We start from the raw sequence: 56383 nt of genomic DNA, 5'->3' as shown, positions 1-56383 counted from the left end.
AGTTCCACTTCTCGCGTGTCTTCCAGCGCGTGACCGGGCTGTCCCCTGGACGGTTCCTGTCCGCGGTGCGGCTGCGCGAGGCCAAGCGCCTGCTCGTGTCGACCTCGCTCAGCATCACGCACATCAGCCACCAGGTCGGCTACTCCAGCGTGGGCACCTTCAGCTCGCGCTTCACCCACAGCGTGGGACTGTCGCCGAGCAGGTACCGGCAGGTCATGAGCGTCACGGCGGAGGACCTGACCGGCGGTGACCGCGCGTTCGGCGGCCCGGCGGCGACCCTGCACGGCGTCGTGACCTCGCCCCTGGCCGACCGGCCGGTGTTCGCCGGCGTGTTCCCCGGCCAGATCCTGGAGGGCAGGCCGGCGAGCTTCACCCTGATCGGCCGGCCCGGCCCGTACGTGCTGGAGAACGTGCCCAAGGGCACCTGGTACCTGATCGCCCAGTCCGTGGCGGAGTCCCGCGAGGACGCCGTGCACCACCCGCCCCAGGGTGACGCCGCGACGTGCATCGCCCGGATCGGGCCGATCGAGGTGGGGGGCGGTGGGGCCGAGCGCGCCGACCTGCGGTTGCGTCCCATGAGCGTGCTCGACCCGCCCGTCCTGCTCGCCCTGCGCGACCTGCTGGCCTGGACCGACACCCACACCTGACAGAAGGGACGGCACACCCGGAGGGGCCCGCGGACGATGGTCCGCGGGCCCCTCCGTGTTCTCCGGCTCGTTCGTGTTCTCCGGCTCGTTCCCTAGGCCGGGCTCACCGTCATCGGCAGCCCGCCGCGCACCCGCAGCGACAGCATGGCCTCCGGGACCGCCCGCCGTCCGGGCAGCCCGGTCAGCCGCAGCTCGCGGGTGACCATGGCCAGCACGAACGTGGCCTCCATCATCCCCAGGTGGTTGCCCACGCAGAAGCGCGGGCCCGCGCCGAAGGGGATGTAGGCGTACCGCGGCCGGTCGGCGGGCGCGCCCGGCTCGAACCGCTCGGGACGGAACGCGTCCGGATCCCGCCAGTACGCCGGATGCCGGTGCAGCGTGTACGGGCTGATGAGCACGTCCGCCCCGGCCGGGACCCGGTAGCCGCCGACCTCGTCGGCCTCCCGCGCCACCCGCGTCAGCGCCCACACCGGCGGGTACAGCCGCATGACCTCCTCCAGCACCGCCGCCGTGTACGTGAGCCTGCGCAGGTCCTCGTAGGTCGGCGGCCGGTCGCCCAGCACCGAGACGGCCTCCGCCCGCACCCGCTCGCGCACCTCCGGATGCCGGTCCAGCAGGTGGAAGGCCCATGACAGCGTGCTGGCGGTGGTCTCGTGCCCGGCCAGCAGCACCGTGACCAGTTCCTCCCGCAGCCGCTGCCGGCCGGCCGGGTCCTCCCGCAGCCGGGTGGACCCGATCAGCAGCGACAGCAGGTCGCCGCCGCCGGTCGGGTTCGCCAGCCGCTCGGCCACCAGCAGGTCCACGACCCGGTACAGCTCCCGCCGGGACCGCCGGAAGCGCAGGTGCAGCGGCAGCGGCAGCCACAACGGCACCATGGCCAGCGTGACCATCTCGAACATGGCCTGGTCCTGGACGCCCTCGAAGGCGTGCCCGATGGAGTCGTGCGCGCCGAGGTCGGCCTCCAGCAGGGTGCGGCCGAGCACGCCGAGCGCCAGCCCGGTCATCTCCCCGGCCACGTCCACGGGCCCGCCGCCCACCCGGGCCCGCAGCCGCTCGACCAGGCGGCCGGCCTCCTCGGCCAGCACGGTGTCCTGCTGGGCCAGCCGCTTGTTCTGGAACAGCGGCTGGATGGTCCTGCGCTGCTGCCGCCAGCGATCGCCGTCGCTGGTCAGCAGGCCGTCGCCGATCACCCGACGGGCCTCGTCCAGGCCGATGCCCTTGCGGTAGTTGCCGCTGTTGTCGGCCAGGACGTGCTTGGCGTGGTCGGGATGGTTGAACAGGTAGATGGCCTTCGGGCCGATCGTCATGCGTACTGCGTCGCCGTACCGGGCGGTCGCCTTGGACAGCAGCGCGAGACGGTCGGTGACCAGCCGCCGGTACAGCACGGGCGCCGCCCAGGGCGGCGGGCCGGGCGGCACGCCGCCCGGCGCCACCGGGCGGGTGCCCAGCGCGGTCACGCCGACACCTTCAGCGGGGCCGGGGAGGTCTCCCCGAAGCGGCCCCGGTGGACCAGCAGGCCGTCGCAGTCGTCCCGCCGGCCCACGGACAGCACCTCGCCGACGATGATCGTGTGATCGCCGCCGTCGTAGGCGCGCCAGACCCGGCACTCGAAGCGGGCCGCCGCGCCCGCGATGAGCGGCACCCCGGTGACCTCACCCGGCGTCACCTCGACGTCGGCGAACTGGGCCAGGCCGAGCGGCCGGTAGCGGTCGGCGAAGTGCCGCGCCTCGGCCTCCTGGTGCCCGGCCAGCACCGACACCCCGAACGACGTCGCCGCGGAGATGCACTGGTGCATCACGGCGCCCTTGCCGACGCACACCAGCAGCAGCGGCGGGTCGAGCGAGACCGAGGTGAAGGAGTTGGCGGTCATGGCGTGGGGGACCTCGCCGCCCGTGGTGATCACGGTGACGCCGGTGGCGAACGCCCCGAACGCGTCGCGCAGCGCCTTGACGTCCGCGATCCGCGGCGCCGGGGCCGATGAGTGGAGTTGCACGGTGACCTCCTGGGTCCGGGTTCTAGGCCAGGTACGGTTCGAGCGCCCTGACCAGGGGCTCGGGCACCCTCGCCGGCGCGGTCTTGGTGTTCGGCCCCCGCATGCAGGCCACCCGCTGCCTGCCGCGGGCGACGAGGACCTCGGGCGCGCCCGGGGTGACCCGGACGTAGTCGAAGCCGAACTCGATCTGCGTCTGCGCCAGCTCGATCAGGCGCATCCTGATGGACAGCTGGTCGAAGGCCGTGATCTCCGCGAAGAACTCGCAGTCGACCTTGAGCGTGAACAGCTTGAGGTCGTCCTGCAGGTCGTCGAGCACGTCGCGGGCCCGTTCCATGAGGAACATCTCGCGGCAGCGTCCCTGCCAGCGCAGGTAGTTGACGTAGTAGACGTTGCCGACGAGGTTGGTCTCCTCGAAGCCGACCGTGTGCAGGTACTCGTAGTAGGTGCCCATGGGCTAGGACCGCCCTTCGGTGAGGATCGCGACGACGACGGGGGCGGGCAGGCCGTTCACCCGGGTGGCGAGCGTGGCCACGGTCACGCCGCCGCCGGTCAGGACCACCCAGCCGTCGGACCCGGCCGTGTCCACCGCGAGCGGCACGTCCGTCCCGTCCGCCGTCCCCGCCGCCGTTCCGGCGGGGTCGGTGGTCCGCAGGCAGGTGAGCGCGGCGCGGATGCGGGCGCGGGCGGTGCCCGCGTCGTCCCCGCAGGCCGCGGCGATCTCACCGGCGAGCGTGTCCCGGCCGCCGTCCCGATCGTCACCAGGGTCGGTGGGGGTGACGGTCTCGACGGCGCAGGACACCGGCCCGGGGGCCGCCACGCACACCGCCAGGCCGGGCACGCCGGCCGACACCGTGCGCACACCCTCCGCCGCACTTCCGGCCACACCGCCCGCCGCACCGGGCACGGCCAGCCGGGCCGCGGCCAGGTCGCCGGCGCCCTCGCCCGGCTCCACGGCGACCGCCACCCGCGCGCCCGTCAGGTCCTCCAGCGTGCGCTCCAGGTACGGGCCGAGCAGCGGCGCGGCCCACGGACCGGCCCCGCCCTTCTTCCGCACGGCCTGCAGCCGCAGCCCCTCCCAGCGCTCGACGACCTCGCCGTCCTTCGTCCGCACCGCGACGTCGTAGACGTAGGCGTCGCCGTCCCTGGACCGCTCGGAGGCGCAGTAGCGCACCTCGTCCGCGCCGGACAGCGCGGCCCCGGCCGGGTGGACACGTTCGATGCCGGTCGGCAGCAGGGTGGCGTCGGGCACGCACACCTGGTTGCCGTGCATCAGCGCGTCCCGCATGCCGGGGTCGCCCAGGAGCAGGTCCGGGGGCAGGAACCCGGCGAACCAGTCGCACTCCTGCGCCACCTGGAGGTCGGCGTCCACCTCGCGGGCCGCGGCCCGGTGGTAGCGGCGCAGCCGCTGGAAACGCCTGCCCTGGAAGAGCACCTCGCCGTAGAGCTGGGTGTCGGGGTCCAGCGCGACCGGCGGCAGCTCGTCGCCGGCCTGCTCGGGCGGGCCCTCGGGCGCGGCCCCGGCGTCCAGGCGCAGCACGGCCGTGAAATGGTCGACGTCGAAGCCGGTCTCCTGGCTGCGGATGGCCACGGCGACCGTGTCGTGCCCGGTGACCGCCGCCGCCACCCGGAGCGTGGTGCTCCCGTCGGGCGGCACGATGATCGGCCGGACGAACTCCGCCTGCTCGACGACGGGCGCCCCGGGACGGCCGGTGGCCGCGTACGCCACCTGGGCCATGGCCTCCAGGCCGAACACCGCCGGGAACAGCAGGTTGCCGTCCAGCAGGTGATCGGCCAGGTACAGGTCGGTCCCGGCGTTCACCTCGACCTCGCTGACCAGCTCCACGCCGTGGTAGCGGACCAGCGGCGCGCCGACGAAGCGCAGCAGCGGCAGCTCCGGCTCCTCGCGGCGCACGGTGTGGATGCCCTCGGTCCGCCCGCTGATCACCACCACGCCGGGCGCGTCGGGATCGCTCACCAGGCGGCGCATGATCTCCACGCCCCGGTCCACCGGGATCGGCGTGATGCCCTGCTCGACCAGCCGGTCCACGACCGACAGCCGCTCGCCCATGCCGACCTCGGACCAGACCGACCACTCCATGCAGATCGCCCGGCAGCCCGGGTGCCGCTCGCCCGCCTCGCGGGTCAGGTCGGCCAGCCACTCGTTGGCGGTCGCGTAGTGGCCCTCGCCGTGCAGGCCCGCCCGGCCGATGATGCTGCCAAACGTCACCAGCAGCCGCAGCCGTCCCGGCTCGACCGCCTCCAGCACGTTGCGCAGACCGTCCACCTTGGGGGCGAACGTGCGGCGGAAGGCGTCCATGTCCAGCCCGGCGACGCCCTCGGGCTCGTTGCGCCCGGCGCCGTGCAGCACGGCGGTGACCGGCCCGAGCGCCTGCTCGGCCTCGGCCACGGCCCGCCGCACCTGGGCGGCGTCGGTGACGTCGGCCCTGGCGTAGTGGACGGTGAGCCCGGTCCCGGCCATGCGCCGCAGGTTCGCGGCCAGCTCCTCGTCCTGGGCGGGGTCGGAGCGGCCGAGCACGGCCACCTTGGCCGCACCGGCCGCCCCACTCGCCATGGCCATGGCGCACTCGGCGGTGATGCCCTTGCCGCCGCCGGTCACCAGGAGCACGTCGGAGCCGGTCAGCGGCTCCTCCGTCCGCTCCTGCCGGTACGGCAGCGCGCGCAGTGTCGGCACCCGCCGCGTGCCGTCGGCGTCGTAGTGCACCTCGCAGAACGCCGCCGTGGCGGCCGCCTCGGCGGCTACCCAGGCGGCGGCCTGCGGCGCGTCGTGCGGCAGGTGCACGACCGTGGTGGGCACGCCGCTCTCCAGATGGAGCGTCTTGGCCAGCCCCGCCGCGCCCCGGCCGTGCTGGACCAGGACGAACCGGGCGCCCGGCCCGCTGGCCAGGGCCGCCTTGGCGCCGAGCAGCGCCTGCTCCAGGTCGTCGGCCGCGCACCGCGCGGGTAGGCACACCAGGACACCGGAACCGATCTTCTCCCCTTCGAGTGCCTCGCGCAGCGGCCCCGCCAGGGGCGAACCGGCGGGCGCGAACACCTGCCACGACCCCTCGCGCTCCTCGGCCGTACGCCGGGGCCGCGGCTGCTCGTCCAGGTCCACGGCGAACGGGCGCACCCACGGCGCCGCGCCCGTCACGCCCCGCGCCGACTGGGCGCGCGGCTGCGCGGCCAGCCGGTCCAGGGCCTCGCCCAGCTCCTGGAGCGTCGCGGTGGCGACGTTGGCCGGCGCCATGCCCGCGGGCACGCCCAGATGCTGGGTGGCCTGGTCGATGATGTGCATGACGGTGACCGAGCTGAGGTGCAGCTCGTCCAGCGGCTTGCTGTCCTCGGTGACCATCTCCAGCGGCAGCTCGGCGCGTTCGGCGGCCAGCCGCCGCAGCAGCTCGACCGTCGACTCGCCCGGCTTGGCCGCCGTCCCGCCGCCCTGCTCGGCCGCCCGCTCCGCCGGCTGCGGGGCGGCGGCCTTGACGCGCACCTGCGGCGCCTGCTCGGCCGGGCTGGTGAAGAACGAGAACACCGCGCCGATCTCCAGCGGCTTGACCAGGCGCCCGTGGAACAGCTCCTCGCAGGCGACGGGCACGCCCGCCACGTGCGCGGCGCCGGCCACGCCGAGCAGCCCGGCCAGCGACTCGCCGTCGGTGTCCAGCGCGACGGCCGGCACGTCGGTCAGCTCGGCCGCCAGCCTGCTGAGCACCCGGCCGGGGCCCACCTCGACCAGCAGGTCCACGTCCGCGGCCAGCGAGCCCAGCGCCTGGGCGAACCGTACGGGGGCGGTGATCTGCCGGTGCAGCAGCTCCGGGACGTCGGTGCCGGGAGCCAGGTCGCCGCCGGTGACGGTGGAGACGACGCGGCGGGCGACCGGCCCGAACCGCTCCTCCGCCAGGTAACCGGCCAGCGCCTCGGCCGCCGGGGCGACCAGGGGCGAGTGGAAGGCGTGCGAGACGTTCAGCCTGGTCCAGGTGAAGCCGGCCCGCTCGGCCAGGCGGCCGGCCTCCTCCACCGCCGCCACCGGCCCGGCGACGACGGTCTGGAGCGGCCCGTTGTACCCGGCGATCACCACCGGCAGGTCGCCGGCCAGCTCCAGCACGCTCTCCGGCGCGGCCCGCACGCCGGCCATCGTGCCCGGCTCGCCGCGCTCCCGCATCGCCCGGCCGCGCTTGGTCGCCACGCGCAGCAGCGCGTCCTCGTCCATCGCGCCCGCCCAGTGCAGGGCCGACAGCTCGCCCAGGCTGTGCCCGACGGCCGCGTCCGCCTCGATGCCGAGCAGCGACAGCGCCCGCAGGCCCGCCATCGAGCCGGTGACGATGCGCGGCTGGGCGATCTCGGTGGCCGCCATGTCGCCGTCGGCGGGCAGGGCGGCGGTGGCGTACACCTCGGCGACGTCGGGGAAGCGCCTGGCCAGCGCGCCGCCGTCGGTGCCGCGGCCCGAGCCCTGCCCGGGGAAGAGGAAGCCGATCCTCGGCCGGGCCGAGGCGCGGCCCGCGAACGCCTTGCCGTCGGGGGTGGACAGGGTGTTCTCGCCGGACTCCAGCACCGTCAGCACGCGGGTGAGCTGCCGTACGGCGTCGTCGGGCGAGGAGACCACGACGGCCGCCCGGCACGGCAGGCCGCGCAGCCGCCCGCGCAGTGTGGCGGCCAGGTCGGCGAGCTGGCCGTAGGACACCTTGGGCACGAAGGCGAGCAGCTCCGACACCAGGCCGCGCAGCTCGTCCCAGGAGCCGCCGTCCAGCAGGAACAGCTCGGCGTCCTGCGCGGCGGCGGCCAGCGCCTTGACGCGGCTGGACGCCCGCCGCCGCGGGCCGGTGTTCTCCAGCACCACGTGCGTGTTGATGCCGCCGAAGCCCATGGCGGTCACCGCGGCGCGCAGCGGCGCGCCCTGCGGCCACGGCTCGGCCGTGCGCAGCACCCGCAGCGTGGCGCCCTCGTCGGTGAGCACCTGGTGCGGGTCGACGCAGCCGATGGTCGGCGGCAGCACCTGCTCGTGCACGGCCATGGCCGCCTTGATCAGGCCCGCCACGCCCGCGGCCGCCTTGGCGTGGCCGATCATGCCCTTGATCGAGCCGACTGCGGCCGGCCGCGCGGCCGACTCCCTGGCCCGCGACAGCGCCGTCAGCTCGGTCGCGTCGCCGAGCGCCGTGCCCGTCCCGTGGCCCTCGAACAGCTCGACGGTCTCGGGGCCGAACCCGGCCTTGTCGTAGGCGCGGCGCATCGCCAGCAGGTAACCGCTCACCTCCGGGCGGGTGATCCCGCCCTTGCCGTCGGAGGAGACGCCCCAGCCGGCGATCGTGGCGTAGATCCGCCGCCCGGCGGCCAGCGCGTCCTCCTCGCGCATCAGCACGACGATGCCGCAGCCCTCGCCGGGCCAGAACCCGTTGGAGTGCCGGTCGTACAGGCGGAAGTCGCTCTTGGCCAGCGCGCCGGTCTTGGCGAACCCGATCACCTCGAACGGGTCGATGGACAGGTCCACGCCGCCCGCGAGGGCCACGTCCACGTCGCGGTCGGTCAGCGCCTTGCCGGCCGTCACCACCGACAGCAGGGACGAGGAGCAGGCCCCGTCCACGGTGTAGCCGCCGCCGTTGAGGTCGAAGTGGTTGCAGATGCGCCCGGCGATCGTGTTGGACAGGCCGCCGGCCAGGGTGTCCTCGTCCACCGGCGGGAAGGGGCTCTTGTAGGACTCCTCGTAGTCGGCCAGGAACGCGGCCAGGCGCTCGTCGTCCCAGCCCTGGTCCTTCAGGGCCGCGGCGAGGGTGCGCCGCACGTACGGCCAGCGCAGCCGCAGCACGTTGGCCCGGGTGAACTCGCCGGTGAGCGTGTTGCCCACGACGACGCCGGTGCGCTCGCGCGGCAGCCCCTCGCCGTCGGCGAACCCGGCGTCGGCCAGGGCCCGGCCGGCCATGTCGAGGGCCAGCCAGTGGGCCAGGTCGGTCGACCGGTACGTGCTGCCGGCGATCTTGTGTGCCACCCGGTCGAAGGCGTAGCCCTCGATGACCGCGGCGGTCTTGGCGTAGAAGCGGTCCGGCGCTGCGGGATCGGGGTCCCAGTAGTCCTCCAGCCGCATGCGCTCGTCCGGGAGCCGGCGGAAGGCGCGGCGGCCGGCCACCGCGTTCTCCCACAGCTCCCTGGGCGAGGCGGCGTCAGGGTACCGGCAGGCCATGCCGACGATCGCGATCCTCGTCATGCCTTCGCGACCTCTTCCCGCGCGTGCTGCAGCGCCTGGGCGGCGGCTGCGCTGACCCTGGCGGCGTCGAGCTCGCGCGCCTTGTTCACGATGTGCAGCGCCCACAGGAAGCCGCCGCGGATCAGGCAGACCGCCGCCGTGGCGAAGAAGATCCCGTACGGGATGTTCATCCCCATGAGCAGGCCGTACACCACGGCGACGCCGCCGCCGAAGGCGACCTGGGACAGCGGTCTGGACGGGCTCGTGCCCGGGTCGGTGATCATGTAGTTGGTGAACAGGATGAACGCCACCCCGGTCATCATCGACAGCCCGCCGAGGATGGAGATGTCGTCGATGATCAGCCCGCGCACCACGGCCTGGAGGGCGAAGACGCCCACCCACCCGCCGATCAGCCACATGCGGCCGGTCAGCTTGCCGTTGATCATCGTGCCGCCGATGATGATGATCCCCGGGATGATCCAGTCGATCGGGTTGTCGACCTTCTCGGTGAAGTGGTACGGCGGCGCGATGCTGGCCCACGGCAGCAGCAGCAGGATGATCGCGATGCCGAAGTTGGACGGGTTCATGAAGTGCCGCATCCGCCCGCGCACCGGCGCCTTGAGCACCCACTTGGCGCCCACGGCGACGGTGACGCCGAACATCATGACCAGCACCTGGTCGTTGACGTAGATCAGCATGTTGAGCGCGATGGAGGTGATGTGCGCGGGATACAGGAACTCCATCAGCCCGCGCGGCCCGTTGCCGAGGAAGCGCGGCGCGCGGCCCTCCTGGCGGGCGCCGATCACCTCAAGGATGATCTCCACGGTGTAGCCGGTGGCCAGCGCCACGAACGGCCACGACCACGGCTGCTCGAACCCCAGCACGGTGTAGCCGAGGATGTTGAAGATCGTGATCGAGATCGCGAACCGGCGCAGCGCCGTGATCACTTTGGGATCGTGACGTGGCGGGGTGATCGTCTTGTCGGCCATGCCGTCACTTCTCCTTCGCTTGCGAGCCGAGCTGGAGGGTGTGCCAGCCGGGGGTGAGCGTGAGCTCCTGCTGGTGCCGCTGCCCGGCGCGGTCGCGCCAGTTCAGCTTCACCCGCACGGGGCCGGTGACGTTCGCGCCGAGGCCGATGTGCACCGCGTGCGCGCGCTTGCCGGAGTGGCCGCTGCCGCCGTCCACGCGGCCCATGAAGGAGCGGCCGTCGGGCGTGGTGGCGGTCACCGTCGCGCCGATCACCGGCGAGCCGGCGGCGGGCAGCGGGCCGGCCGCGGAGGGGCTGTCGTACTGCAGGCGCAGCCCGAGGAACGCGTTCGCCGAGCGGCTGGTGTTCAGGTAGAAGGCGGGGGCCTCCCACTGGCGGGCCACCGCGAAGTCGATCAGGCCGTCGCCGTTGACGTCCCCGGTCGCGATGCCGCGCGTCGGCACGGGCACGGCCAGGCCGAGCTGCTCCGACAGGTTGGCGTAGCGGCCGTCGGGGCCCTTGGCGAAGAAGGCCAGCGTCTGCGCGCCGGCGATGTCGGCGCCCTCGGTGACGTTCGGCCACGACTTGGGGTTGCTGGTCACGCCGTCGTTGGCGGCGGCCAGCTCCTGCAGCGGCGGCCAGCGGTTGACGTCGCCCTTGATGAACCCGGTCGCCTGGACGATCTCGTTCTCGCCGTCGTTGTCGAAGTCCTCGATCTTCGGGTCCCAGCCCCAGCCGGACCAGGCGGTGCGCAGCTCGGCGCTGAGGTCCTTCCACGGCGCCTCGCCCTGCCGCAACTTCTCGCGCAGCTCGGCCTGGGTCTTGACGGTGGACAGGAACGTGAAGTTGCTCTCCTGGATGCCGTACGGGGTGGTGATGTTGCTGACGAAGAAGTCGAGCACGCCGTCGTGGTTGAGGTCGCCGGCGTCCGAGCCCATGCCCTTGAAGGAGTCCTCGCCGAGCACCTTCGACTTGGGCACGCCGATCTCGTGCGTCCCGATGGTGGGGGAGAACTTGATCGTGCCGGGGGTGGAGACGTTGTAGAGCAGGTGGTCGGGCCCGAAGTCGTTGTTCAGCAGCAGCTCGGGCAGGCCGTCGCCGTCGAGGTCGGCACTGGTGGCGCCCAGCTCCCAGCCGGTGGAGACGTCGGAGGGCAGCACGCCGTCCAGGCGGGTGAAGCCGCCGCTGCCGGTGCCGCGGAAGAAGTAGTCCCGGCCGCCGTTGAGGGCCTTGGACAGCGAGTGGTTCATCTGCACGCCGCCGTCCACGCGGCTGTCGAGGATGGGGCTGCCGTCGGGGAAGTAGTTGCCGACGAAGATGTCCTGCTTGCCGTCACCGTCGAAGTCGGCGACGGTCGCGACGTTGCTGTTCCACAGCTCGCCGGTGTACTTCGCGCCGCCGGAGTTGGGCACCAGCTCGGCCGCGTCGAAGGCGGCGGCCTCGAACCGGGACGCCGTGGGCCGCTGCAGGTGCAGCGTGGGCGTCCGGCCCCACCAGTAGACCAGCAGGTCGGTGCGGCCGTCGTCGTTGTAGTCGGCGGGGACCGCGCCCATGGGCGCCATCGCGTCGGTGACCGGCAGCGAGCCGAGCGACAGCGCGAACGGCCGGTACCGCTCGCTGCCGCCCTCGACCGGCGCCGGCGTGACGACCACCTGGTCGGTACGCGGGTCCACGATCACCAGGTCGTCGTCCCTGCCGTTGCCGTCGAGGTCGTTGAGCGCGATCGCGGCCCCCACGGAGGAGATCCAGGCGTCGATGTGCTTGTAGGCCTGGTTCACCTTGCGGACGGTCTTGGCCGGGCCGCCGCCCGGCATCGCGATGCTCAGGGGCTTGAAGCCGTACGCGCCGGCCATCCCGGCCTTGGTCGCGTCGGAGGCGAAGGTGGGGTGGCCGATCGCGAAGACGGCGATCATCAGCGCGAGTGCGGCGACGCCCGCCGCCTGCTTGCGCAACCACGCGGCTACCGAGGTCACGAGGGAACACCTCCATGGAAGACGAACGTCTCGGCGATGCGCCGGCGCCACCCCTCATAGGCGGGCGGCTTGTCATGCGATGTCGCGGTGGGACGGGTCGCGCGGCTCACCTCGGCCGCCTGCTCCGCCGTGGTGCCGCAGAGAACGCCCACGGCCGACTCGGTGTGCGGGAAGAGCAGCCCGGCCCGGATCCTGGCCTCGGCGGCGAACACGCTGCCCTGGGCCAGCGGCCCCTGGTGCGGTCCGGCGCGCTCGCGCAGCCACCGCAGCTCGGCGTCGTCGGCGCCGCCCGCGTAGGTGGCGGCCAGGCCGATGCCGGCGTAGAGGTCGGCGCGGCGGGACTCGGGGAACCGCTCGACCAGCGTGACCGCCCGCTCGGCGCTGGTGCCGGCGACGAACCACAGGGCGCGGCCGATGCCCTGGTCGAGGGCGTGGGCCGCGTACTCCTCCTGGCCGGCCGGCCAGGAGAAGCGGGCTTCGCGCACCTGCTGGTGCACGTACCGGTCGGTGTGGAAGTAGGCCTGGTGGAAGCCGTACCCGTCGTGGACCAACCACAGCAGCAGCGGGTCCAGCAGGCCGGGCTTCGGCCACAGGAAGCGGGGGAGCCGGGCCATGGCCCAGCCGATCCCCACGTAGACCATGTAGTTGTGGTGGTGGCCGCGTCCCTGGAGGAAGGCGTTGACCCGGCGCAGATTGCCGAAGGTCATGCAGTCCAGGATGGCGAAGCCCATGCCCGCGCCCTCGTAGGCGAAGCCGCGGAAGCGGGCGGGCACCTCTTCGAGCCGGTCCTCGGCCTCGGCGACGGTGCGCGACTCCACGGCGTAGGCGTAACCGGCGAGAAAGTATTCGCCGACCGTCTCCAGTATTTCGGTGGATGCCGCGTTCTTCACCCAGAAGCCGCGCGTCTCGACTTTCGTCTCACTGACGTCCGGCACCAGAATTTTGCGTCTGAGCGACCGCAATGCGCTTGCCAATTGAGCCTCCGCCGCTTATAGCCCGAACAATTCAATTTCATTGACACATGCCGCCCGGTGGCCGGACAACTTCGGGTTTGCTCAGCTCGGAGGGTCATTTTTGGGCGTGCGGAAGCGAATGACGTGCTTATTCGGGGACGTCGGTCAGCGGGACGGTACTTCGGCCTCGACCGCGAAATGCGCGCGCACCCTTCCGCGCCACAGCTCGTAATCCGGGACGCGTTCCGACGTGCCCGCGGCGACTTCGCTGTCGTCGGCGAGCGCGACCGCGCCGGAAACGTCGAGCCCGGTCAGCACCGCGCCCGTGGCCGCCGAATGCTCCGGGACGAACCCCGAGTAGTGCCGGGCCTTGGTCGCGAACACCGACCCCTGGGCCAGCTCGCCCCGGTGCTCCCCGGCCTCCTCGCGCAGCACCGCCGCCGCGCCCGCCTCGCACCCGGCGAACGTGGCCGCCAGCCCGACCCCGCTCCACAGGTCCGCCTGCCGGCCCGGGGCGAACGCGCGCACCGCCGCGGCCACCTCGCCCGGCCTGCCGCCGTGGATGAACCACAACGCCCGGCCGACGCCCTGGTCCACGGCGCGCGGGAAGTAGGCCGCGTCGCCCTGCCAGGGGTAGGGGTCGGGCACCTGCTGCCCGTCCACGTGGCGGCGGGTGTGGAAGTAGGCCAGGTCGAAGCCGTAGCCGTCCACGGCCAGCCAGCTCATCGTCGGGTGGTACGGGGTGCCGCTCAGGTCCGGCAGCACCTTCTTCCACAACACCCGCGGCAGCCGGGCCATGGCGAAGCCGATGCCGATGTAGGCCAGGAAGATGTGCGGCTGCCCGGGGCCCGTCAGCAGGTCCCGGGTACGCCGTCCGCGCCCGCCGCCCATGGCGTCGAGCACGGTGAAGGCCATCGTCGCGCCCTCGTAGGCGAAGCCGCGCTGCTCGACGTCCACCAGGGACAGCCGGCGCTCGATCTCCCACTGGTCGCGGACGTCGACGCCCCACTCGAAGCCGCACACGACGGCCTGCGGGATGGCCTCCAGGCGGTCGGTGAGCGCCGAGGGGACGACGGGGAAGCCGCGTGCGCCGAAGGTCACGTCGGCCAGGGATGGCGCCAGCACGAGCCGGCGCAGCGAACCAAGCAGAGACGACATGGTGTGCTCCTCCTCCAGGAACGTGAAGACCCCGCCTGCGAACGGCCCATGCGCGGGCCCGGGGACGGCCGTCCCCGGCGGGGGAGTTGGGGGCACGTCCCGCCCTGGCGGACGACGGGTCCGCTTCAGGATGCGGCCGGACCGGCGCCACGGGCATGTCGCAAAGTGCGCGATCGGCGCACGGGGGTCAGCTCGCCCAGGCCGCCAGCCGCCAGTCGCCGCCTCCGCCGGGCAGCGGCCTGCGCACCAGGACGGACGGGTCCGACCAGGCCGACGCCTCGCGCTCGGCCGCCTCGGCCAGGCGGCGGAAGACCGCCGCGACGACCGCTTCGAGTTCTTCGGGGGTCGCCTGCCCCCGCACCACGGTGAGTTCCATGCCTTCGACGCTCGCCCGCGGGCCCGCACGCCCGCAACTTCCTGCATGCCCGGTGCGCACGCCCGAGCCCGGTCCGGCGACGAAGGCCCGCCCCGCACCCCCGCCCCTGCCCCCGCCCCGCACCCCCGCCCCTGCCCCCGCCCTGCCCCTGCCCGTGCCCCGGGTCAGGGGCGGACGGTCAGGGGCGGGTGGTCAGGGCTGGGCCTGGTCGTCGAACTCCACCACGAGCGGGAGGTCGGCCCGGCGGCGGATGTTCAGCTTGCGGTAGGTGCGGGTCAGGTGCTGCTCGACGGTGCTGATCGTGATGTAGAGCTTGGCCGCGATCTCGCGGTTGCTGTAGCCGGCCGCCGCCAGCGCCGCGACCCGGCGCTCGCCGACGCTCAGCACGCCGATCAGGTCGCCCGGCAGGGGGGAGGACGCGCCGTCCGGGTCCGCGGCCCGGCTGAGCGCGCTGATCATCGGCTCGGCCCCGCACTCCAGCGCCGCCGCCTGCGCCCGTCCGGCCACCGTGCGGGCCCGCCGGTACTCGCCCAGCGCCTCGTACGCCTCCACCAGGTCGAACAGCGCCCTGGCCAGCTCGTACCGGTCGCCGGCGAGCTGGAGGTACTCCACCGCCTGGCGCAGCAGCGCCGGACGGCGGGCCGGCTCGGAGACGGCCGCCTTGAGCCGCATCCCGATGCCGCGCCCCCGGTAGGCACCGGGGCCGCAGCCGTCCAGGTGGGCCTTGATCAGCTCCCTGGCCTCCTCCGTCTGGCCCATCCGCAGGCACGCCTCGGCGGCGTCGGCCTGCCAGGGGATCAGCGCCGGATTGTTCAGCCCCCAGGCCGTCACCAGCTCGCCGCAGCGCAGGAAGTCGTGCAGAGCCGGGACGAAGGACTCGACGGCCAGGTTGTAGCGGCCGCGGGCGTACAGGTAGTGCAGGCCGTAGCGGGTCTGGAACATGGCCTCGGCGACCGGCCGGTCCAGCGGGTCGCGCACGGCCTCGTGCCGGCCCATCGCGGTCAGCGCGATGACCAGGCTGGCCAGCGGGCCGCCGATGGCCACGCCCCAGCTGCTCATGGGGATCGTGTCCAGCGCGATGCGGGCGTGCCGCTCGGCGGCCGGCATGTCGCCCTGGCGGATCGCGATCTCGGCCCGGATGGCCGCCAGCCGGGCCCGGCGGCTGGGCGCCTGCCGGGCCGCCGCCTCGTCGCCGAACAGGTCGCACAGTGGCGCGGCGCGCTCGCAGCGCCCGGCGTAGGTGAGGGCGAGCAGGGAGTTCTCCACGACGTCCAGGGACATCTCGTCCAGCCGCTCGCCCTCCAGGATGCGCTCGACGGCGTCGAGGTTGTGCTCGCGCGGGCCGTGGGTCAGCACCTCGGCCAGGGCGAGCGTGGACTCCAGCCGCCGGTTGACGGCGACCGACACCATGCCGGCCAGGATGTGCTCGCGGGGCGGGTTGGCCACGTAGGCGGCCAGCGGCGGGCACGTCACGCGCAGCCAGAGCTGCGCCACGACCAGCTCGGCCAGCGTCGCGTGGTCGGAGGCCGACGCCTCCTGGTTGAGCTGCTCCAGCACGTCGCGGGCGTCCTCGAAGCGGCCGTGCCACAGCAGCGCGCGGGCCAGCACGACGGCGTCGCTGCCGTGCAGGCTGCCCTTCTGCAGGGCCTCGGCGAGCTGGTCCAGGTGCCCGGCGGGGGTGGCCGGGTTGATCCGCCACTCCGCGCGGACGAGCATGGTCATCAGCTTGGAGCGCTGGAGCTCGTCGGTGCACTCGCGCCAGGCCAGCTTCAGGTAGGCCACCGCCGACTCCACCTCGCCCTTGCGCAGCGCGGCCAGAGCGGCCTCCTCCAGCGTGGGCACCACCCACGGCGCCTCGACCCTGGCGGCCTGGAGCAGGCGGTCGGCGACCACGCCGGGGCGCACGCCCCGCGTGTAGGCCAGCTCGGCGGCGCGGCGGTACAGCTCCTTGCGCTCGGACAGGTCCATGCCGGCCAGCACCGCCGAGCGCACCGCCTCGTGACGGTAGCCGCCGCCGCGCAGCAGGCCGGTCGCGCCGATGGTGAGCAGCTCCCTGCTCACGTCCACGGCGGGTAGTTCGAGCATCTCGGCCAGCCCGTCGGCCTCGCCGAGGATGGCCAGGCCCTGCGCCACCCGGACCGTACGCGGGTGGCTGCGCCGCAGGCACGTCTCGACCGCCCGGACGAACCGGTCGCCGACGACCAGCTCGCGCGGCGGCGCCTCCACGGCCCGCAGGTGCTGGCGGTAGTCGGCGGCCAGCTCACCGGCCAGCAGCGGGTTGCCGCCGCTGATCGTGTGCCACTCGTCGGCGAACCGCTCGGCCGCGCTGAGCCCCACCTGGCCCGCCACCAGCGCGGCCACGCCCCTGCGCGACAGCGGGGCGAGCTGCAGGCGCAGGCAGTGCGGCAGCCGCAGCAGGTCGGTCTCCAGCGGCCCGTCCGTGCCCTGGCGGTCGTTGAGCGCGAACACCGCCACGATCCGCGCGTTCCGCACCCGCCGCGCCAGGTAGGCCAGGCAGAGCAGGGAGGTGCGGTCGGCGTGGTGCACGTCGTCCACGACGACCACCAGCGGGCAACGTTCGGACAGGTCGAGCAGCACCGTGACCAGCGCGTGCACGACCTGCGGGTCGAGCAGCCGCTCGGCGTCGGCGTGCGCCGCGGTCGCGGTCCGCACGCCCTCCGCCAGCAGCTTCTCCGAGCGCTCGCGCTCCTCCTCGACCAAGGGGGCGTCCTGGATGAGCTGGCGGAGCAGGCCGAGCTGCAGGTCCTGCTCCATGCGCGATCCTGTCGCCGTCACCGCGAGCGCGCCCAGCTCAATGGCCTGTTCGGACAGCGTGCGCAGCAGCGCGCTCTTGCCCGTCCCGGCGGGCCCGCCGACCAGCGCGACCCGTCCACGGCCGAGGATGGCGTTGGCGACGAGCGACTCCAGGCAGGACATCTCCTCCTGCCGTTCGATGAGAGTCATGGCCGTCTCCCCACATGTCGTGTTGCGCTCACGCTAGGCCGGGGCGGTATTCGATCTCTATCGTCCCGCCATCTGGCGCCGGTTCCTGGCCGGGCGCCGGCGTCCCGCCTCGGGAAGGGGCAGGCCGGAGGCGGGGGCGGCGGGCGGCCGGCCCTCGCGGCGGGCGCGGGCCAGGGCCGCGCCCACGGCGGCCAGGGCCGCGGCCCCGGCCTCGGGCCCGGCGCCGGCGCCCCACGCCGTGCCGCCGTCCAGCCCGCACCGGGCGTAGACGGCCACCTCGCTGCCGGTCGCGCCGGTCGCGCCGTCGAGGTGGTGCACGGCGCGGACCCGGACGCCGGCGGCCTCCAGCGCCGCGCGCAGCGCCGCCACCGTGGCCGAACGGGCCTGCCCGTACGTGCCGTCGTCGACGTACAGCGTGGCCACCGCCCCGGCCGGGTCACCGACGGGCGCCGCCCTGTACTCCTCCTCGAACAGCCGCCTGATCCGCTCCGGTTCGACCTCGCCCTGCCCGGCCTCGGCCATCGCCTGGACGGCCCGCGCCAGCTCGATCTGCAGCCCGCGCGGCAGCGTGATCCCGTACCGGGCGTTCAGCAGGTACGCCGGGCCGGCCTTGCCCGACTGGCTGGTCACCCGGACCACCGCCTCGTACGTGCGTCCCAGGTCCCGCGGGTCCACCGGCAGGTACGGCACCTCCCACGGCAGCTCCGCCGGATCGCGCCCGGTACGGGCCGCCTCCCGGTCCATCGCGTCGAACGCCTTCTTGATCGCGTCCTGGTGCCCGCCGGAGAACGCGGTGAACACCAGGTCGCCCCCGTACGGGTGCCGCGGCGGCACCGCGAGCCCGGTGCACTCCTCGACGACGCGCCGCACCCGGTCGAGGCCGGAGAAGTCGACGCCGGGGTCGACGCCCTGGGTGGCCAGGTTCAGGCCCAGCGTGACCAGGCAGACGTTGCCCGCCCGCTCGCCGTTGCCGAACAGGCAGCCCTCGACGCGCTCGGCGCCGGCCATCAGCGCCAGCTCCGCCGCCGCGACCCCGGTGCCGCGGTCGTTGTGCGTGTGCACCGACAGGCAGACGTGCTCGCGGTGCGGCAGGTTGCGGTGCAGCCACTCGATCTGGTCGGCGAACACGTTGGGGGTCGAGCGCTCGACCGTGGTGGGGAAGTTCAGGATGATCGGCCGGTCGGGGCCCGGCTGCCAGACGTCCATGACGGCCGCGCAGACCTCCAGCGCGAAGTCCGGCTCGGTGTCGTGGAAGTGCTCAGGCGAATACTGGAACCGGACATCGCCCTCTTCAAGCAATTTATCGGCATATTTCATGACCAGTCGGGTTCCTTGGACTGCCAGATCCTTGCACTCGTCCCGGTTCATCCCGAACACCAGCCGCCGCGCCACCGGCGAGGTCGCGTTGTAGAGGTGGATCGTCGCCCTGGGCGCCCCGATCACGCTCTCCATTGTGCGTTCGATCAGCTCGTCGCGCGCCTGGGTCAGCACGGTCACGCACACGTCGTCCGGGATGCGGTCACGCTCGACCAGGAGCCGGACGAAGTCGTGGTCGTCCTGGCTGGCCGCCGGGAAGCCGACCTCGATCTCCTTGTAGCCCATGCCCACCAGCAGGTCGAACAGCACCAGCTTGCGTTCGGGGTCCATGGGCCTGGGCAGCGCCTGGTTGCCGTCCCGCAGGTCGGTGGACAGCCAGCGCGGCGGCGCGGTGAGCACGGCGTCCGGCCACGCGCGGTCGCCGAGCGGCATCCGCGGGAAGGGGCGATAGCGGCTGATCTTCATGTCCGGCCTCACTGTCCTTCAGCTGAGCGATCCGAAATAGACGGTCGAGAAATACGGCGAGATCAGGACCACGATGTTGTTCACGGCCGTCTCGTCCACCATGCGGAAGGTGACGACGATCTCCGGATAGGCCGGCCGCAGCCCGAGCCCGACGAAGTACGGGTCGGTGGCGAACACGATGCGGTAAAGGCCGCGGTCGAGCAGGCGGTCGGCCCATGCGCTGACCGATCCGTCCTGATCCGTACGGGTCTCGGCTTCGAGCACCCACTGCCCGTCGGCGTCATGGTCGAGGCGTACGTGCAGATCAGCCGCCCCCCGGCCGTAGACGGCGTCCTGGGCTTGCACCGCTATTCCCATCGAACCTCTCCGAGTGGTCCGCGCGGGCCCTCCGCGCACGTGGCCACCCGGACGGCGACAGCTCGCGCCGCCCGGGCTCGCGCCCAGGCTGGCGTCGCCTGCTATTCGCCGGACCTCCGGCCGCTATCGCCGCGCTATCGCCGTCCGATCGCCGTGCGATCGCAGATGAGGCGTTCTTCTTATTTTGCGCTATCCCGGCTATCGCCGGCGGGTGCCGGGATGGGTGTGCACAGCGTCCAACGTGCGCTGATGTCCGGTGAAAAGGAGATGGATAAAGCGTGAATTGCGGACCGTGTGAGCGTCCATTCCGAAGCCGCGAACAAGACCGCGGTAATCACACGGAGGTAGATCGAAATGACCGCGACCACCGCCATCACCGCCCGCGTCCGCCTCGCCCTCGCCGTCGTGCTCGCCGCGCTCGCCGGCTTCGCGGCCATCGCCGCCGCCCCCGCCCCCGCGCACGCCGTCCCGTCCGCCGTCCAGCACGACGGCGTCAACGGCACCATGGACTGGCCCTGGGGTCTGATCGAGGGTGTCTTCCAGGACTGACGGTGACAGGGAACCCGGATCGCCCTGAAACGATCCAAAACTGGCCACATACCCAAGGGCGTTGTACCATCCACCCAACCATGGCAGAAACTTTTGAGGGGTAAGCACCAATTACGCCGCTCATCATGGCAAACACGCCCGGTTTCCGGTCGCGTCGGGAAAGATCTCCGACCGAGGGCGGTGATTTGTTTGAGGGGATGCGGGTGGAGTTTCGCGTGTTGGGTGCGCTCGAGGTCACTGCGAGCGAGAGACAGCTCGATCTGGGCGGGGCGCGGCAGCAGATCGTCCTCGCCGTCCTGATCCTGAACGCCAATCACTCGGTCACTCTGGACCGCCTCGTCGAGGCGATCTACGACGAGGACCCGCCGGCCACGTCGCGCGCACAGGTGCAGATCTGCATCTCCGCGCTCAGGCGCCTGTTCAGCGCCCACGGCCATCCCGAGATGATCGTCACCACCCGGCAGGGCTACATGTTGCGCGCCCCCGCCGACGCGATCGACGCACGCCGTTTCGAGAGCCTTGTGAGCCGGGCCCGCAAGGCCAGGGACGGCCGTTCCTTCCCCGAGGCCATCCAGCACTACCGCGAGGCGCTGGCGTTATGGCGCGGCCCGGCTTTCGACGGCATCGACAGCAGGGCCGTGCAGGCGCTGGCCAGCGGCATCGCCGAACAGCGCGTCACCGCCAACGAGGACTGCGTCCAGCTCGAACTGGACCTCGGCCGCCACCACGAACTGGTCGGCGAGCTGGCCGCGCTCGTGCAGGAACACCCGCTCAGGGAGGGGCTGGCCGCCCAGCTCATGGTCGCCCTCTACCGCTCCGGACGCCAGGCCGAGGCGCTGCAGGTCTACCGCGACGCCCGCCGGGTGATCGTCGAGGAACTGGGCATCGAGCCCAACGAACGCCTTCAGCAGCTCGAATCGGCCATCCTCACCTCCGACGAGAGCCTGGAGGCCCAGCCGCCCGCCGCGGTGGCCCCGCCCGAGCCGCCCGCCCGTCCGCCCGCGGTGCCGGGCATGCTCCCCTCCGACATCGCCGACTTCATCGGGCGGCAGGCGCAGCTCGACGTCATCAGGCAGCGGGTGACCGTCCCCCTGGCCGGGGACGGCCGCTTCGCCGTGCCCATCATCGCCGTCGCCGGACGGGCCGGGATCGGCAAGACCACGATCGCCGTGCACGCCGCGCACAGCGTCGCCGCGCACTTCCCCGACGGCCAGCTCTTCGCCGACCTGCACGGCGGCGTCTCCCGCCCGGTGCACCCCATGCAGGTGCTCGACCGGTTCCTGCGGGCCTGCGGCGTGCAGGGGACGGCGCTGCCCGACACCCTCGGCGAGCGCGCCGAGCTGTACCGCATGCTGCTGGCCGACCGCAGGATGCTGATCGTGCTCGACGACGCCGCCGCCGAGAGCCAGGTGCTGCCGCTGTTACCGGGCAGCCCGACCTCGGCCGTCATCACCACCAGCCGGACCCGGCTGGGCGGCCTGGCCGGCGCCACCCACGTGGACGTCGACCTCTTCGACGCCGCCCAGTCCGTCGAGCTGCTGTCGCGCATCGCCGGGGCCGAACGCGTACGGGCCGAGCCGGAGTCGGCCGCCGCCCTGGCCGAGCTGTGCTGCTTCCTGCCCCTCGCGCTGCGCATCGCCGGCGCCCGCCTGGCCTCACGCCCCCACTGGGCCGTCGAGCAGCTCGTGGACCGGCTCGGCGACGAGGCCCGCCGCCTGGACGAGCTCAAGCACGGCGACATGGGCATCAGGGCCAGCCTGTCGCTCACCTACGACGCGCTCAGCGAGCAGGCCCGCCGGCTGTTCCGCCGCCTGGCCATCCTGCACTCGCACATCTTCTCCGCCTGGACCGGCGCCGCCCTGCTCGACTGGCCGCTGGCCGACGCCCAGGACCTCTTCGACGACCTGGTCGACGCCCAGCTCATCGAGGTCGCGGGCGCCGGCAGGAACGTCAACGTCCAGTACCGCTTCCACGACCTCGTCCGCGTCTACGCCCACGAACGCCTGGCCGCCGAGGAGCCGCCCCCCGAGCGCACCGCGGCGCTGGCCCGCGTGCTCGGCGCGCTGCACCGGCTCACCGAGACCGCCAGGACCCGCGAGTACGGCCCGCCCGCCGGCCCCCACCTGAGCCCCGCCCCCGACTCGCCGCTCCCGGCCGAGCTGGTCGAGCGGCTGATCGCCGACCCGATCGGCTGGTTCGAGCGCGAGCGCCACGTGTTGCTCGCCGGCATCCGCCAGGCCGCCCAGGCCGGGTTCGTGGAGCTGTGCTGGCGTACCGCCATGAACGCCGAACCGTTCTTCGAGCTGCACGTCTACCTCGACGACTGGCGCGAGATCCAGGAGATCGCCCTGGAGGCCGCGCGCCGGGCGGGCGACGAGCGCGGCCAGGCCGAGATGTTGTGCGTCCGCGGCACGCTGGCGCAGACCGAGCAGCACTTCGGCGAGGCCCGGCGCGACTTCGAGGCCGCCCTGACGCTGTTCGAGAAGACCGGCAACGTCGTGCAGATCGCCCGGTCCCGGCGGAACCTGGCGTTCCTGGAACGCATGAACGGCCAGCTGGAGGCCGCCGCGACGCACCTGGAACAGGCGCTGGCCATCTTCACCGACATCGGCGACCAGATCTCGGCCGCGCACACGCTGGACAACCTGGCCGCCATCAGGTCGGAGTGCGGCGACATCGACGACGCCAAGATCATGCTCGCCGAGGCGCTGGTCCGCGGCAAGAGCGGCGGCAGCCGGCGCATCATCTCCCAGATCCTGCACCGGATGGGCCGGGTGCACCTGCAGGCCGAGGAGTTCGCGCTGGCGGCGGGCGCGTTCGAGGAGGCGCTCACGCTGGTGGAGGAGATCGGCGACACCGTCGGCGAGTCCTTCGCCCTGCACGGCCTCGGCATCGCCCACCTGCGCAGGGGACGGCTGCGCGAGGCCGCCGACCTGCTGCGCCGGGCGCTGGCCGTGGCCGAGACCGCCCGCCACCGCCTGGCCGAGGCGCACGCCCTGGCCGGGCTGGGCGAGCTGGCCGTCACCGCGAACGAGCCCGGCGACGCGATCGGCCGCCTGCGCAAGGCGGTCACGCTGTTCCGCCAGATGCGCGCGCCGCTGTTCGAGGCGCAGACGCTCACGATGCTGAGCGAGGTGCTGGTCGCCCTCGGCGACGCCAGCGCGGCGGAACGGGCGCTGTCACGGGTGCACGAACTGGCCGACGCGGTCGACGAACGGGCCGGTCAGCGGCTGCGCGACAACCTGTCCTCGGCCGCCGGGCTCGTGGAGGGCATCGGGTAGCCCGCGGCCCTCCGGCGTCATCCCGCACTGTCAGAGATGCCCGCGGGGGTCCGCCGTTGGGATTCTGGCGAGCATGAAGGCTCTGGTGCTGTCCGGCGGGTCCGGCACCCGCATGCGTCCCTTGAGCCACTCCATGCCGAAGCAGCTCATCCCGATCGCCAACAAACCGGTCCTGGAGCACGTGCTGGAGAGCCTGCGCGCGCTCGGCGTGACCGAGATCGGCCTCGTGGTCGGCGACAGGGAGGCGCAGATCGCCGAGGTCGTCGGCGACGGCTCACGGTTCGGGACGCGCGTCACCTACATCCGCCAGCTCCGCCCGCTGGGGCTGGCCCACTGCGTCAAGCTGGCGCGACCCTTCCTCGGCGGCGACGACTTCGTCATGTACCTGGGCGACTGCGTCCTGGCCGACGGGATCGGGCCGATCGCCGAGGAGTTCCACGCGTTGCGCCCGGCCGCCCAGATCGTGGTGCACCGGGTGGCCGACCCCCGGCCGTTCGGCGTCGTCGAGACCGACGGGACCGGCGCGGTGCTGCGGGTGGTGGAGAAGCCGGAACGGCCGCGCAGCGACCTGGTCATGACCGGCGTCTACTTCTTCACCCCGGCCGTCCACGAGGCGGTGGACCGGATCGTCCCCGGACGCCGGGGCGAGCTGGAGATCACCGACGCCGTCCAGTGGCTGCTGACCTCCGGCCAGGAGGTCAGGGCCAGCCTCTACCGCGGCTACTGGAGCGACGCCGGCCGCGTCGACGACGTCCTGGAGTGCAACCGGCGGCTGCTGGCCCGGCTCTCCCGCGACATCGCCGGCCACGTGGACGCCGCCAGCCTGGTACGCGGCGACGTCGTGCTCGGCCCCGGCGCGCGGGTGGTCGCCTCCGTCGTCGAGGGACCGGCGATCATCGGCCCGGACACCCTGATCGTGGACAGCCACATCGGGCCCGGCACCTCCATCGGACGCGACTGCGTGGTGCGCTCCACCCGCCTGTCCGACTCCATCGTGCTCGACGGCGCCTCGATCGTGGCCGCCAGCGGCCTGCGCGGCTCGCTCATCGGGCGCTACACCACCGTCGCTCCCGGCCGCAGCGACCACCGTCTCGTGGTCGGCGACCACACGCGGATCGAGCTGACCACATGAACCCAGGGAACAAGGAGTGAGGACGTGACCGACGACGGCGCCCCGCGCGCGGGGCGGAAAGAGTGGCTCGGGCTGGTGGCGCTGTTCCTGCCCACCATGCTCGTGGCCCTGGACATCAGCGTGCTGTTCCTCGCGTTGCCGCACCTCAGCTCCGATCTGGGCGCGGACGCCACCCAGCAGCTGTGGATCACCGACATCTACGGCTTCATGACCGCCGGGTTCCTGGTCACCATGGGCTCGCTCGGCGACCGGATCGGCCGCCGGCGGCTGCTGCTGGCCGGCGGCGCGGCCTTCGGCCTGCTGTCGCTGCTGGCCGCCTTCTCCACCAGCCCCGAGATGCTGATCCTGGCCCGCGCCCTGCTCGGCGTCGCCGGGGCCACGCTGTTGCCCTCGACGCTGTCCCTGATCGGCGTCATGTTCCGCGACCCCCGGCAGTTCGGCCTGGCCATGGCCGCCTGGGGCACGGCCTTCATGCTCGGCATCGCGCTCGGCCCGGTGGTCGGCGGCGCGCTGCTGGAGCGCTTCTGGTGGGGGTCGGTCTTCCTGATGGGCGTGCCGGTCATGCTGCTGCTGCTTGCGGCGGCCCCGCTGCTGCCGGAGTTCCGCGATCCCGCCGGCGGGCGGATCGACCTGGTCAGCGTCGTGCTGTCGCTGGGCGCCATCCTGCCGCTGATCTACGGGCTCAAGGCGGTCGCCCGCGACGGCTGGGGCGCCGGTCCCGCCGTCGCGGTCACCGCCGGGCTGCTCGTGGCCGCGGTGTTCGTGCACCGGCAGCGCGCGCTGGCCCACCCGCTGCTGGACGTGCGGCTGTTCCGCCACCGCGCGTTCACCGCCGCCGTGCTGATCGGGCTGCTGTGCGGGGCGCTGCAGACCGGGACCGGGATGGAGGTCGCGCTGTTCCTGCAGACGGTCGAGGGCATGTCGCCGCTGGAGGCCGGGCTGTGGCTGCTGGGTCCGGCCGTCGCGCTGATCGTCTCGATCAACCTCACGCCGCGGCTGGCGAGCCGGGTGCGGCCGGCGTACCTGCTGGGCGGCGGCATGGTGATCGCGGTCGTCGGGCAGCTCCTGCTCACCCAGGTCGTGGTGGGCGCGGTGACCGCGCTGATCGTCTTCCTGGGCGTGTGCTACTTCGGTGTCGGCCCGGTCGGCGGCATGATCAACCAGGTGGCGATGAGCACCAGCCCGCCGGAGAAGGCCGGCTCGGCCGCCTCGCTGGTTGCCACCGGCGGAGAGTTCGGCGTCGCGCTCGGCGTCGCGACCCTGGGCAGCCTCGGCACCGTGGTCTACCGGGGCGCGTTCACCCCGCCCACCGGCACCCCGGCGCTCGCCCAGGACGGCATCACCGGCGCGGTCGCCGTGGCCCGGGACCTGCCCGCCGACCAGGGCGCGGCGCTGCTCGGCGCGGCCCGCGAGGCGTTCACCGCCGGGCTGCACGCGGTCGCGTGGGCGAGCGCCGCCCTGTGCGCCGTGCTGGCCGTGCTCGCGCTGGTCCGGCTGCGCGGCGTGGCGCCCTTCGCCGGCGTGCACGACGGCCACCACCAGCCGGACCAGGAGCCCGTCCTGGTGGACTGAGCGCACACCAAGGACTGAGCGCACACGAAGGCGGGCCCGGGGAACCGGGCCCGCCTTGGTCCTGCGAGGGGTCAGTCCAGGCCGAAGCGGGCGCGGGACAGCTCCCGGTTGGCCAGGGCTCCCAGGTAGATCGCGAACCCGGCGTGGCTGTGCGTGGTGGACATGTCCCGCCAGATGCGCTCGATGCGCTGCCCGTCCCGGACCGCGCTCGAACCGGCCGTGGGGAACAGGCAGCCCTCGACGGCCCGCCAGGCCAGGCGGGCGACCTCGCGGCTGATGGTGGCCAGGCGCACGTCCCGCTCCCTGGTGAACGCCTCAGGGCCCGCCGCGCAGGTCCGGCTCCACTGCTGGACGGCGTTCGTCAGGGCCGCCTCCGCGGCGGCGAGCATGCCGGCGGCCTCGCCGTACCAGGACTGGTAGTCGGGGTCCTCGGCGCGGGTGGTGAACGGCGGGAAGATGGTCGTCCTGGTCCGCATCAGCTCCTCGTAGGCGTCCAGGGCGCCCTGGGCCATGCCCAGCACGACGGCCGCGCTGCCGAGCAGCATGACGCTGAGCGGGCCGCCGCCGTACTCGGGGTTGCCGTGCAGCTCGCGGCCGGGGGTGCCGCCGGTGACGACGGCCTGGCTGAGGTGCAGCGGCAGCGTGAGGTGGCCGGGGACGCGGCCGCCGTCCATGACGATGCTGTGCGAGCCGCTGCCCTTCAGGCCGAGCTGGCCGCCCCAGTCGTCCAGCCGGCGCCACTGGTCGCGCGGCGCGGTGAACAACATGGGCTGCCCGTCCACGACGACGTGGCCCATGAAGTGGGTGGCGTACGGGGCGCCCGAGCAGTAGCTCCAGGTGCCGTCGAGCAGCCACCCGCCCTCGCCGTCGGGACGGGCGGAGCCGCCGGGCGCGACCGTGGCCGGGCAGATGAAGTCCCCGCAGGCGAACAGCTCCCTCTGGGCCCGCTCGCCGAACAGCGTGGCGACCGCCAGCGTGTGCGCCGAGCCGAAGGAGTACATCCAGCCGGTGGACGGGCAGCCCCGCGCGAGCGTCATCGACACCCGCATGAAGGTCTCCACGCCGAACTCGTAGCCGCCGAAGCGGCGGGGGACCAGGATGCGGTAGAAGCCCGCCCTGGCGAACGCCTCGTGGGTGTCGGGGGCGTAGTAGGTGCGCCGTTCCGTCTCGGCCTGGCGCTCGACCAGGGCGGGCACCATGGCCTCGGCCCTGGCGACGATCTCGTCGGGGGTGAGTCCGGGCTCGGGCGGAGCCACGGGGGCGTGGGTGACGGCTGTCATGCTGCGCGAACCCTTCGTCTCGGGTTTTCCCCCAAGACTCGCCCGGCCCCGGTGACCTTCGCATCTCCGTGCGTGCCCGGCAACCCCGCACGCCGGAAGATGCGCCACTCAACCGGCGAATGGGACGTTCAGGGAGCAGTGTCCCGACTGACGTCCCGGGAGGACATGGTGTTGATGACAGGTGCTCCGGCGCGGGAAGACCTCGTCCGCCGCGCGACGGAGGCAGGCCCTGTCCTGCGCAGGAACGCGGCCTGGGCGGAGGAGAACCGCAGGCTGCACGAGGAGACGATCGAGGCGCTGGCCGAGGCCGGCGTCTTCAGGCTGCGGACCCCGCGCCGCTACGGCGGCGCCGAGGCGGACACGCGCACCCTGGTCGAGGTCGCCGCCGAGCTGGGCCGCGCCGACGGCGCCGCGGCGTGGACGGCCTCGGTCTACTGGATCCCGACCTGGATGGCCGCTCACTTCCCCGAGGCCGTCCAGGACGAGGTGTTCGCCACCCCCGACGTGCGGATCTGCGGCACGCTCAGCCCCACCGCGATGGCCGTGCGCGCCGAGGGCGGCATCGTGGTCAACGGCAAGTGGGGCTTCGTCAGCGGCGCGCACCACAGCCACTGGCAGGAGATCGTGGCCGTCGTCGTGGGCCCGGACAGCGAGCCCGAGCCCGTCATGGCGCTGGTCCCCATGAGCGACCTGGTCGTCATCGACGACTGGCACACCTCCGGCCTGCGCGGCACCGGCAGCGTCAGCACCGTGGCCCAGGACCTGTTCGTCCCCGCCGAGCGGGTCATGCCGCTGGGCGCGATCCTCCAGGGACAGCACGCCGACGACGTCAACGCCGGCTCCCCGATCTACCGCTCGCCGCTGCTGCCCGTGGCCGCCGCCTCCTCGGTCGGGACCGTGCTCGGCCTGGCCAAGGCCGCCCGCGAGGTCTTCTTCGAGCGGCTGCCCGACCGCAAGATCACCTACACAGGGTACGCCAGCCAGAGCGCCGCCCCGCTGACCCACCTCCAGGTCGCCGAGGCCACCTTCAAGCTCGACCAGGCCGAGTTCCACGCCCACCGCCTGGCCTCGACCGTGGACGCCAAGGACACCGCCTCCGCCCAGTGGACCATCGAGGAGCGCGTACGCGCCCGCGCCGACATGGGCGCCGTCTGCCGCCTGGGCAAGGAGGCCGTCGACATCCTGGCCACGGCCAGCGGCGGCTCCTCGATCTACAGCGACGTGCCCATCCAGCGCATCGCCCGCGACGTGCACGCGGTCAACCAGCACGCCCTCATGCACCCCAACACCAACGCCGAGCTGTACGGGCGGATTCTGTGCGGCCTCGAACCCGACACCCTCTACATCTGAAGGAGATCGCCATGACCACCGTGTCGGCCCCCGACCAGACCCTCGCCGTCGCCGCCCTGCCGCAGCAGATCATCGCCGCCTGGGCCGCCCACGACGCCGAGGCGTTCGCCGCCGTCTTCACCGAGGACGGCTCCATGATCCTGCCCGGCGTGTACCGCAAGGGCCAGGCCGAGATCCGCGCCTTCATGGGCCACGCCTTCGCCGGGCCGTACCAGGGCACCCAGGTCACCGGGCAGCCCATCGACCTGCGCTTCCTCGGCGAGGACGTCTGCCTGCTGACCACCGAGGGCGGCGTGCTGGCGGCCGGCGAGAGCGAGGTCGCCCCCGAGCGCGCGGTCCGCGCCTCCTGGCTGGCCGTCCGGCGCGACGGGCAGTGGAAGCTGGCCGCCTACCAGAACAGCCCGCGTGACTGAGATGACCGCTCACGTCGCACAGCGCGCGGTGGTGCTCGGCGGAGGCATGGCGGGGCTGCTGGCCGCGCGCGTGCTCGCCGAGCACTGCGCCGAGGTCCTGCTGGTGGACCGGGACACGCTGACCGGCGCGGAGGGCCCGCGCCGGGGCGTGCCGCACGGCTGCCACGCCCACGCCCTGCTGGCCCGCGGCCAGCAGATCCTGGACGAGCTGTTCCCCGGCCTCACCCAGCAGATGATCGACGACGGGGTGCCCGCCGGAGACCTCGCCACCAGCCTGCGCTGGTACTTCAACGGCCGCCGGCTGCGCCCGGCCCCCACCGGCCTGATCAGCGTCTCGGCCACCAGGCCCGTCCTGGAGGAGCAGGTCAGGAACCGCGTCTCGGCCCTGCCCAACGTGCGCTTCCTGGAGCGCACCGACATCCTCGGCCCGACCGCGACGCCGGCCCGCGACCGGGTCACCGGCGTGCGCGTGCGCGACGCCGCCGGCGTCGAGGAGCACCTGGCCTGCGACCTGCTGGTGGACGCGACGGGCCGCGGCTCGCGCACCCCCGCCTGGCTCCAGGAGCTCGGCTTCCCCCGGCCGGAGGAGGACCGCGTCAAGATCGGTCTGGCCTACACCACCCGCCACTTCCGCCTGCGCCGCGACCCGTACGGCGAGGACCTGTCGATCAACCCGGTCGCCTCGCCCGCGAACCCGCGCGGCGCGTTCTTCCCCAAGCTGCCCGGCGACATGAGCATGCTCTCCCTCACCGGCATCCTGGGCGACCACCCGCCGGCCGACCTCGACGGCTTCCTGGCCTTCGCCAAGTCCCTGCCCGTACCGGACGTCTACGAGGCGATCCGCGACGCCGAACCCCTCGACGAGGGCGTCACCTTCACCTTCCCGGCCAGCGTGCGGCGCCGCTACGAGCGCCTGCCCGCCTTCCCCGACGGCCTGCTGGTGCTGGGCGACGGCGTGTGCAGCTTCAACCCCGTCTACGGCCAGGGCATGACCGTCGCCGCCATGGAGGCGATGATTCTGCGCGGGCACCTCCAGGCGGGGGCGGTCCCGTCCTGGCGGGCCTTCTTCAGGGACATCTCGCGGGTCATCGACGTCCCGTGGGACATCTCCGCCGGCGCCGACCTCGCCTTCCCCGGGGTGGAGGGGCGGCGTACCGCCAAGGTGCGGATCGGCAACGCCTACATGGCGCGCCTGCACGCCGCGGCGGCCCGCGACGGCGCGGTCACGGCCGCGTTCATGCGGGTGGCCGGGCTCGTGGACCCGCCGCAGACGCTCATGCGGCCCGCGCTCATGCTGCGGGTCCTGTGCCAGAGCGGCGGCGGCGCGGCTCCTGCCGCCGCCCCCGGGCAGCAGCCGCAGGTCCCGCTGCTCAGGTCCTGACCCCGTCCGCACGAGAAAGGACGCCGGCGGAATCTCCGCCGGCGTCCTTTTTCGCGTCGTACGGCTACCTCAGCGACCTGGCGAACGCGCGCACGTCGCCCACCAGCAGCTCAGGCTGCTCCATGGCGGCGAAGTGGCCGCCCCGCTCGAACTCGGTCCAGTGGCTGATCGTCGGGACGTCCCGGTCGGCCAGCCTGCGCACCGGCACGAAGATGTCCCTGGGGAAGACCGCCACGCCCACGGGCACGGTGATGGGCGGCGGACGGTGCCCCTCGGCGGCCATCTTCAGCCCCGCCGCGCCCTCGTAGTAGAAGCGCGCCGACGACCCGGCGGTCGCGGTCAGCCAGTAGATCGACACGTTGGCCAGCATGCGGTCCCGGTCGACGGCGTCCTCGGGCGCCTTGTCGGAGTCCGTCCAGTCGTGGAACTTCTCCACGATCCAGGCCAGCTGCCCCACGGGCGAGTCGGTGAGCGCGTACGCCAGCGTCTGCGGGCGGGTGGACTGGAGCTTCATGTAGCCCGACAGCTCCTCGTCGAACCGCGCCAGCCCGGCCAGCCGGCCCTGCTCGGCCGGCGACAGCCCGGCCAGCTCGGCCGGGTCGCCGGACGGGAAGGCCATCAGCATGTTGACGTGCGCGCCGATCACGTGATCGGGAGCCAGCCTGGCCAGCTCCAGCGAGATCACCGCGCCCGCGTCGCCGCCCTGCGCCAGGTAGCGGTCGTAGCCCAGCCGGCGCATCAGCTCGGCCCACGCCAGCGCCACCCGGTACGGGTGCCAGCCCGCCTCCCTGGTGTGCCCCGAGAACCCGAACCCCGGGATCGACGGGATGACCAGGTGGAAGGCGTCGGCCGGGTCGCCGCCGTGCGCGCGCGGGTCGGTGAGCGGCCCGATCACGTCCAGGAACTCGGCGACCGAGCCCGGCCAGCCGTGCGTCAGCAGCAGCGGCACGGCGTCCGGCTCCGGCGAGCGCACGTGCAGGAAGTGCACGTCCGCGCCGTCGATCTCGTCGACGAACTGCGGGTGCCGGTTCAGCTCGGCCTCGGCCGCCCGCCAGTCGAAGCCGTGCCGCCAGTGGTCGGCCAGCTCCTTGAGGTAGCCCAGCGGCACGCCGCGCTCCCAGCCGGTGCCGGGCAGCTCGTCCGGCCAGCGGGTGGCGTCGAGCCTGCGGTGCAGGTCCAGCAGGTCGGCGTCGGGGATGTCGATGCGGAATGGACGCATGAGTGTCCGCCCTTCTCTCCTCAGGGTTGGGTCGAGCAGGTCAGCCGGTGCCGGTGCGCCGCAGCTCCTCGAAGGAGGACAGGTCGGGCACCGTCCAGCCGTCCAGGTCGTACTCGCCGAGACACCGGTCGACGAAGGCCGCGTACTCGTCGAGCTGGCCGCCGGCCATCTGCGAGAACAGCAGCTCGACCCGGGTGTTCTCGTGGTTGCCGCCGTAGTTGCGCTCGTAGAGCTCGTGGCGGCCGCCGAACTCCGAGCCGATCGCGTCCCACAGCAGCTTCATCACCTTGACGCGGCCCTCGGCGTCGGTGCCGTCCGAGCCGCGCAGGTATTTGTCCAGGTACGGACGGATGTCCGGGTTCTTGAAGTCGGCCGCGCCGGAGTTGACGTAGATGAGCCCGCTGGCCACGTCCTGCAGGATGATCTCCTTGATCCGCGGGTAGCCGATCTGCATGAACCAGCGGTAGGCCAGGCCGTACTGGGGGTTGGGCAGCAGGGCGCCGTTGCGCCACTCCACCGGGTTGCGGGCGGCGGCGTCCGACAGCGCCCAGAACAGGTTCCGCCAGGCCAGCACCTCGCCGATCCGGGTCTGCACGCCGCGGAAGTCCTTGGTGCCGGTGATCTCCAGCGCCCTGACCAGCAGCCCGGCGATGAACTCCAGCTTGACCGCAAGCCGGGTGCAGCCGTGGAAGGTGAAACGCTCGGTGAAGCCCGACTGGCCGGTGAACAGCTGCGCCTTGCCGAGGTCGCCGTAGATGAACACGTTCTCCCAGGGGATGAGCACCTTGTCCAGGACGAGGATGCTGTCGTTCTCGTCCAGGCGGGAGGAGAGCGGGTAGTCGAACGGGCCGCCGGTCAGCGCCGCGTTCATGCCGTAGGACGGGCGGCAGATCAGCTTCAGCCCCTGCGCGTCCATCGGGACGGTGGCCACCAGCGCGAACTCGCGCTTCTTGACCGGCAGGCCGTAGTGGGCGATGAAGTTGTAGTGCGTCAGCGCCGAGCCGGTCGCGACCACCTTCGCCCCGCTGACCACGAGCCCCGCGTCGGTCTCCCGCTCGACGTGCACATAGACGTCGTTGACCTCGTCCGGCGGGCGGTTGCGGTCGACCGGCGGGTGCACGATCGCGTGGTTCCAGAACAGCACCTTCTCCTGCGACTCGCGGTACCAGCGGCGGGCGTTGCCGTCGAAGGGGGCGTAGAAGCCGGCGTTGGCGCCCAGGGTGCCGAGGAAGGAGGCCTTGTAGTCGGGGCTGCGGCCCATCCAGCCGTAGCTCATCCTGGCCCACGTCGCGATGGCCCGCTGGTCGGCGACCAGGTCCTCGACCGTGCGCGGGGTGGTGAAGAAGCGGTGCGTGTAGCCCTCGCCGCCGCTGTCGGTGGGGCAGGTCAGCAGCTCACGGGTGCCGTCGGCGTGCAGGGCGTCGTAGAGCCTGGCGGTCATCCGCACCGGGTTGTGGAACGCCGGGTGCTCGGTGACGTCCTTGACGCGCTCACCGTAGAGGTAGATCTCACGATCGTCACGCAGGCTCTCGACGTACTCGCCGCCCGTGAGCGGACGGGTCTTCGGCGCGGCATCGGGCATCGGACATCTCCCAAGGGCAGGCGGCACGGTGCACCCTCAGCGTGGCACCCGGGGACGCGGCGGCCATCTCGCGATGTGCGCTGTTTCGCGGGCGCGGACGCGGGCGGCACTCTGGAAGGTGCCCCTGCGCGCGCCACGGTGTGACGATGGCCGCGTGACGGAGCATCGCCTGTGGGCGCTGGCCCACCTGGGAACCCCGATGGCCATCAGGGTGGCCGCGACGCTGAGGATCGCCGACCGGCTCGCCAAGGCGCCGGCCACCGGCGCCGAACTCGCCCCCGCCGTGGGCGCCGACCCCGGCACCCTGGAACGCCTCATGCGCTACCTGGCCGCCAGGGGAGTGCTCGGCAGGGACGACGACGGCAGGTACACGCTGACCGCGCTCGGCGAGGAGCTGCGCGACGACCACCCGGCCGGGATGCGCGCCATGCTGGACATCGAGAGCTGGGAAGGACGGGCCGAGCTGGCCTTCGCCCACCTGCTGCACAGCGTGCGCACCGGTGAGGCGGCCTTCCCCCGGCAGTTCGGCCGCTCCTTCTGGGAGGACCTGGCCGCCGACCCGGCCCGCGCCGCCGCGTTCGACGCGCGCATGGCCGCCGAGGTCCCCGGACGGGCCCCCGCCATCGTGGCCGGCTACGACTGGGGCAGCCTCGGCCACGTCGTGGACGTCGGCGGCGGCGACGGCTCTCTGCTCATCGCGCTGCTCACCACCCACCCCGGGCTGCGCGGCACGGTCGTCGACCAGCCCGCCACCGCCCGGGCCGCCGCCGCGGCGCTGGAGGCCGCCGGCCTGTCCGGCCGCGGCGACGCCGTCGGCGGCAGCTTCTTCGACCCGCTGCCCCCGGGCGCCGACGGCTACCTGCTGTCGTGGATCCTGCACGACTGGAGCGACGACGACGCCGCCGTCATCCTGGGCCGCTGCGCCGCGGCGGCCGGGCCGGACGGCTCCGTCTTCGTGGTGGAGGACTTCGGCCCCGACGGCGAGTCGCCGCGCACCGGCATGGACCTGCGCATGCTCGTCTACTACGGCGGCCGCGAGCGCGCCGTCGCCGACCTGCGGGCCCTGGCCGGGCGCTGCGGCCTGGAGGTCGCCTCGGTGCATCCGGCGGGCGCGCTGCGGATCGTCCGGCTGGTGGCCCGCCCGTGACCCCCGCCGAGATCGTCGCCGCCCTGGTCGCCCCCGAAGGCCGCCGTGACCCCTACCCCCTGTACGAGCTGCTGCGCGCCCACGGGCCGGTCGTGCCGGTACGCCCCGGCCTGACCGTCGCCGTCGGCTACGCCGAGATCAACCGCGCGCTGCGCGACAACCGGCTCCGCGTCCAGGACGCCGCCGGGTACGACCACATCTATCCCGACTGGCGCTCGCACTCCTCGCTGCGCGGCTACACCGACTCCATGCTGTACCGCAACCCGCCCGGCCACACGCAGACGCGCCGCCTGGTCAGCAGCGGCTTCACCCCCGCCCGCGTGGCCGGGATGCAGGAGTCGGTCGAGCGGATGGTCCACCGGCTGCTGGACCGGCTGGCCGACCTGGGCGCCGGCGGCACGCCCGTCGACTACGTCGCCGAGTTCGCCTCCCGGCTGCCGATCGCCGTCATCAGCGCGCTCATCGGCGTGCCCGAGGACGACCAGAAATGGTTCCGCCAGGTCGCCTCGGACCTGACGATCGCTCTGGAGGGCATCACCAACGTCTCCAGGCTGTCCATCGCCGACAAGGCCATGGACGAGCTGGCCGGCTACTTCGGCGACCTCATCGACGACCGCCGCCGCCACCCGGCCGACGACATGCTGACCGCCCTCGTACGGGCCCACGACGACGGCACCCGGCTCAGCCACGACGAGCTGGTCGGCAACCTGATGCTGCTGCTGACCGCCGGGTTCGAGACGACGAGCTTCCTGCTCGGGCACGGGCTGCGGCTGGCGTTCGAGCATCCGGGCCTGGCCGCGCGGCTGCGCGAGGAGCCGGAGTTCGCCGCCGCGTACGTGGAGGAGGTCCTGCGGTTCGAGGCGCCCGTCCAGGCGACCAGCCGGTGGGCCGAGGCCGCGACGGACATCTCGGGCATTCCCGTGCCCGGCGGGACGAAGGTCGTCCTCATGCTCGCCGCCGGCAACCGGGACCCGCGCCGCTTCCCCGACCCGGCGCGCTTCGACCCGGACCGGCCGGACGTCCAGCCGCTCAGCTTCGGCGCCGGGCCGCACTTCTGCCTGGGGGCGCCGCTGTCGCGCATGGAGGCCCGCATCGCGCTGCCGCTGCTCCTGCGGCGCTTCCCGGCCCTGTCCGCCGCCGAGCCCCCGGATCACCGCGACCGCTGGGTGGGCCGCGGCCTGCACCGCTTCCTCATCACCACCACCTCACCCGTTCCCGCGCGCCCGTGACGGGTGCGGCCTCGACGCTCAACCCCGGGCCTCGCGCAGTTCCCGCTCCAGTCCCGCAGCGGCGGAGGTCGTGACGCGTGTACCGGCCTCCTGCCCGGCGTGGCTGCCCGGCAGGATCAGTGGGCGCTCCAGCCGCCGTCCACCGGCAGGATCGCGCCCGTCAGGTAGGACGCGGCCGGGCCGGCCAGCAACAAGGCCGCGGAGGTGAGTTCGCCCGGCTCGGCCCAGCGTCGGAGGGGCACCTCATGGTGCAGGAACTGCCGCACCTGCGGGTCGTCGTCGGCGTTCGTGTTGAGCGGCGTGCGGAAGGGGCCGGGGGCGAGGGTGTTGACGTTGATCCCGTACGGGGCGAGCTCCACGGCCAGGCTGCGGGTGAGCTGGACGACCGCCCCCTTGCTCGCCGCGTAGGCGGACCGAGCGGCCGCGCCGACGAGCCCGAGGGCGCTGGCCAGGGTCACGATGCGGCCGTACCCCGCGGCCCGCATCGCCGGCACGACCGCCTGGCAGGCCAGGAAGGTGCCGACGACGTTCGTCTCCAGACAGCGTCGCAGGACGGACACGTCCAGGTCCGTGATCTCGCCGCGGGCCTGGACGCCGGCGCTGGTCACCAGCACGTCCAGGCGTCCGTGACGGGACAGGATCTCCGCCACGAGCCGCCGGGTGGCGTCCTCGTCGGTCACGTCGCAGGCCAGCCCCGACGCGGGGCGGCGGGTCGCCCGGGTGATTCCCGCGGCCGCCTCCTCACACGCCTCGCGGCGCCTGCCGGACACCACGACGTGGGCGCCGGCGCCGGACAGCGCCTGCGCGATGGCCAGCCCGAGGCCGGACGAGCCGCCGGTGACCAGGGCGACCTGACCGGCCAGGTGCGAGTCGTTCATGCGTACGTCCTCAGAGATCGGCGAACGGTGGTGCGGAGGAGGACGTACCCGACCAGGAGCGAGACCACCAGCAGCGCGGCCGCGTCCACGACGGCGGCCAGCCGGACACCGCTCAGCAGGGCCGCGGCCGGGGCCTGGCCCGCGGATCGGAGCGCGGACGCGCGGGTCACGCAGACGGCGCTGAGGATCGGGATGCCCACGGTGATGCCGATCTGCTGGGCGCTCGTCACCAACCCGGTCGCCAGCCCTTGAACCGTGTCGGGGAGCCCGGAGGTCACGGTGACGCCGTAGGAGACCACGGCCGACATGTGGCCCACGGAGGCCAGGCACACCACGGCCAGGACCGGCCAGGCACCCTCGGTCACGGTCATCGCGGCCGTGCAGACGCCCTGCAGGGCCAGCCCCGCCGCCAGCGTCCGCCCCGCGCCCAGCACGCGGATCACCCGGGAGGAGACCATGCCCGTCACGGCCAGGACGACGCCCTGACCGCCGAAGAACAGACCTGTCCACAAGGGGGACAGTCCCACGACCTCCTGCAGGTAGAGGGTCAGCAGGAAGATGAACGCGCTCATCATGGAGAAGGTGATCAGGCCGCCCAGGCTGCCGAAGGCGACCGTGGGCCGGCGCAACATCGTCAGCGGAACCAGCGGTTGCGCGGCCCGCGACTCGATGATCACGAACACGCCCAGCGACAGCACGGCCGCCGCCAGGGCCACCACCCTCGCCGCTCCTGTGGCCGACAGGGCGTAGATGAGGCAGACCAGCCCCGCGCTGACGGTGGCCGCGCCGGGCAGATCCAGCCGGGAGGATCGGGCGCCCCGGCTCTCGGTCAGCAGGCCGGGCGCCACCACGGCCAGGACGACGCCCGCGACGGCCAGTGACGCCATCGTCGACCGCCAGCCCAGCGTGTCGGTCATGGCGCCGCCGACCAGCATGCCGACAGTGAATCCGAGCGAGAGGACCGACCCGCTGACGCCGAGCGCCCGGTTGCGCCGCGGCCCCTCGGGGAAGGTCGTCGTCAGCAGCGACATGCCGGTGGGTACGACGGCGGCGGCCCCCAGCCCCTGCAGGGCACGCCCCGCGACGAACACTCCCGGACTCCACGCGAAGGTGGCCAGCACGGAGGCAGCGGTGAACAGCAGGACGCCGCCCAGGAAGAGCCTGCGCCGGCCGTGCAGGTCCGCCATGCGGCCGAACAGCAGCAGGCATCCCCCCGACGGCAGCGCGAAGGCGGTGACGGCCCACTGCAGGTCGGCCTGTTCCATCCCCAGCTCCCGGCCGAGATCAGGCAAGGCCACATTTAAGATCGAAAAATCCAGAGAAATGATGAATTGCGCGGCACACAGGATGGCAAGGATGAGTTTCGCACGTGTCGTGAACCGGGCGTCGTGCTCCCCGGAGGAGGTCCCGGCATCGGCGTCCCTCGGCAAGGGGTCGATCGTCATGGCGTCCACGCTCGGCCATGACGGGACGCCGTGGGGAGAGCGCGGTGACACTGGTGGTGGCACCACCAGCCGAGGCAGTGCGCGATGACGCCGGGAGAAGGACGTCGCCGGGACCTGCGTGACTTCCTGGTGAGCAGACGTGCCCGCATCAGCCCGGCCTCGGCCGGCCTCCCGGCCGGTGGGCGCCGGCGCACGCCCGGGCTGCGCCGTGAGGAGGTCGCGGTGCTGGCCGGGGTGAGCCCGGGTTGGTACCAGTGGCTGGAGCAGGGACGCGAGATCAACGTCTCCGCGCAGGTGCTGGACGCGGTGGCCCGGGTGCTGCGACTGGACGAGGTCGAACGGCGGCACCTGTACACGCTGGCCGGGCTCAATCCACCGCCGCCGACCGGGCACCCGCACGCCTACTGCGACGGCCTGCAACGACTGATCGAGGCCTGGGATCCCAAACCGGCGACCATGCTGGACGCCTCCTGGAACCACGTGGCCTGGAACGAGTCGGCCAGGCTCGCGCTGAACATGGCGCAGGCCGAGCGCAACTGCCTGGTGGGCTTCTTCCACGACCCGCGGTTCCGCCGCCGGGAGCGGGCCTGGCAGGACCTGGCGCCGACCGTGGTGGCGGCCTTCCGCGCCGCGGCGGCCGAGCAGCCCCCCGATCACGACATCCATGACGTGGCCGGGGCACTGGCCGCGACCAGCCCCGAATTCGCCCGGTTGTGGGCACGACAGGACGTACAGGCGGCCGGAATCTGGATCAACGAGGTCGACCATCCCGTCGTGGGCACGCTGACGTTCGAGAGCAGCCAGCTGAGACTGCCCGCCAGACCCGACCTGACCATGGTGCTGTACAACCCGCTTCCCCGCACCGACACGGCCGACAAGATCGCGTGGCTACGGTCCGCCACCGCGACCCTCTGACCGCCTCACCGCCCTGCCTGTAGAGAGGGTCGTGAACCGGAGCGCGTCTCTCGACGACGTTACGGCGAGATGTGCCCCCCGGCGGTGAGGCATGTCCAGAGCAGTCGCCGAACCGCGCCCACCCCATCGGGCTCGACCTCGGCGCGCGCACGTCGGAAAATACGGCCGTGGCCATCTGCGCCGGGCTGACCCACCTCCGCCGCGTCGCCGACGGCCGCACGTCGACCACAGCCGAAGGACACATCCACCTATGTCACCACCGATCACATAGGAGCCTAGGAGTCCCTTCCATGACCACCGTCATGCTGGTCCACGGCGCCTGGCACCGTCCGAGCACCTGGGCGAGGCTGGAGCCCGAACTGCACGCACTCGGATACGCCACGCGCACGCCCGCGCTTCCGAGCGCCGGTGAACGTCCCACCGCGGGCATGCACGACGACGCCGCCGTACTGGCCGGGGAACTGGCCGCGGTCGAAGGCCCGATCGTGCTGCTCGCCCACTCCTACGGGGGAATCCCGGCGACCGAGGCCGCCACCGGGGCGGGCAACGTCGAGCGGCTGATCTACCTCACCGCGTACATGCCGGACCGGGGACAGTCGTTGTACACCCTCCACGGCCTGCCGGACACCGACGACACGAGCGGCCTGTTCCCCCTCGTCGACCAGCCGCGCACCTCGCTCTACGGCGACCTTCCGGACGCCGAGGCCGAGCAGGCGATGAGCCGCCTGGTCAACCAGACCAGGCGGTCCTTCACGGAGAAGGCCGACACGGCCGCCTGGCACGACATCCCCTCCACCTACATCATCGCCGAGCGGGACCAGGCTCTCCCGCCCGCCCTGCAAGAGCGGATGGCGGCCCGAGCCGCCGAGATCCGCAGGCTGTCCACCGGCCACTCCCCGTTCCTGTCCCAGCCGGACCGTCTGGCCGCCCTCGTCGACGACATCGTGCGGTCCGCGGCCGGCTGAACCCAGCTCAACGCGGCGCGACCGCGGTCAACCGTTCGACGGCCTTCCAGAGGTCGGCTTCGCGCTGCGGGTCGTAGGACTCGTCCGAGGAGCGGCCCACACGGTTGCGGTCGACGTAGGAACCGGTCGGCGCCCGGAGCGTGCCGAGGACGACGTCGGCGAGGTGGCGTCCGGCGGCGCCGGGGCTCGTGGCGAAGGGGGTGAGGATCATCAGGGGCATGACGCGCCGCATCGCGAACCGGGAGAAGGGATCGGCGTCGCGGGCCAGGCCGGTGCCGGGGACGAACCCCGGGTTGTAGGCCACGACGTCGATCCCGGACGGCAGGCGGCGCGCGTACTCGTGAACCAGGTAGATCGCGGCCAGCTTGCTCGTCGAGTACGCGGTGCGCCCACCGGCCGCGGTGTGCGGCTCGGCGAAGGCGCCCGTACGGGCGAGAGCGTCCGGGGACTTCCAGACCGGCCCCGGCACCATGCCCAGGTTGTGCCTGAGGTCGCCGAAGTGGGTGTCACTTGACGTGATCACGATCCGGGCAGGGGTGGCGAAACGCTCCTGGAGCAGGCGTACGAACAGATGGTTGGCGAGCACGTTGACGGTGAAGGTGGACTCCAGCCCCTCCGGTCCCTCGGTCAGCGCGTTGCTGTGCTGAATGCCGGCGTTCCCCACGAAGCCGCGCAGGGGCGGCAGGTCACCGCGGTCGAGCCGGTCGCGGATCTCGACGGCGGCCGCCCGGACGCTGTCCAGCGAGCCGAGGTCCGCCTGGACGTGCGAGACCGGGCGTCCGCCCGAGGAGAGCTCCGCGGCGAGCCGCGCGCCGGAGGCCGGGCGGGCGACGACGACGAGATGCGTCTCCGGCGACCGGCGCAGGATGTGCCGGGCGGCGACGCGGCCGATTCCGCGGCTCGCGCCCGTCATCACCAGGGTGTGCTTCATGCCGGGTTCCTTCGCTGTCGCACCGGTGGCGCCCGCTCCGGGCGCAGGTCCACGGTCGTCCCAAGCGCCGCCGCCGGCCAGTGCACCGTCCGTCACTAGGACCGGCAGTACCCAGGCTCAGCCGTCGCCGTGCCGCGAGAATGGGTCCATGGCTGCCTCCCGCTCCGATTTCGCCGCGCTCCTGCGCGCCTGGCGTGACCGCCTCTCCCCGGCCGACGCCGGCTTCACGGCGACCGGCGGCCGTCGCGCGCCGGGACTGCGCCGCGAGGAGCTGGCCCAGTTGGCGGGGCTGTCCGTCGACTACGTTCTGCGCCTGGAGCAGGCCCGCGCCAAGAACCCCTCGGCGCAGGTCGTCGGCGCTCTCGCGCGCGCCCTTCAGCTCGCCCGCGCCGAGCGCGACCGGCTCTACCGCAGCGCCGGGCTCCTGCCGCCGCAGGACGGGACCGTCGACACCCACGTGCCCCCAGGCATCCAGCGGCTCGTCTCGCGCCTCGGCGACGTCCCGATCGGCGTGTTCACCGCGGACTGGACCCTGGTGTGGTGGAACACCATGTGGAGCGCCCTGCACGGCGACCCCGCCGCCCTCCCTGCCGCCGAGCGCAACCTCGCCCGCGCGCTTTTCGGCGACGGCGCCGCGAGCGCCCTGATGCTCCCCGTCCGGTCCGAACGCGGACCGGACGCGTTCGCCGCCTCGATCGTCGCCGACCTCAAGGACGCCGTCTCCCGCTATCCCACCGACGCCCGGCTCGATCGTCTCGTACGAGAACTCCGCGAGACGTCCGGCGCCTTCGCCCATCACTGGGCCGCGCGGACGACCGCCGCCCCGCACACGACCGACGCGAAGACCATCCGGCACCCTCAGGTCGGCGACATCCTGCTCGACTGCGACGTCCTCATCGTTCCCGGCGCCGACCTGCGCCTGGTCACCTACACGGCGGCGTCCGGAAGCGCCGAGGACGGAAAGCTCGACCTTCTCCGCGTCACGGGAGGCAGCGTCGCCACTGTCGCCGCCACGCATCACTGACCGGTTTTCGTTACTCGACCTCGGTGTCCTCGGGGACGCTCCTGGCAGTGCGGCGAGGGTCGGCGGAGCAGCGCCGAGGCCACCCGGTCGCCGATCGCCTCCGGTTCCGGGAGCACTCCGCAGCTGTCGCGTGCCCGCCCTCATCGTCGTCGGTGGTGATGACGAGTTCACCCCGATCGGTGACGCCCGGCTCATGCACGAGATCATCCGGGGCTCCGAGCCCGCCGTCATCGACGACACCGCACACCTGCCCGACCTCGAACGACCGGCCGAGTTGAACGAGGCGCTGAGCAGGTTCCTCGGCTCGATCCCGCAGAAGCGATGACCCCATGACGGCGTCGATCACCGCCCGCCCTGCGGGTCACCTGGTCCTGATCCGCTCCAGGGAGTCGTCCCGGCAGCCGGCGGGCGCGCTCACCGGGTTGCAGCGGACCGGCGCCCCGCTCGGCAGCTCGGCCGTGTAGTCGCTGCCGTGCCTGGCCGACAGGCCGATCGCCGGGAAGTCGGTGCTGACCATCTGCGCGCCGCTGTCGAGTGCCGCCTTCAACCGGCCGGTGCTGCCCGACCTGGCCTCGGTGAACGGCACGTCGGACCGGGTCCGCACGTAGTAGCCCTTGCGTACGAGGTCCTGGATCTGCGCGGTGTTGGCGCCCTCCGGCTCGTTCCAGCCGACGAAGGCGGCGTCAGGCCGGCCGGGCCGGGAGTTCGTGAACAGCACCCGCCCTTCCAGGCTCGGCCGGCCCGCCAGGTAAGGCTCCTGGATGGCGCTCGCCTGGTTGTCCATGAAGAACATGACCTTGCCACGGGACGCCTTCAGCTCCGGCCAGCCGTACTTGAGCACCGACTGTTCGAGGGTGAGCCCCGGCCTGCGGACGTCGTCGGGGGTGATGAGCCGGTCGGCGGGGAAGACCGAGCGGATCTCGGAGTCCAGGGCGTCCATGAGCGCCGGGTCCCAGGCCGGGCTCCTGGCTCCGCCCATGGCCTCCTTGGCCGGGTCGGTGCTCTTGAACTCGGTCAGGATCGTCAGTGGAACGTGGCCGGGGTTCTTGTCGGACCACTCGCGTACCTGACGCAGGCAGGTGAGGAGTGCGGAGCAGTTGGTGCCGTAGTCGTGGTCGGCCCAGTGCAGCACCTTGAAGCCGGGCAGGGCGAGGGCGGGGTCGTCGAGCGCGGGCAGGCCGGCGTCGCGGCGCACCAGCGGGTTGCTGTAGAGGCCACCCCGAGGGTCGGGGAAGACGTCCAGCTCGATGCCGCGCACGTGCTGGGCGCCGAACTGGTTGGGCAGCGCGGTGTGCGAGTACTGCAGGTTCCACCAGTTGGCGTCGGTCCTGCGCTGCACGTCCTTCTCGGCGTCGGTCAGCTCGCGGTGGTAACTGTTGTGGGTCGCGATGGTCTGGACGTGGTTGATCCGCAGGGTGCCGTGGCCGTTGGTGGCGGCGTCGGCAGCGGGGACGGCCGCGAGCGCGGTGACGGCGGTGGCGGCGATGAGGGCGAGACGGCGCATGGGATCCGACACTCCAAGGCGGCGGTGAACAGGTGATCAATAAATGTCCCAACGTGTCGGGAAAAATGCGCGAACGTCAAAGATCGGCTCACCCATGCGGCACACGGTCGCAGACGCCACTGACAACCCGGCGTGGGATCACCCCCGCTGCTTCCACGACGGCGCTCACCTGGGCATCGAGATGCTAAGCAACCCAAGTTGACTGACCCCGAAGTAGTCAACTAAGGTTGCTTGCATGCCGTCGGAAACCACACCCCAGGACCCTGCCGACGCGCTCGCGGCGGTCGCGGCGCTGCGGCGCCTGGCCGACCACCTCGAGGACGCCGCCGTGGAGCAGGCCATGCGCGCCGGGTGGAGCTGGCCGGAGGTCGCCGAGGCGCTCGACGTCACCCGGCAGGCGGTCCACAAGAAGCACGCCAAGCGGCTCATCGCCGCCGGCGTGACGCTGAGGAGACGACAGTGAGCACGATCGACCACTACATCAACGACATCGTCCTGCGGGGAGCGGCCGAGGCGCGGGAGGAAGGCTCTGCCGCCACCGAGGCCCACCACCTCCTGCTGGCCATCGCCGCCGTCGAGGGCACCGCCGCGCACCGCGTGCTGACGGCGGCGGGGTTCGGGCGGCAGGCCGTCAGGGACGCGCTGCACCGGGAGTTCGAGCACAGCCTCGAAGCGGTCGGGGTGTCCCTCGCCTCCCATGACCTCCCGAAGCCCTTCCGCGACCCCAAGGATCAACCGAAGCCCGGCGCCTCCGCCCGGCTCGCGCTCGAACGCGGTTTTGCCGCCGCCAAAGGCAAGAAGGACCTGCGTCCCGCGCACCTGCTGCTCGGCGTCCTGAGTGCCGACGCCGGCATCGTTCCCCGTGCGCTCGCGCTGGCGGGCGTCGACCGGGCCGGACTGATGGATCGCGTCAAGGAGACGCTCACGCGCGAAAGCTGGTGACCAGCACCCCTGCCCCCGCGCACCGGCCCCGGTTCGGGCCGCGATGCGCCATGCCCTCGCGCCGGGCTTCGCCGGCACGAGGGCATCCGATCACGAGAAGAGGTCATCTCATGACGAAGAGCAACGGTGTCGTGCTCGACGTCGACGGGCTGCGCATGCGCTACGGCCCGCTCGACGTCCTGCACGACGTCACGTTCCAGGCCCGCCACGGCGAGGTTCTGGCCCTGCTCGGGCCGAACGGCGCGGGCAAGACCACCACGATCGAGATCCTGGAGGGTTTCCGCGCCCGGTCGCAGGGCCGGGTCTCGGTACTCGGCGCCGATCCCGCGCACGGCGACGAGCTGTGGCGGGCCAGGCTCGGGATCGTGCTGCAGTCCTGGCGCGACCACGGCAAATGGCGGGTACGCGAGTTCCTCGCCCACCTCGGCACCTACTACGCCCCCTACGCCGCCCCCGGGATCCCGCGGCCCTGGGACCCTGACGAGCTGATCGAGAGGGTCGGTCTGACCGAGCACGCCGGCAAGAAGCTGAAGACGCTGTCGGGCGGCCAGCGGCGCAGGCTCGACGTGGCGGTCGGCCTCGTCGGGCGCCCCGAGATGTTGTTCCTCGACGAGCCGACCACCGGCTTCGACCCGCAGGCCAGGTCCGACTTCCACGATCTCGTGCGCGACCTGGCCGAAGCCCGCGAGACCACCGTCCTGCTCACCACCCACGACCTGGACGAGGCCGAGAAGCTGGCCGACCGCATCCTCGTGCTGAACGGCGGCCGGATCGTCGCCGACGGCACCTCCGCCGAGCTGGCACGGCGGATCGCCGGCGAGGACGAGGTGCGCTGGACGCGCGACGGGCGGCGGTACGTCGAAAGGACGCCCGACTCGACCACGTTCGCCCGCGAGCTGTTCGCCCGCCACGGCGACGACGTCCAGGAACTGGAGGTCCACCGGGCCTCGCTGGAGCAGACGTACCTGGCGCTGGTGCGCGAGGCCGAGAGGGAGGCCCGATGAACGCGACCGTCCTGCGCGCGGGCTGGTCCCGGGGCCTGATCGAGCTGCGGCAGTCGTTCACCAACGGCGCCGAGCTGTTCTCCCACTTCCTGTGGCCCGCCCTGATGGTGGGCACGCTGTTCTTCATCCGGGACCTGCCGGTCGGCACGCTCATGCTCGGCGCCCTGGCCTTGCCCGGCATCCTCGGCATGAACGCCGCGACCGGCGTGATCGGCATGAGCCAGCAGCTCACCGCCGACCGCGAGGACGGCACGCTGCTGCGCGCCAAGGCGACCCCGCACGGGATGCCCGCCTACCTGATGGGCAAGCTGATCTCGGTGTCCGGCGGCCTGCTGGCCGACCTGGTGATCTTCCTCGTGCCGGCCGCGCTCCTCGTCGAGGGCCTGCGGATCGGCCCGGGCTCCTGGCCCGGCCTGGCCTGGGTGCTGGCGCTCGGACTGGTCGCGACCCTGCCCATCGGCGCGGTCCTGGGCTCGGTGTTCACCACCGCACGCGCCCAGGGGCTGGTCCAGCTGCCGTTCCTCGCCCTGATCGGCATCTCCGGCATCTTCTACCCGATCACCGCACTGCCCGAGTGGCTGCAGTGGCTCGCCCAGATCTTCCCCGTCTACTGGATGGGACTCGGCATGCGCTCGGCCCTGCTGCCGGACTCGGCGCTCGCCGTCGAGATCGGCGAGTCCTGGCGGCACCTGGAGACCGCCGGAGTGCTGGGCGCCTGGGCGGTGCTCGGCCTGCTCGTGGCGCCGATCGTGCTGCGGCGGATGGCACGCGGGGAGTCCGGCTCGACGGTGGCGGCACGCCGTGAGCGTGCCCTGCGGCGGGTCGGGTGAGCGCCGTGACCGTCACGACGGTGACCGGCCGATCCCTGGCGCCGGACCTGGCCCGGGGCGTGATGTTGCTGGCGATCGCGGTGGCGCACGCGCCGGTGTTCGTCACGGGCACGTCCTTCGGGGTGCTCGACGGCGTGGCCGCGTTCCTCGATCATCTGCTCGCCCACAACCAGGCCCGGCCGATGTTCGTGGTGATGTTCGGCTACGCGCTGGGCCAGTTCGCGTACCGGCATCAGGTGAAGGGCGGGGACTGGGACTCGCTCAAGAAGCTCCTGCGGCGCCGGAGCCGATGGCTGATCGTCATCGGCTTCGTGCACGGAGTGCTCGTGCCGCTGGACATCATCGCGGTGTACGGGCTGACGTTGCTGATGCTCGTCCCGCTCGTACGGGCCCGGGACTCGGTGTTGTGCTGGACGGCCGCCCTGGCCCTCCTCCCGGCGGTGCTCGTGACCTCCGGACCGGTCCTGCTGGCCCTGTCCGGCGCCCTGGACGTCGCCGGGGCAGGGATCATGCCGGCCGACCTCGGCTCCCATCTGCTGTCCGGCCTCCAGATGTGGCCGGTGAAGACGGTCCTGGGCACGATCGACATCGTGCCGGGCATGATGCTGGGCATCTGGGCGGCTCGCCGCCGCCTCCTGGACGACCCCGAGCGGCACCGGCCCCTGCTGCGCCGCGTCACCGTGATCTGCCTCGGCGTCGCACTCGCCGGCCGGCTCCCGGGAGCCCTGCTGCTGTCCGGCGTGTGGACGCCCCCCGCGCCGTGGGCAGCCGTCCTCGCGCACACCCTCACCGGCTATGCCGGCGGCATCGGCCTGGCCGCCCTCATGGGGCTCATCGCGACACGCCCCCGCCTCGGCCCCCTCACCGCCGCACTCGCCGCCCTCGGCCGGCGCTCGCTGACCTTCTACCTGTTCCAGTCAGCGGTGTTCCTCGCCCTGTTCTACCCGTTCACGCTGGGCCTGTCCGACGACCTGGGCTTCGCCGCCGCCTTCGGAACCGCCCTCGCGGTCGGCGCCGTCTCGATCGTCCTCGCGACCTGGCTGGACCGCACAGGCCACCGAGGCCCGATGGAGGTCCTCCTACGGCGCCTGACCTACGGCCACCGCAACACAACGGCCTAGTGCAAGAGTTGTTCCTTGGACCTGCCGGCCGCGCCCGGCCCCGCCTGGAGCGTCGATCAGCACCCGGATCACGGCACCTCCAGCGGAACCCGCGCGCGGAGCCGGTAGCCGCCGCCCGGCAGCGTCCCCACTTCCAGCCGCCCGCCGGCGTTCCCGACCCGCTCGGCCAGCCCGGCGAGCCCGTTCCCCGGAGCACGGGCGTCCCCGTCGTCCATGGGGCCGGTCGGGCGGCCGTCGTCGCGGACCTCCAGGCTGGCCGCCGTCTCACTCACCCCCAGCTCGATCCAGCACCGCCGGGCCCGGCTGTGGCGCAGGACGTTCGTGACGGCCTCGCGTACCGCCCAGGCCAGCAGCACCTCGGCGGCGGCCGGGATGGGCCCGTCGGCCGGCGAGACCCGCACCTCCACCCCGGCCACCTCGAGATTCCGGGTGGCGGTCTCCAGCTCCGCTGACAACGACGGCGTGCGATAGCCCGCGATGGCGAGCCGCACCTCGTCGAGCGCCTGCCGCGCGGCCCCTTCCACCTCACTCATCTCCCGCGCCGCCCGCGCGGCGTCGGTGGTCGCCAGCCGGGCGGCGAGCTGGCTCCTGATGGTGATCGAGGTGAGCGTGTGGCCGAGCGTGTCGTGCAGGTCCCTGGCGAAGCGCAGCCGCTCGTTCTCCACGGCCAACCGCTCCACCTCGGCGTACGCCGCCTGGAGCCGGACCAGCAGCAACCCCATGTGCTTCATGCCGTAGCAGGTCGCCGCCTGCACCGCGATGACGAGCGGCACCCACCACAGCTGCCCGAACGGCACCTCGGCGGCCACCAGGACCAGCACCTCCACGACGGCGGTCGCGGCCGCCGCCGCCGCGAACGCCCGATCGCCCAGCGAGGCCGCGAACGCGCTGATCACGAACACGAACGACGTGTACGCCCACGGCGCTCCGAACAACGGCAGCAGTGCCAGCGCCGACCCGGTCATGCCCGCCAACGCCCACGGCCGCGGCCTCAGTGCCCGCCCGCCCAGCACCCGCCACATGATCGCCAGCCAGCAGGCCGCGAACCCGGCCACCAGCGCCAGCGCCCCCACCACGGCCACGAGCTCAGGACCGGCGGCCAGGAACACCCGCAACGGCCAGACCACCAGCAGCAACCAGACGAAGCAGGTAGCACGGGCCAGCGTGCCGCCCCGCCGGACGGCGGGCTCCCGTGCCGGCGACCTCACAGGGACCGTCACGACGATCGACGGTAGCACCACAGCCCCAGGGCGCCGAAGCCCAGCGTCCACGCCGTCAGCACACCCAGCCCCGACCAGGTCGGCGGCAGGCCGTCCAGCGCCCGCCACCCCAGCGACCCCGCCTGGTAGGCCGGGCTGTACTCGGCCAGCACCCGCATCCCTTCCGGCATCATCTCGACCGGCAGCCACAGCCCGCCCAGCACCGACAGCCCGAAGTAGACGGCGGTCATGGCCAAGGTCGCGGCCGGCCCCCGCAACGTGTACCCGAAGGCGACGCCCAGCGCCGCGAACGGCAGCACGCCCACCCAGATCAGCGCCACCAGCGCGGGCCAGGTGCCGACGGACAGGCGCACGTCCGACAGCAACGCCCCAGCCGCCAGCACGGCCACGATGCCCGGCAGCGCCCCGGCCGCCCCGCTCAGCAGCTTGGCCGTCACGTAGCCGTGCGCGGGCAGCGGCGTCACCGCGAGCTGCCGCAGCCAGCCCTTGCCGCGCTCCAGCGCGATGGTGTTCCCGATGAACAGCGCGCCCGCCATCGCGCCGTACGTGGCCATCGACACCATCGTGTACGCGGCGAGGTCCCCTTGCCGTCCCTGCGGGGCCAGGTTCAGCACCTTGGTCCACAGCAGGTACAGCGCCACCGGGAACGCCGTCAGCATGACCAGGTTCACCGGACTGCGGAAGCCGCGCCGCAGCTCCAGCCGCACGTAGGCACCCATCAGTCCCGTCCTCCTCCGGTCAGGCTCAGGAACGCGCTCTCCAGGTCCGTGCTCTCCACCCGTACGTGGCGGACCTGCTCGTACGTGGCGAACAGGGCCCGCAGTGTGGCGTCGGAGTCGTTCGTGCGCAGGGTGACGGCGTGGCCCTCGATCACGGTGTGCAGCACGCCGGGCAGCGCTCCGAGCAGGGCCGGGTCCGCGCCGTCCAAGGCGCAGCGCACCTCCAGGCCGCCGACCAGCGACTTGACCGCGGCGACCGGGCCGTCGGCGACGACCTTGCCCTGCGCGAGCAGCACGATCCGGTCGGCGTGGTCGTCGGCCTCGGTCAGGTAGTGCGTGGCGAACACGGCGGTACGGCCCGCGGCGGTCCTGGACCGTACCTCCTGCCACAGGGCGCGGCGGCTCTCCACGTCCAGGCCGACCGTCGGCTCGTCCAGCACCAGCAGCTCGGGATCGCCGACCACGCACAACGCGAACCTGACGCGCTGCCGCTGCCCGCCCGACAACCGGCCGACGCGCTGCCCGGCGAACTCCTCGACGCCCGCCGCCCGCATCGCCCGCTCAGGCGCCATCGCCCGCGGGTACATCCCCGCCACCGCCCTCACCAGCTCCGCCACCCGCACGTCCTCCAGCAGCCCCGACTCCTGCGGCAGCACTCCGACCCGGCCTGTGCGCAGCGCCTCCAGCGGTGTGCGGCCGAGCACCCGGGCCGAGCCCGTGCCGGGGGCCAGCAGCCCGAGCGCGATGGACAGCAGCGTGCTCTTGCCCGCGCCGTTGGGGCCGAGCACCGCCACCGTCTCTCCCTCACCCACGTGCAGATCCACGCCGCCGAGCGCGGCGATCCGGCCGTAGTGCTTGTTCACGGCCTCCATCTCCAGTGCGTTTCCCATGCGGCCAGCCTGGTCGCCGGGGTGGTGACGGAGGTAGTGCCGTACGTCAGCCGGGCCCGTATGACGGATGTCAGTCGTCCGGGGTCACCTGGGAAGCCTGCGCGTCGCGACGGCCGTGAGCGCCGCGGCGGCCGCCGCCAGCGGTGCGGTGACGGAGAGCGACAGGAAGCCGATCACCACGACGGTCGCCACGGCCGCCGCGAGCGCGTCGCGGCCCAGCGGGGTGAGGACGAGCGCGACGGCCAGGGAGAGCATCACGGTCACGACCACGCGCCGGGGCCCGTACCGGTCGGCCAGACGGCCGGCGGTGAGGTTGCCCGCCGTGCCGGCCAGGCCGAAGACCAGCAGCAGGACCGCCAGCGTGGAGCCGTCGGGGGCGGCGGCGAAACCGTCCGCCGGGGTTCCACCGGCGGTTGAGGCTTTCCCGCCCGCCCTTCCAGCGCTCCCCGGCGGAAGTCTCCGGGGCTGGTTCAACGACAGCCTTGACGTATGAGCGCTGGAAGGGCCGGGAACCCGGTGCCGTTCGGGTCCTGCGGCGTTCGGGGGCCGAACCTGGCCCACGCGTTGCCGATGACGGCCGCCGCCGGGGCCGTGAGCGTGGCGGCCGTCGTGCCCGTCCCGCTCACGAAGGCGGCCGTCATCGGCCCTGCGCGGACCACGACCGAGATGAGGAGAGATCATGACTGATGCCCTGCCGGATCCGGTGACCTTCCCGATGCCCCGTGCGGCGGCCTGTCCGTTCGACCCGGCGCCCGAGCTGACCCGCCGCAGCGAGGAATCGCCCGTCTCACGCGTCCGCCTCTGGGACGGCACCACCCCCTGGCTGGTCACCCGCTACGACGACGTCCGCGCGGTGCTGGCCGATCCGCGTGTCAGCGTCGACGTGTCGCAGCCCGGTTTCCCGCACACCAACGCGGTGAGCAAGGCACGCGACGCGCGGATGAAGACGCTGATGCAGATGGACGCCCCCGAGCACACCGCCCATCGGCGCCTGCTGACCGCCGACTTCACGATCAGGAAGATGGAGGCGCTGCGGCCCAGGATCCAGCGGATCGTCGACGACCTCATCGACGACCTGCTCGCCGGCCCCAACCCGGCCGACCTGGTGGAGGCGGTCGCGCTGCCGGTCCCTTCGCTGGTGATCTGCGAACTGCTCGGCGTGCCCTATGCGGACCGGGCCTTCTTCCAGCGCGTGGCCGGCGAACTCGTCATGGACGAGGGCGACCCCGCGCGGGCCCTGGCCGCCGCCGAGGAGCTGAACGCCTACCTGGAGGCGCTGGTGCAGGCCAAGAGCGACAAGCCGGGCGACGACATCCTCAGCAGGCTGGCCGTGGAGCAGTACAGGACGGGGGCGATGACCCTGAACGAGATCTCCACGATGGGCCAGCTCCTGCTGGTGGCCGGGCACGACACCACCGCCAACATGATCGCGCTCGGCACGGCCGCGCTGCTGGCCCACCCCGGCCGGCTCGCGGCGGTGCGTGACGGCGACCCGGCGCTGGTGGCCGACGCCGTCGAGGAGCTGCTGCGCTATCTGTCCATCACCCACACCGAGGCCCGCCGCGTCGCCCGCGAGGACCTGGAGGTCGGCGGCACGGTGATCCGGGCGGGCGAGGGCATCGTCGTCGTGAAGAGCACCGCCAACCGGGACCCGTCGGCCTTCCCCGACCCCGGCGTCCTCGACGTCCGCCGCAAGGCCCGCCACCACGTCGCCTTCGGGTACGGCGTCCACCAGTGCCTGGGGCAGTCGCTGGCCCGCGTGGAGCTCCAGGTCGTCTACGGCACGCTCTACCGGCGCGTCCCCACGCTGGCGGCGGCCGTGCCGCTGGAGGAGCTGGACTTCAAACAGCAGGCCGTCTTCTACGGCGTCCGCGAACTGCCCGTCACCTGGTGATCGAACGAAGGAGTCAAGCACATGAAGGTCACCGTGGATCAGGACGCCTGCACCGGCTCGGGGCAGTGTGTCCTCGTCTGTCCCGACGTGTTCGACCAGCGCGAGGAGGACGGCATCGTCGTCCTGCTGCGGGACAGCCCGGAACCGGCGCTGCGTGAGGGCGTCGGCGAGGCCGCCCGGCTCTGCCCGGCCCGCGCGATCACGCTGAGCGGGTCGTGAGCCGGCCCTCCCGGATCGTGGTCGTGGGCGCCTCGGCGGCGGGCCTGACCGCCGCCGAGGCCCTGCGCCGCGACGGATTCACCGGCTCGCTGACCCTGGTCGGCGCGGAGCGGCGGGAGCCCTACGACCGGCCCCCGCTGTCCAAGCAGATCCTGCTCGGCAGGTGGACGCCCGATCGCGTGACGCTGGGCCGCCACGAGTCCCGCGCCGCGCTGGGCGCCGACTGGCGGCTCGGCGTCGCCGCCACCGGCCTCGACACCGGCGCGCGCGAACTCGCCCTCTCCGACGGCGGCGTCCTGCCCTACGACGGGCTGGTGATCGCCACCGGCGTCGTCCCGCGCCGGCTGCCGTCGGGACACGAACTCGGCGGCGTGCACGTGCTGCGCACCCTCGGCGACGCCCTCGCCCTGCGGGAGGGGCTGCTCGCCGCCCGGTCGGTGGTCGTCGTCGGCGCGGGCTTCCTCGGAACGGAGGTCGCCGCCGCCGCCCGGCGGCTCGGCCTGGACGTCACCCTGGTCGATCCGCTCCCCGCGCCGTTGACCGACCGGCTCGGCGACCGGGTGGCGCGACTGCTGGCCGGCCTGCACGCCGGGCACGGCGTCCGCCTGCGCCCCGGCACCCTGGTCACCGGCCTGACCGGCCACGACGGCCAGGTGGACGGTGTCGACCTGGACGGCGGCGCGCACGTCCCGGCCGACCTGGTGCTCGTGGCCGTCGGCTCGGCCCCGGCGACCGGCTGGCTGACCGGCAGCGGCCTGGACGTGGAAGACGGCGTCAAATGCGACCACCGGTGCCGGGCCGCGCCCGGCGTGGTCGCCGCCGGCGACGTCGCCTCCTGGCGGCACCCCCGCTTCGGCCGCCTGCGCGTCGAACACCGGCTGAACGCCACCGAGCAGGGCACGGCCGCAGCCAGGACGCTCCTCGGCGGGCAGACCCCCTTCGCGCCCGTGCCCTACTTCTGGACCGACCAGTACGACGTGAAGATCCAGGTCCACGGTGTCACCGGCGGCGACGCCCGGTTCCAGGTCGTCGCCGGGGACCCCGCCACCGGCCGGTTCGCCGGCCTGTACGGCAGGGACGGCCACGTCATCGGCGCCATGACCTGGAACCTGCCCCGGCAGGCACGCGAGCTCCGCCGCCACGTCGCCGAACGGACCCCGTGGCGGCAGGCGACCACCGGATGACCCGGCGCTCGACCGCGCATCAGCGGGCCCGTCCGTGACGGGCCTTCGCCCTCTTCGACGCGATCGGCGCCGTGGTTGCGGACGTCCCGTTTGAGGGCCTGGGTGTCATGCCCGAGGCGCTGGGCGAGCTCGGCGGCGGCGGCGGTCGCGGGCAGTTCGTGGATGAGGCGCAGCAGATCGTCGGTCCAGGGGCCGCGGCGGCCGGCCTGGTCGATGCCGGCCGGCCGCCGCCGCATTCCGGCTGCCTCCTCGGCGTCCAGGGCACCGCGTTCGCGGAGTGCCACGCGGGGAGGCCAACGATGGGGCACCTCGTGGCGCGGTGTGCCTCACGTCATGCTGTCACCTGTGAGCGCGGTGGCGAGCTTGTCCATGGCGGACGTCGCGGACGGGCTCGCGGTGGGGCCGAGCGCGGTGAGGCTGGCCATCAGGGCGGCGATCTCGCGCAGGTCGAAGGCGATGGCGGGGATACGGCCGTGCCGGCCGAGGGCGACTCCTCCGCCGCGGCCGGTGGTGACGTCGATGGGGACGCCGGACTGCCGGAGACGTTCGACGTCACGGGCGATGGTGCGTGCGGAGACGCCGAAGTCGCGGGCGAGGGTGCCGACGGTGATGCGATCGGCGGCGGCGTGGAGCCGTTCGATGAGGTGTTGCTGGCGCTCGACACGGCGCACCGTCAGGTGGTTCTCGCGCGAGGCAGCGGACTTCGCGGACGACTTCATGTCGAAGGATCGTAACCATGACACAGGCCTGTCCAGGTTCGTGGCTAACGTGACATCCCATGAGCGAGAACACCGTCGTGCGCGAGTTCCTCGACCGATACGCCCGCGCCCTGCTCGCCGAGACGGCGCACAGCGCCTCGGCCGACGTCAACCGGCACCATGAGGGCAGCGCCACCGAACGCCACCTCTGTCACCTCATCGACACGGTGCCCCCGCTGACCCCTCTCGGCCGATGAGCGCTCCGGCGTTCAGGATCGAGCCCGCGTCGGCGGACCGCTTCGACGACGTCTCGACCATGCTCGCCCCCAGAAGGCCGGGCACGACCGCCTGCTGGTGCCTGAGCCATCGCATCGATCCCGCGGTCAACCGCGAACTCGGTCCCGACCAGCGGCCGGGCTACATGCGACGCCTGTGCCGACAGCCGGTCGCACCGGGTGTCCTGGCCTATGACGTCGATGAGGTCGTCGGCTGGGCCGGTGTCGCGCCCCGCGTCGAGGTGTATTCCGTCGCCCACAACAGCAGGATCCCCAAGATCGGCGACGACCTCGCGATCTGGTCGATCTGGTGCCTGAAAGTCCGTGCCGGCCATCGCGGCCGGGGGGTGGCGAGGGCGCTGATCGACGGCGCGGTCCGGTTCGCACGCGAGCACGGCGCCGCGGCCGTCGAGGGCTACCCGGTCGACAACGACGGCAAGAAGATCGACACCATGCTGGCGTTCGTCGGTACCCGCTCCCTGTTCGAGTCCGCCGGCTTCGTCAAGATCGCCGACACCGGGTCGACGGCCGCCGGAGTGCCGCGCATCGTCATGCGACTCGGCGGTTGAGGCCGGGCGGCGCCACGGTCCGATCCGCGGGCCGGACAGACGCGGCGCTCGCCGTGCTGTTCCGAGGCGCTCAGTAGAGAATCCACAGTTCGTAGTGCGGCTGCCCGTTCTCCCAACTGCTCGGGAACCATGGGCACTTGTAGCCGCGTCCCCATCGCACACCGTCCCTGTGGCACGCGTTGTAGCCCTCCGAGTTGAGCTTCGCGACAGAGCACCCAGAGGGGCTCCGGAAGCCGCGGGCAGGGAAGAACGAATCCTGGGCGGAGAGGGGGTGAGGTGGCGCCACACTCGACCCTGGGCCCGCCAGGAAGCGCGACCCGACCTTCTCCAACCCGACGACCTCGATCAGGCGCCGCGAAGGTGATCTTTTTGGGTCAAGACGCCGCGTTCTGGCTGGTCGGCATGCTGATGCTCCGGGACGCAACCCACGCGAGCACCTGTGTCGTCAGCTCGGCATGGTTGGCGCCGACGGCGTGGAACACGGTCGTGATCAGCTCTCGGCCCTGCGCCGCGTCCGCCAGGGCGTCGTCGATCCACTCCTGCGGCGCATCACGCTCACGCAGCCGGCGTTTCCGCTCGTCATCAGGGCAGTCCAGCAGAGCCCAATGGACCGGCCCGTCCCATCGCACGAACGCGGGCACCTCGCCGGCGTCGGGGATCGGACACATCAGCAGCACGGGATGACCGGCCCGGCGCACCATGGTCACGATGCGTCGCCACATCCGGTCGTAGGCCGGCCAGATCGGCGCCGCCTCGGGTACCGCGATGGGCACACCGATCAACTCGCCGTCCTCGAGCAGCTCGTCCATGTCCATCACGACCAACCCGTCCGCCGCCTGGAGGAGGTGCGGCAGCAAAGTCGTCTTGCCCGCGCCAGGCGCCCCCGCGAGCAGGTACAGGGGTGCGTGAATGCCCTTGAGACGATCTCCCATCCAGCCGATGGTAGCCAGCCGGACGTCGGGACGCTCCCGGCGTCATCGGCGTGTGTGGCCGTCGTCCGCGGCCGACGTGGCGCGGGTCAGGGCCTCGTGCCGGTAGTCCTTGGGCGGCAGGCCGTACCTGGCGCGGAAGGACTTGCTGAGGTCGGCGGCGCGGACGAATCCCCAGCGGGCGGCGATGACATGGATGGGCTGCGCGGCCAGGCTCGGATCGGCCAGGTCGGCACGGCAGTGCTCCAGGCGGCGGCGCCGGATCCAGGCTGTCAGCGTCGTGCCCTGACGCTGGAACAGCAGTTGCAGGTAGCGCACGGAGATGTGGTGCCGCTGGGCGATCGCGCGGGGCGTCAGGTCGGCGTCGGCGAGGTTGTGCTCGACGAACGTCCGGATGCGCGCCATCAGGGCAAGCTGCCGGGTCTCGTGCGACAGGCGGTCCTGCGCGTTCAGCAGATGGGCGAGGAAGGCCAGGGCCAGGTCCAGGGTGGCGGCGCCGAGGCGCTTCACGTCAGGTAAGGACATGGACTGCGCCTCGCGCACCAGCGTCCTGAGGTAGCCGGCGAGGATCGCGCCGAAGCCGCCGCCCGCGGGCACCGCGTGGGCCAGGAGCGCGTCGACCTTGCTGGACGGCAGGGGCAGCTCGGATTTGGGCAGATGCACGATGATCGCCCGCGCCGGCCCCGGCCCGTCGAACGCACCGCCCTCGTAGGGGTGCGAGGTGTCCCACATCACCAGGTCGCCGGCCCC

At 72.9% G+C, this 56383-nt stretch carries 51 protein-coding genes (2 of these 51 cut by a window edge); 25 read left to right on the top strand and 26 right to left on the bottom strand.

From position 1 onward, the window contains the following. Positions 1-647 carry the 3' portion of an AraC family transcriptional regulator gene (locus ACWCSU_RS30920; protein WP_357711032.1) on the top strand. Its footprint begins 109 nt before the window's first position, so the window shows 647 of its 756 coding nt (coding positions 110-756); its start codon lies off the left edge, out of view; its stop codon occupies positions 645-647. A 92-nt stretch (positions 648-739) separates the two neighbouring features. Here ACWCSU_RS30920 and ACWCSU_RS30915 read toward each other — a convergent pair whose 3' ends face one another. The 12 genes from ACWCSU_RS30915 to ACWCSU_RS30860 form a co-directional block, all read right to left on the bottom strand. After that, positions 740-2104, bottom strand: coding sequence for a cytochrome P450 (locus ACWCSU_RS30915; protein WP_357696677.1), 1365 nt, complete (start codon positions 2102-2104; stop codon positions 740-742). Further along, positions 2101-2640, bottom strand: coding sequence for a flavin reductase family protein (locus ACWCSU_RS30910; RefSeq protein WP_357696679.1), 540 nt, complete (start codon positions 2638-2640; stop codon positions 2101-2103). The genes ACWCSU_RS30915 and ACWCSU_RS30910 overlap by 4 nt, the downstream gene beginning before the upstream one ends. 22 nt (positions 2641-2662) lie before the next feature. After that, positions 2663-3091, bottom strand: coding sequence for an acyl-CoA thioesterase (locus ACWCSU_RS30905; RefSeq protein WP_357696681.1), 429 nt, complete (start codon positions 3089-3091; stop codon positions 2663-2665). 3 nt (positions 3092-3094) lie between these two features. Beyond that, complete coding sequence (locus ACWCSU_RS30900; RefSeq protein WP_449939715.1) at positions 3095-8833, bottom strand: type I polyketide synthase; 5739 nt, start codon at positions 8831-8833, stop codon at positions 3095-3097. Further along, on the bottom strand, positions 8830-9801 hold the full coding sequence (locus ACWCSU_RS30895) for an enediyne biosynthesis protein (protein WP_357696685.1): 972 nt from the start codon (positions 9799-9801) through the stop codon (positions 8830-8832). The genes ACWCSU_RS30900 and ACWCSU_RS30895 overlap by 4 nt, the downstream gene beginning before the upstream one ends. Positions 9802-9805: 4 nt before the next feature. Further along, a complete protein-coding gene (locus ACWCSU_RS30890) occupies positions 9806-11752 on the bottom strand; it encodes a CRTAC1 family protein (protein WP_449939712.1) in 1947 nt (648 codons plus the stop codon). Beyond that, positions 11749-12714: a DUF1702 family protein gene (locus tag ACWCSU_RS30885; protein WP_449939760.1), complete on the bottom strand. Its 966-nt coding sequence runs from the start codon at positions 12712-12714 to the stop codon at positions 11749-11751. The genes ACWCSU_RS30890 and ACWCSU_RS30885 overlap by 4 nt, the downstream gene beginning before the upstream one ends. A 156-nt stretch (positions 12715-12870) precedes the next feature. Further along, positions 12871-13863 carry a DUF1702 family protein gene (locus ACWCSU_RS30880; protein ID WP_449939711.1) on the bottom strand — a complete coding sequence of 331 codons (993 nt, stop codon included), beginning with the start codon at positions 13861-13863 and terminating at the stop codon, positions 12871-12873. Between the two features lie 187 nt (positions 13864-14050). Beyond that, the gene (locus tag ACWCSU_RS30875) at positions 14051-14239 is read right to left on the bottom strand and encodes an acyl-CoA carboxylase epsilon subunit (protein ID WP_357696693.1); all 189 of its coding nucleotides are present in this window, start codon (positions 14237-14239) and stop codon (positions 14051-14053) included. 192 nt (positions 14240-14431) lie between these two features. Further along, positions 14432-17203, bottom strand: coding sequence for an AAA family ATPase (locus tag ACWCSU_RS30870; RefSeq protein WP_449939709.1), 2772 nt, complete (start codon positions 17201-17203; stop codon positions 14432-14434). Between the two features lie 57 nt (positions 17204-17260). Then, entirely contained in the window at positions 17261-18985 is a 1725-nt protein-coding gene (locus ACWCSU_RS30865) for a 2-isopropylmalate synthase (protein WP_449939707.1), read from the bottom strand. A gap of 18 nt (positions 18986-19003) precedes the next feature. Beyond that, a complete protein-coding gene (locus tag ACWCSU_RS30860; RefSeq protein ID WP_357696699.1) occupies positions 19004-19330 on the bottom strand; it encodes a hydroxyisourate hydrolase in 327 nt (108 codons plus the stop codon). Positions 19331-19696: 366 nt separating this feature from the next. On the opposite strand from ACWCSU_RS30860, the gene ACWCSU_RS30855 reads away from it, so the two are divergent. The 4 genes from ACWCSU_RS30855 to ACWCSU_RS30840 all read left to right on the top strand — a co-directional run bounded on the left by ACWCSU_RS30855 (position 19697) and on the right by ACWCSU_RS30840 (position 25876). Then, positions 19697-19891 (top strand): hypothetical protein, encoded by a 195-nt coding sequence (locus tag ACWCSU_RS30855; RefSeq protein ID WP_449939705.1) that lies wholly within the window; start codon positions 19697-19699, stop codon positions 19889-19891. Positions 19892-20106: 215 nt separating this feature from the next. Continuing rightward, positions 20107-23172, top strand: a complete 3066-nt coding sequence (locus ACWCSU_RS30850; RefSeq protein ID WP_449939703.1) for a BTAD domain-containing putative transcriptional regulator — start codon at positions 20107-20109, stop codon at positions 23170-23172. Positions 23173-23245: 73 nt separating this feature from the next. After that, entirely contained in the window at positions 23246-24304 is a 1059-nt protein-coding gene (locus ACWCSU_RS30845) for a glucose-1-phosphate thymidylyltransferase (protein ID WP_449939702.1), read from the top strand. Positions 24305-24328: 24 nt separating this feature from the next. Next, positions 24329-25876: an MFS transporter gene (locus ACWCSU_RS30840; protein WP_449939700.1), complete on the top strand. Its 1548-nt coding sequence runs from the start codon at positions 24329-24331 to the stop codon at positions 25874-25876. Between the two features lie 71 nt (positions 25877-25947). Here ACWCSU_RS30840 and ACWCSU_RS30835 read toward each other — a convergent pair whose 3' ends face one another. Next, positions 25948-27156 carry an acyl-CoA dehydrogenase family protein gene (locus ACWCSU_RS30835; protein WP_449939698.1) on the bottom strand — a complete coding sequence of 403 codons (1209 nt, stop codon included), beginning with the start codon at positions 27154-27156 and terminating at the stop codon, positions 25948-25950. 174 nt (positions 27157-27330) lie between these two features. On the opposite strand from ACWCSU_RS30835, the gene ACWCSU_RS30830 reads away from it, so the two are divergent. Genes ACWCSU_RS30830 through ACWCSU_RS30820 form a run of 3 tightly spaced genes read left to right on the top strand, consistent with a single transcriptional unit; the run spans position 27331 to position 30300 of the window. Next, entirely contained in the window at positions 27331-28506 is a 1176-nt protein-coding gene (locus ACWCSU_RS30830) for an acyl-CoA dehydrogenase family protein (RefSeq protein WP_364087980.1), read from the top strand. 11 nt (positions 28507-28517) lie between these two features. Next, positions 28518-28919 (top strand): SgcJ/EcaC family oxidoreductase, encoded by a 402-nt coding sequence (locus ACWCSU_RS30825; protein ID WP_357696714.1) that lies wholly within the window; start codon positions 28518-28520, stop codon positions 28917-28919. 1 nt (position 28920) lies between these two features. Continuing rightward, positions 28921-30300, top strand: coding sequence for an FAD-dependent oxidoreductase (locus ACWCSU_RS30820; RefSeq protein ID WP_449939759.1), 1380 nt, complete (start codon positions 28921-28923; stop codon positions 30298-30300). A 64-nt stretch (positions 30301-30364) separates the two neighbouring features. Here ACWCSU_RS30820 and ACWCSU_RS30815 read toward each other — a convergent pair whose 3' ends face one another. Together ACWCSU_RS30815 and ACWCSU_RS30810 are read right to left on the bottom strand one after the other, a co-directional pair. After that, positions 30365-31519, bottom strand: a complete 1155-nt coding sequence (locus tag ACWCSU_RS30815) for an epoxide hydrolase family protein (RefSeq protein WP_449939694.1) — start codon at positions 31517-31519, stop codon at positions 30365-30367. Positions 31520-31559: 40 nt separating this feature from the next. Beyond that, positions 31560-33101, bottom strand: a complete 1542-nt coding sequence (locus ACWCSU_RS30810; protein WP_449939692.1) for a 4-hydroxyphenylacetate 3-hydroxylase family protein — start codon at positions 33099-33101, stop codon at positions 31560-31562. A gap of 154 nt (positions 33102-33255) precedes the next feature. On the opposite strand from ACWCSU_RS30810, the gene ACWCSU_RS30805 reads away from it, so the two are divergent. Next, on the top strand, positions 33256-34248 hold the full coding sequence (locus ACWCSU_RS30805) for a methyltransferase (RefSeq protein ID WP_449939691.1): 993 nt from the start codon (positions 33256-33258) through the stop codon (positions 34246-34248). After that, positions 34245-35477, top strand: coding sequence for a cytochrome P450 (locus ACWCSU_RS30800; RefSeq protein WP_449939690.1), 1233 nt, complete (start codon positions 34245-34247; stop codon positions 35475-35477). The genes ACWCSU_RS30805 and ACWCSU_RS30800 overlap by 4 nt, the downstream gene beginning before the upstream one ends. Before the next feature lie 116 nt (positions 35478-35593). On the opposite strand, the gene ACWCSU_RS30795 is transcribed toward ACWCSU_RS30800, so the two are convergent. Both ACWCSU_RS30795 and ACWCSU_RS30790 read right to left on the bottom strand, forming a co-directional pair. Beyond that, positions 35594-36355, bottom strand: coding sequence for an SDR family NAD(P)-dependent oxidoreductase (locus ACWCSU_RS30795; protein WP_449939688.1), 762 nt, complete (start codon positions 36353-36355; stop codon positions 35594-35596). Then, positions 36352-37800 carry an MFS transporter gene (locus ACWCSU_RS30790; protein ID WP_449939686.1) on the bottom strand — a complete coding sequence of 483 codons (1449 nt, stop codon included), beginning with the start codon at positions 37798-37800 and terminating at the stop codon, positions 36352-36354. The genes ACWCSU_RS30795 and ACWCSU_RS30790 overlap by 4 nt, the downstream gene beginning before the upstream one ends. Positions 37801-37884: 84 nt before the next feature. On the opposite strand from ACWCSU_RS30790, the gene ACWCSU_RS30785 reads away from it, so the two are divergent. Further along, positions 37885-38715 (top strand): helix-turn-helix transcriptional regulator, encoded by an 831-nt coding sequence (locus ACWCSU_RS30785; RefSeq protein ID WP_357696728.1) that lies wholly within the window; start codon positions 37885-37887, stop codon positions 38713-38715. Positions 38716-39005: 290 nt separating this feature from the next. Then, a complete protein-coding gene (locus ACWCSU_RS30780; protein WP_357696730.1) occupies positions 39006-39680 on the top strand; it encodes an alpha/beta hydrolase in 675 nt (224 codons plus the stop codon). A gap of 7 nt (positions 39681-39687) precedes the next feature. On the opposite strand, the gene ACWCSU_RS30775 is transcribed toward ACWCSU_RS30780, so the two are convergent. Beyond that, the gene (locus tag ACWCSU_RS30775; RefSeq protein ID WP_449939683.1) at positions 39688-40611 is read right to left on the bottom strand and encodes an SDR family NAD(P)-dependent oxidoreductase; all 924 of its coding nucleotides are present in this window, start codon (positions 40609-40611) and stop codon (positions 39688-39690) included. Positions 40612-40759: 148 nt separating this feature from the next. On the opposite strand from ACWCSU_RS30775, the gene ACWCSU_RS30770 reads away from it, so the two are divergent. Together ACWCSU_RS30770 and ACWCSU_RS30765 are read left to right on the top strand one after the other, a co-directional pair. Further along, entirely contained in the window at positions 40760-41635 is an 876-nt protein-coding gene (locus ACWCSU_RS30770) for a helix-turn-helix transcriptional regulator (protein WP_449939682.1), read from the top strand. A gap of 130 nt (positions 41636-41765) precedes the next feature. Beyond that, positions 41766-41960: an alpha/beta fold hydrolase gene (locus ACWCSU_RS30765; protein WP_449939681.1), complete on the top strand. Its 195-nt coding sequence runs from the start codon at positions 41766-41768 to the stop codon at positions 41958-41960. 36 nt (positions 41961-41996) lie between these two features. On the opposite strand, the gene ACWCSU_RS30760 is transcribed toward ACWCSU_RS30765, so the two are convergent. Beyond that, positions 41997-43139, bottom strand: coding sequence for a phosphatidylinositol-specific phospholipase C1-like protein (locus tag ACWCSU_RS30760; protein ID WP_449939680.1), 1143 nt, complete (start codon positions 43137-43139; stop codon positions 41997-41999). Positions 43140-43374: 235 nt separating this feature from the next. Here ACWCSU_RS30760 and ACWCSU_RS30755 point away from each other — a divergent pair, with 235 nt between their 5' ends. The 5 genes from ACWCSU_RS30755 to ACWCSU_RS30735 all read left to right on the top strand — a co-directional run bounded on the left by ACWCSU_RS30755 (position 43375) and on the right by ACWCSU_RS30735 (position 47036). After that, positions 43375-43602 carry an RNA polymerase subunit sigma-70 gene (locus ACWCSU_RS30755; RefSeq protein WP_449939679.1) on the top strand — a complete coding sequence of 76 codons (228 nt, stop codon included), beginning with the start codon at positions 43375-43377 and terminating at the stop codon, positions 43600-43602. Next, positions 43599-44081: a Clp protease N-terminal domain-containing protein gene (locus tag ACWCSU_RS30750; RefSeq protein ID WP_449939678.1), complete on the top strand. Its 483-nt coding sequence runs from the start codon at positions 43599-43601 to the stop codon at positions 44079-44081. Before ACWCSU_RS30755 ends, ACWCSU_RS30750 begins: the two co-directional genes overlap by 4 nt. Before the next feature lie 110 nt (positions 44082-44191). Beyond that, on the top strand, positions 44192-45085 hold the full coding sequence (locus ACWCSU_RS30745) for an ABC transporter ATP-binding protein (protein ID WP_449939677.1): 894 nt from the start codon (positions 44192-44194) through the stop codon (positions 45083-45085). Beyond that, positions 45082-45915, top strand: a complete 834-nt coding sequence (locus tag ACWCSU_RS30740; protein WP_364087950.1) for an ABC transporter permease — start codon at positions 45082-45084, stop codon at positions 45913-45915. The genes ACWCSU_RS30745 and ACWCSU_RS30740 overlap by 4 nt, the downstream gene beginning before the upstream one ends. 5 nt (positions 45916-45920) lie before the next feature. After that, positions 45921-47036, top strand: coding sequence for a DUF418 domain-containing protein (locus ACWCSU_RS30735; protein WP_449939676.1), 1116 nt, complete (start codon positions 45921-45923; stop codon positions 47034-47036). A 68-nt stretch (positions 47037-47104) separates the two neighbouring features. Here ACWCSU_RS30735 and ACWCSU_RS30730 read toward each other — a convergent pair whose 3' ends face one another. From ACWCSU_RS30730 to ACWCSU_RS30715, 4 genes are all read right to left on the bottom strand, one after another. Beyond that, the gene (locus tag ACWCSU_RS30730) at positions 47105-48256 is read right to left on the bottom strand and encodes a sensor histidine kinase (protein WP_449939675.1); all 1152 of its coding nucleotides are present in this window, start codon (positions 48254-48256) and stop codon (positions 47105-47107) included. Continuing rightward, positions 48253-48975 (bottom strand): ABC transporter permease, encoded by a 723-nt coding sequence (locus tag ACWCSU_RS30725; protein WP_449939673.1) that lies wholly within the window; start codon positions 48973-48975, stop codon positions 48253-48255. The genes ACWCSU_RS30730 and ACWCSU_RS30725 overlap by 4 nt, the downstream gene beginning before the upstream one ends. Next, positions 48975-49865: an ABC transporter ATP-binding protein gene (locus ACWCSU_RS30720; RefSeq protein WP_449939672.1), complete on the bottom strand. Its 891-nt coding sequence runs from the start codon at positions 49863-49865 to the stop codon at positions 48975-48977. The genes ACWCSU_RS30725 and ACWCSU_RS30720 overlap by 1 nt, the downstream gene beginning before the upstream one ends. A gap of 84 nt (positions 49866-49949) precedes the next feature. Then, entirely contained in the window at positions 49950-50339 is a 390-nt protein-coding gene (locus ACWCSU_RS30715) for an MFS transporter (protein ID WP_449939670.1), read from the bottom strand. A gap of 15 nt (positions 50340-50354) precedes the next feature. Between ACWCSU_RS30715 and ACWCSU_RS30710 the strand changes: the two genes are divergently transcribed. Genes ACWCSU_RS30710 through ACWCSU_RS30695 form a run of 4 tightly spaced genes read left to right on the top strand, consistent with a single transcriptional unit; the run spans position 50355 to position 53162 of the window. Next, a complete protein-coding gene (locus ACWCSU_RS30710) occupies positions 50355-50552 on the top strand; it encodes a hypothetical protein (protein WP_449939669.1) in 198 nt (65 codons plus the stop codon). Next, positions 50545-51759 (top strand): cytochrome P450, encoded by a 1215-nt coding sequence (locus ACWCSU_RS30705; protein WP_357696761.1) that lies wholly within the window; start codon positions 50545-50547, stop codon positions 51757-51759. The genes ACWCSU_RS30710 and ACWCSU_RS30705 overlap by 8 nt, the downstream gene beginning before the upstream one ends. A 21-nt stretch (positions 51760-51780) precedes the next feature. Continuing rightward, positions 51781-51978: a ferredoxin gene (locus ACWCSU_RS30700; RefSeq protein ID WP_449939667.1), complete on the top strand. Its 198-nt coding sequence runs from the start codon at positions 51781-51783 to the stop codon at positions 51976-51978. After that, complete coding sequence (locus ACWCSU_RS30695) at positions 51975-53162, top strand: NAD(P)/FAD-dependent oxidoreductase (protein ID WP_449939666.1); 1188 nt, start codon at positions 51975-51977, stop codon at positions 53160-53162. The genes ACWCSU_RS30700 and ACWCSU_RS30695 overlap by 4 nt, the downstream gene beginning before the upstream one ends. A gap of 326 nt (positions 53163-53488) precedes the next feature. Here ACWCSU_RS30695 and ACWCSU_RS30690 read toward each other — a convergent pair whose 3' ends face one another. Beyond that, positions 53489-53881, bottom strand: a complete 393-nt coding sequence (locus ACWCSU_RS30690; protein ID WP_449939664.1) for a helix-turn-helix transcriptional regulator — start codon at positions 53879-53881, stop codon at positions 53489-53491. 59 nt (positions 53882-53940) lie between these two features. Here ACWCSU_RS30690 and ACWCSU_RS30685 point away from each other — a divergent pair, with 59 nt between their 5' ends. Both ACWCSU_RS30685 and ACWCSU_RS30680 read left to right on the top strand, forming a co-directional pair. Then, positions 53941-54117: a hypothetical protein gene (locus tag ACWCSU_RS30685; RefSeq protein ID WP_449939662.1), complete on the top strand. Its 177-nt coding sequence runs from the start codon at positions 53941-53943 to the stop codon at positions 54115-54117. Further along, complete coding sequence (locus tag ACWCSU_RS30680; protein ID WP_449939660.1) at positions 54114-54704, top strand: GNAT family N-acetyltransferase; 591 nt, start codon at positions 54114-54116, stop codon at positions 54702-54704. Before ACWCSU_RS30685 ends, ACWCSU_RS30680 begins: the two co-directional genes overlap by 4 nt. A gap of 374 nt (positions 54705-55078) precedes the next feature. On the opposite strand, the gene ACWCSU_RS30675 is transcribed toward ACWCSU_RS30680, so the two are convergent. Together ACWCSU_RS30675 and ACWCSU_RS30670 are read right to left on the bottom strand one after the other, a co-directional pair. Further along, positions 55079-55636: an AAA family ATPase gene (locus ACWCSU_RS30675; protein ID WP_449939658.1), complete on the bottom strand. Its 558-nt coding sequence runs from the start codon at positions 55634-55636 to the stop codon at positions 55079-55081. Between the two features lie 42 nt (positions 55637-55678). Continuing rightward, positions 55679-56383: the 3' portion of an AraC-like ligand-binding domain-containing protein gene (locus ACWCSU_RS30670; protein ID WP_449939657.1), read on the bottom strand. The gene runs 309 nt beyond the window's last position; 705 of the gene's 1014 nt are visible here — the last part of the coding sequence; its start codon lies off the right edge, out of view; the stop codon is at positions 55679-55681.

The organism is Nonomuraea sp. NPDC001699, from assembly GCF_053596455.1.
Note: the sequence above shows the minus strand (reverse complement) of the source record. Positions and strands in the feature narration are given on the sequence as shown.

Bases quoted from the DNA above. Each gene is read 5' to 3' on its own strand.
- ACWCSU_RS30905 (WP_357696681.1), bottom strand. From the start codon at position 3,091: ATGGGCACCTACTACGAGTACCTGCACACGGTCGGCTTCGAGGAGACC.
- ACWCSU_RS30900 (WP_449939715.1), bottom strand. From the start codon at position 8,833: ATGACGAGGATCGCGATCGTCGGCATGGCCTGCCGGTACCCTGACGCC.
- ACWCSU_RS30895 (WP_357696685.1), bottom strand. From the start codon at position 9,801: ATGGCCGACAAGACGATCACCCCGCCACGTCACGATCCCAAAGTGATC.
- ACWCSU_RS30880 (WP_449939711.1), bottom strand. From the start codon at position 13,863: ATGTCGTCTCTGCTTGGTTCGCTGCGCCGGCTCGTGCTGGCGCCATCC.
- ACWCSU_RS30875 (WP_357696693.1), bottom strand. From the start codon at position 14,239: ATGGAACTCACCGTGGTGCGGGGGCAGGCGACCCCCGAAGAACTCGAA.
- ACWCSU_RS30870 (WP_449939709.1), bottom strand. From the start codon at position 17,203: ATGACTCTCATCGAACGGCAGGAGGAGATGTCCTGCCTGGAGTCGCTC.
- ACWCSU_RS30865 (WP_449939707.1), bottom strand. From the start codon at position 18,985: ATGAAGATCAGCCGCTATCGCCCCTTCCCGCGGATGCCGCTCGGCGAC.
- ACWCSU_RS30855 (WP_449939705.1), top strand. From the start codon at position 19,697: ATGACCGCGACCACCGCCATCACCGCCCGCGTCCGCCTCGCCCTCGCC.
- ACWCSU_RS30845 (WP_449939702.1), top strand. From the start codon at position 23,246: ATGAAGGCTCTGGTGCTGTCCGGCGGGTCCGGCACCCGCATGCGTCCC.
- ACWCSU_RS30835 (WP_449939698.1), bottom strand. From the start codon at position 27,156: ATGACAGCCGTCACCCACGCCCCCGTGGCTCCGCCCGAGCCCGGACTC.
- ACWCSU_RS30830 (WP_364087980.1), top strand. From the start codon at position 27,331: ATGACAGGTGCTCCGGCGCGGGAAGACCTCGTCCGCCGCGCGACGGAG.
- ACWCSU_RS30825 (WP_357696714.1), top strand. From the start codon at position 28,518: ATGACCACCGTGTCGGCCCCCGACCAGACCCTCGCCGTCGCCGCCCTG.
- ACWCSU_RS30820 (WP_449939759.1), top strand. From the start codon at position 28,921: ATGACCGCTCACGTCGCACAGCGCGCGGTGGTGCTCGGCGGAGGCATG.
- ACWCSU_RS30815 (WP_449939694.1), bottom strand. From the start codon at position 31,519: ATGCGTCCATTCCGCATCGACATCCCCGACGCCGACCTGCTGGACCTG.
- ACWCSU_RS30810 (WP_449939692.1), bottom strand. From the start codon at position 33,101: ATGCCCGATGCCGCGCCGAAGACCCGTCCGCTCACGGGCGGCGAGTAC.
- ACWCSU_RS30795 (WP_449939688.1), bottom strand. From the start codon at position 36,355: ATGAACGACTCGCACCTGGCCGGTCAGGTCGCCCTGGTCACCGGCGGC.
- ACWCSU_RS30790 (WP_449939686.1), bottom strand. From the start codon at position 37,800: ATGACGATCGACCCCTTGCCGAGGGACGCCGATGCCGGGACCTCCTCC.
- ACWCSU_RS30785 (WP_357696728.1), top strand. From the start codon at position 37,885: ATGACGCCGGGAGAAGGACGTCGCCGGGACCTGCGTGACTTCCTGGTG.
- ACWCSU_RS30780 (WP_357696730.1), top strand. From the start codon at position 39,006: ATGACCACCGTCATGCTGGTCCACGGCGCCTGGCACCGTCCGAGCACC.
- ACWCSU_RS30775 (WP_449939683.1), bottom strand. From the start codon at position 40,611: ATGAAGCACACCCTGGTGATGACGGGCGCGAGCCGCGGAATCGGCCGC.
- ACWCSU_RS30770 (WP_449939682.1), top strand. From the start codon at position 40,760: ATGGCTGCCTCCCGCTCCGATTTCGCCGCGCTCCTGCGCGCCTGGCGT.
- ACWCSU_RS30760 (WP_449939680.1), bottom strand. From the start codon at position 43,139: ATGCGCCGTCTCGCCCTCATCGCCGCCACCGCCGTCACCGCGCTCGCG.
- ACWCSU_RS30755 (WP_449939679.1), top strand. From the start codon at position 43,375: ATGCCGTCGGAAACCACACCCCAGGACCCTGCCGACGCGCTCGCGGCG.
- ACWCSU_RS30745 (WP_449939677.1), top strand. From the start codon at position 44,192: ATGACGAAGAGCAACGGTGTCGTGCTCGACGTCGACGGGCTGCGCATG.
- ACWCSU_RS30740 (WP_364087950.1), top strand. From the start codon at position 45,082: ATGAACGCGACCGTCCTGCGCGCGGGCTGGTCCCGGGGCCTGATCGAG.
- ACWCSU_RS30725 (WP_449939673.1), bottom strand. From the start codon at position 48,975: ATGGGTGCCTACGTGCGGCTGGAGCTGCGGCGCGGCTTCCGCAGTCCG.
- ACWCSU_RS30720 (WP_449939672.1), bottom strand. From the start codon at position 49,865: ATGGGAAACGCACTGGAGATGGAGGCCGTGAACAAGCACTACGGCCGG.
- ACWCSU_RS30710 (WP_449939669.1), top strand. From the start codon at position 50,355: ATGAGCGCTGGAAGGGCCGGGAACCCGGTGCCGTTCGGGTCCTGCGGC.
- ACWCSU_RS30705 (WP_357696761.1), top strand. From the start codon at position 50,545: ATGACTGATGCCCTGCCGGATCCGGTGACCTTCCCGATGCCCCGTGCG.
- ACWCSU_RS30700 (WP_449939667.1), top strand. From the start codon at position 51,781: ATGAAGGTCACCGTGGATCAGGACGCCTGCACCGGCTCGGGGCAGTGT.
- ACWCSU_RS30690 (WP_449939664.1), bottom strand. From the start codon at position 53,881: ATGAAGTCGTCCGCGAAGTCCGCTGCCTCGCGCGAGAACCACCTGACG.
- ACWCSU_RS30685 (WP_449939662.1), top strand. From the start codon at position 53,941: ATGAGCGAGAACACCGTCGTGCGCGAGTTCCTCGACCGATACGCCCGC.
- ACWCSU_RS30680 (WP_449939660.1), top strand. From the start codon at position 54,114: ATGAGCGCTCCGGCGTTCAGGATCGAGCCCGCGTCGGCGGACCGCTTC.
- ACWCSU_RS30675 (WP_449939658.1), bottom strand. From the start codon at position 55,636: ATGGGAGATCGTCTCAAGGGCATTCACGCACCCCTGTACCTGCTCGCG.